Source organism: Streptomyces sp. NPDC088252 (assembly GCF_044740965.1).
Classification (GTDB): domain Bacteria; phylum Actinomycetota; class Actinomycetes; order Streptomycetales; family Streptomycetaceae; genus Streptomyces.
This window is the reverse complement of sequence record NZ_JBIURS010000009.1, coordinates 168,925-226,595: the sequence shown is the minus strand read 5'-3', so window position 1 is coordinate 226,595 and position 57,671 is coordinate 168,925. Positions and strand designations below refer to the sequence as shown.

The window sequence follows — 57,671 nt, the reverse complement described above, 5'->3', positions numbered from 1 at the left end:
CGTAGACGAACACCCGCAGCGGAACGCCGACCTGATTGGCCGCGAGCCCGACCCCCTGGGCCGCGTACATGGTGGCGTACATGTCCTCGACGAGGCGTGCGAGCGAGGGACCGAAGTCCGTGACGGGTTCGCAGACATCGTGCAGGACCGGATCACCGAGCAGACTCATGGCACGAATCAGTCCGGAACTGCCGGGGATCGGGCGGTTTCGCATGGCGGCAATCGTACGTTCCACGTGACCTCCGCGTTCCCGACGGTGCCGCCGTGCGGTCACCGTGCCGGACATCGATAGGCTGGGCGTGGACCGATGCAAGGAGGATCTAGGACGATGGCAGGCAACACGGAGCCGTTGTCGCCGCGGGCCAAGCTGGCCGTGACGGCGGGTAAGGCCGCGGCGGCGGTGTCGCGCGCCGCGGGGCGCGGCAGCGGATCGGTGATCGGCGGCCGGGTGGCGCTCAAGCTCGACCCCGACCTGCTGGGGCGGCTGGCGCAGCACCTGGACGTGATCCTCGTGTCGGCGACGAACGGCAAGACGACGACGACGCGGCTGATCGCCGAGGCGCTGCGGGCCGCGGGCCCGGTCGTGTCGAACGCGCTCGGCGCGAACATGCCGGCGGGCATCACCTCGGCACTGGCGGGCGGCTCGGACGCGAAGTACGGCGTCATAGAGGTCGACGAGAAGTATCTCGCCGGGGTCGCACGCGACACGACGCCGAAGGTGATCGCGCTGCTCAACCTCTCCCGCGACCAGCTGGACCGCGCCGCGGAGACCCGGATGCTCGCGGAGAAGTGGCGTGAGGGGCTGTCCGGCTCGAAGGCCGTGATCGTCGCGAACGCCGACGATCCGCTGATCGTGTGGGCGGCGTCCTCCTCCCCCAATGTGGTGTGGGTGGCGGCCGGCCAGGCGTGGAAGGACGACGCCTGGTCCTGCCCGTCCTGCGGCGGTGTGATGCAGCGCCCCGGCGACGACTGGTTCTGCGGCGAGTGCGGATTCCGTCGCCCCGCCCCCAGCTGGGTGCTGCACGGCGACTACGTGCTGGACCCGCACGGCTCGGCGTGGCCGATCCATCTCCAGCTGCCCGGCCGCGCCAACAAGGCCAACGCCACCAGCTCCGCCGCCGTGGCCGCCGTCTTCGGTGTGCCGCCGCAGGTGGCGCTGGAGCGCATGTATCAGGTGCAGGCCGTCGCGGGCCGCTACGACGTGGTCGGATTCCTCGGCCGTGAGCTGCGGCTGCTGCTGGCGAAGAACCCGGCGGGCTGGCTGGAGACGTTCTCCCTGATCGACCCGCCGCCCACCCCGGTGATCCTCTCCGTCAACGCCCGTGGCGCCGACGGCACGGACACGTCGTGGCTGTGGGACGTGGACTACACCCAGCTGGCCGGTCACCCGATCTTCGTGCTCGGTGACCGCAAGCTGGATCTCGCGGTCCGTCTCGAAGTGGCCGGTCTCGACTTCCGCGTCTGCGAGAACCTCGACGAGGCCGTTCAGCAGGCACCGCCCGGCCGTATCGAGGTCATCGCCAACTACACCGCCTTCCAGGACCTGCGCCGTCGTGTCGGCAACTGAACCCGGCCCCGGCCACCTCCGGAGAGGACGAAGCATGAGCAACAACGGTCTGCGTCTGGTCTGGGTCTACCCCGACCTGCTCAGCACCTACGGCGACCAGGGCAACGCGCTCGTGGTGGAGCGCCGGGCCCGGCAGCGCGGTCTCGACGTTCAGCGCGTCGACGTCCGCAGCGACCAGCCGGTGCCGACGTCCGGCGACATCTATCTGATCGGCGGCGGTGAGGACCGGCCGCAGCGTCTCGCCGCGGAGCGGCTGCGCCGCGACGGCGGGCTCAGCCGGGCCGCGTCCAACGGCGCGATCATCTTCTCGGTCTGCGCCGGGTACCAGATCCTCGGCCACGAGTTCATCAACGACCTCGGGGAGCGCGAGCCCGGTCTCGGGCTGCTCGACGTGGTCTCCACCCGTGGCGAAGGGGCCCGGTGCGTCGGTGACGTACTGGCCGACATCGACCCGCACCTCGGCCTGCCGCCGCTGACCGGTTTCGAGAACCACCAGGGCATCACCCATCTCGGCCCGACGGCACGGCCGTTCGCCCGGGTGCAGTTCGGCCGGGGCAACGGCACCGGCGACGGCACCGAGGGCGCGTACAACGACACCGTCTTCGGCACGTACATGCACGGGCCCGTGATGGCACGCAACCCGCTGATCGCGGATCTGCTGCTGAAGCTGGCGCTCGATGTCAACGCACTGCCCCCGACGGACGACCGCTGGTACGAGGCACTGCGCTCCGAGCGCATCGCCTCGGCTACCCAGCCCGCCTGATGCTCAGCTGAGCGGCGTCCAGCAGGCGGACGGCCGGTTCGGTCCCGCCACCCTGCGCCGGTAGGGTGGCGGGGAACCAACCGGACGACGTGGTCCGGTCGTCGGCCCACGTTGCAAAGGTTTCCCGGGCAATGCGAATTGGTGTGCTCACCTCCGGCGGCGACTGCCCCGGCCTCAACGCCGTCATCCGCTCCGTCGTCCATCGCGCGGTGGTCGACCACGGCGACGAGGTCATCGGCTTCCACGACGGGTGGAAGGGGCTCCTCGACTGCGACTACCGCAAGCTCGACCTCGACGCGGTCGGCGGCATCCTCGCCCGCGGCGGTACGATCCTCGGCTCCTCCCGGGTCCAGCCCGCCCATCTGCGGGGCGGCGTCGAACAGGCCAGGGGCCATGTCGCCGACCTCGGTCTCGACGTGATCATCCCGATCGGCGGCGAGGGCACGCTGAAGGCGGCCAATCTGCTCTCCGAGGCGGGCCTGCCGATCGTCGGGGTGCCGAAGACGATCGACAACGACATCGCCTCCACCGATGTGACCTTCGGCTTCGACACCGCCGTCGGCGTCGCCACCGAGGCACTCGACCGGCTGAAGACGACCGCCGAATCGCACCAGCGGGTGCTGATCGTCGAGGTCATGGGCCGCCACACCGGCTGGATCGCCCTGCACTCGGGCATGGCCGCCGGTGCGCACGCCATCGTCGTGCCGGAGCGCCCCTTCGACATCGACGAACTGACCGAGGTGGTCGGCAGGCGATTCTCGGCCGGCAAGAAGTTCGCGATCGTCGTCGTCGCCGAGGGCGCCAAGCCGCGCGAGGGCTCCATGCAGTTCGAGCAGGGCACCAAGGACATCTACGGTCACGAGCGCTTCGCCGGCGTGGCGACGCAGCTCTCCACCGAGCTGGAGCAGCGCCTCGGCAAGGAGGCCCGCCCGGTGATCCTCGGCCATGTGCAGCGCGGCGGCACCCCGACCGCGTACGACCGTGTACTCGCCACCCGCTTCGGCTGGCACGCGGTGGAGGCCGCGCACCGCGGTGAGTTCGGCATGATGACGGCGCTGCGCGGGACGGACATCGCGATGGTGCCGCTGGGCGAGGCCGTGGAGACCCTGAAGACGGTCCCGGCCGAGCGGTACGCCGAGGCGGAGTGCGTGCTCTGAGCGACACCCCGTCCCACGAACCGCCCCCGGTCGCAGCTGCGGCCGGGGGCGGTTCTACTCTGGTCGGGACAACCGGCGCGAAACGGGGATGTCCCCAGCGGGAGTGAACAGATGGATCACAGCGGGCACGGCATGAACATGGATATGCCGCCGTTCACGCTGGGACGTGGGCTCCAGTTCTCCGCGGACCCGTTCTTCCTCATCGGCTGCGTCCTCGCCATCGGGCTGTACGGGTACGCCGTGCTGCGTCTGCGCGGGCGCGGGGACAGCTGGCCGGTCGGCCGGACCGTCTTCTTCGTCGTCGGCGTGCTGAGCATAGCCCTGGTCATGTGCACCAAGCTCAATGACTACGGCATGGTCATGTTCAGCGTGCACATGGTGCAGCACATGGTGATCAGCATGCTGTCACCGATCCTGCTGCTGCTGGGCGCCCCGGTGACGCTGGCGCTGCGCGCGCTCCCGGTCGCGGGGCGTGGCCGGACCGGCCCGCGCGAGCTGCTGCTCATGCTGCTGCACAGCCGCTACATGAGGGTCATCACGCATCCGGTCTTCACGATCCCGATCTTCATCGCCAGCCTGTACGCGCTGTACTTCACCCCGCTCTTCGACTTCCTGATGGGTTCGAAGACCGGGCACATCGCGATGATGGTGCACTTCCTGGCGGTCGGCCTGGTGTTCTTCTGGCCGATCATGGGCGTCGACCCGGGGCCGCACCGGCCCGGCTATGTCATGCGGATGCTGGAGCTGTTCGCCGGGATGCCGTTCCACGCCTTCTTCGGCATCGCGCTCATGATGGCGTCGACGCCGATGGTGGAGACATACAAGCATCCGCCGGCCTCGCTCGGCATCGACGCGCTGAGCGATCAGAACTGGGCGGGCGGCATCGCCTGGGCCTTCAGCGAGATCCCGTCGGTGCTGGTACTGATCGCGCTGGTCTTCCAGTGGTACCGCTCCGAGCAGCGGACGGCGAAGCGCTCCGACCGGGCGGCCGACCGGGACGGGGACCAGGAGCTGCAGGCGTACAACGCCTATCTCGCCTCGTTGCAGGCGCGCGGGCAGTAGCGGCGGGCATGCCTCCCGGGTGACGATGGCATCCACGGCCGCGTGGCCGACGAGGAGGGTGCGGGCATGTCCGGATCCACGAAGACCATGGGAATGATCACCGTGGTGGCCCTGGTCGTGGTCACCTGCTACACGGTGGCGCTGGGCAGCAGCGGCTGGCTCTGGTTCGGGTGGGTGGTGCTCGGTCTGATCACCCTCGCAATGGCCGCGACGCGCGAGTCCTGAGCCGGGCCTCCCACCCGGCTCGGGGCGAGCGGAGTCAAAAGCGGAAGACCGGCCCGGTGAGCGTGTCCGCCTCACAGGCGCTGGGGAACGTCTTCCGCCAGGTGACGGGGCGCCCGTCCCACGCTCCGGTGGCCGTGACCGTCACCGGGTCGTACTCCTTGGTGCACAGGTGCGGGTCGCCGGGCAGACGGTCCAGGTCGCCGGACACCGCCACGAGCGCCGCGCAGGCGGTTGCCGCGTGGGGGTGGCGCGCGTCCGGGGCGGGCGGGCAGGACAGCGCGACACCACGGATCCAGGTGTTCTCGCTGCCCGAGACCGTGAGGAAGAGGCCGCGGTCCGACGCCGGGTCCTCGGACCGGGCAGCCGCGGCAGGCACCGTGGTGGTCAGGGTGAGCAGGGCAGCGACGGCAGAACTCGCGCGCAGGCGCATCGGGGGTCTCCTGTGTCCCGGGGGGCAGAGTGGTCCGGGCTCGGGCCGGGTGCGTCTCAGCCGTCCGTCCCGGCCACCCTGAGATCCCGCTTCGGGACCCCCGCAAGGTGATCCCGGAACTCCGCGCCGGGCAAGGAGCCGCGCCGCCGGTCCCACGGTCACACATACCCCTGCATCTGCACCATTCACCCGCACATGAAGGGTTCACCCGTCGTCCGGTGACGGGCACCTGTCCCCGCGCGGGCGCAACACAGGGACCGGGCCCCGACGCACCTTCCCCACCTGCGGTCGTACGCCGGGGGCGGATCCCCCGCCGGGCCTTCACGTTGCCGAACCCGTAAAGCAGTTGCGATTTGACTCTTGACAGGTGCGCATCACCACGCCACCTTGGGAGCGCTCCCACAATCAAGACTTGCACACAACGGCCGTCACGTACCTCGACGGTGAACCCTTCCCACGGCATCGGGCCCCGCACGCCGCCCGGCTCCGCTCCGCATCACCGCGCCACGCCCTCCTCCGCCCCACCCCTCCCCCACGACACCCGCCACTGGAGGATTTGTGTCGATATCTCGTAGAACGTTCAGCAGCGCCCTGGGAGGTGGTCTGCTCGCCATGAGCCTGTCCCAGGGCGCCGCCGTCGCCGCGCCGACCGGGCCCGCGGCCCTGGACAACACCCACGGCTACGGCAACAAGCCGGGCACCGGCGGGGAATCGGGCCCCGGCCCCGGTCCTTCGTTCATCAACACCTACCAGCGCGGCGCACAGGAGTCGGTGTGGGAGACCGTTCCGCAGCCCACCACCGACCTCTTCGAGTACGGCGGCACCAACGGCTGTCTCGATCTCTTCGTCGGCGACCGGAGCGAGCGCGCCCTCGCCGGACCGCACGACTACAGCCACGCCACCAACACCGCCTACGCCGACGCCTCGAAGGTCGCGGCGTACCTCGGTGGCGCCCTTGCCTGGGGCGTCGAGCCCTGAGCGGCCGCCCCGGGACCGGCGCACCGAGGCTCACCGTCCGCGTCGCCGTGGACCTGGCGGCGGGCATCGCGCCCCGACCGGGCCGCCGCCCCGCGCAACACCCCCACGAACCCGTCTGCGGGGCACCTCCGCAGACGTACGAGAGGAGCACGGAGCCGCAATGAGAATCAGAGGCACCACCCTGCACGGAGTACGCCGAAAGCTGGCCGCACTCTCCGCCCTGTCGATGGGCGCGGCGCTGGCGGTGGCCATACCCTCGCCGGCGTCGGCGGCAGCCCGGGTCGACAACCCGTACGTGGGCGCCACCGCGTACGTGAACCCTGACTGGTCCGACAAGGCGGCGGCCGAACCGGGCGGCAGCGTGATCGCCGACGAGCCCTCCTTCGTCTGGATGGACCGCATCGCGGCCATCGAGGGCGCGGGCGACGCGATGAGCCTGCGCGAACACCTCGACACGGCCCTGGATCAGGGCGCGAACCTCTTCCAGGTGGTCGTCTACGACCTGCCGGGGCGGGACTGCGCCGCGCTGGCGTCCAACGGTGAGCTCGGCCCCACCGAGCTCGGCCGGTACAAGACCGAGTACGTCGACCCGATCGCCGCGATCCTCGCCGACCCGGCCTACGCGAGCCTGCGCATCGTCACCGTCATCGAGCCGGACTCGCTGCCGAACCTGGTCACCAACGCCGGCGGCACGGCCGGGTCGACCGAGGCGTGCGCGACGATGAAGGCGAACGGCAACTACGAGAAGGGCGTCGGCTACGCCCTGCACACCCTCGGCGCCATTCCCAACGTCTACAACTACATCGACGCCGCCCACCACGGCTGGCTGGGCTGGGACTCCAATTTCGTCCCGGCGGCCCAGGAGTTCAAGAAGGCCGCGACATCGGAGGGCGCCACGGTCGCCGACGTCCAGGGCTTCATCGTGAACACGGCCAACTACTCGGCGCTGAAGGAGCCGTACTTCAAGGTCACCGACACGGTGAACGGCACCACGGTGCGCCAGTCCAAGTGGGTTGACTGGAACTACTACGTCGACGAGCTCTCCTTCGCGCAGGCGCTGCGCACGGAATTGGTGAGCCAGGGATTCGCCTCCGGCATCGGCATGCTGATCGACACCGCCCGCAACGGCTGGGGCGGTTCCGCCCGGCCCACCGGTGCGGGTCCGCTGACCGGCGTGGACGACTATGTCAACGAGGGCCGCGTCGACCGGCGCATCCACGCGGGCAACTGGTGCAACCAGAGCGGCGCGGGCATCGGCGAGCGGCCGACCAGCGCCCCCGAACCCGGCATCGACGCCTATGTCTGGGCGAAGCCGCCGGGCGAGTCGGACGGCAACAGCCAGCCCGTCGACAACGACGAGGGCAAGGGCTTCGACCGGATGTGCGACCCCACGTACACCGGTAACGGCCGCAACGGCAACAACCTGACCGGCGCCCTGCCGAACTCCCCGCTCGCGGGTCACTGGTTCTCCGCTCAGTTCCAGGAACTGGTGCGCAACGCCTACCCGCCGCTGAGCGGCAGCGGCGGTGGCGACGACACCCAGGCGCCGACCGCACCCACGGGTCTGAAGGTCACGGGCAGGACGAGTGGCAGTGTCTCGCTGTCCTGGACGGCGTCGACCGACAACGTCGGTGTGACCGCGTACGACGTCTACCGCGCGGGACTCCGGGTGGGCTCCTCCGCGGCGACCTCCTACACGGACACGGGTCTGACGGCCTCGACCACGTACAGCTACACGGTCAGGGCCCGGGACGCGGCCGGTAATGTCTCGGCGGCCTCCGCGGCGGTCTCGGCCACGACCGACCAGGGCGGCTCCACCGGCGGCGGCACGCTCAAGGTCCAGTACAAGAACACCGATTCCTCGGCCACCGACAACCAGATCCGGATGGGGCTGCAGCTGGTCAACACCGGGACGGGTGCGGTGGATCTGTCGACGGTGAAGGTGCGGTACTGGTTCACGCCCGAGGCCGGTGCGAGCACCTTCGGCACCGCGTGCGACTACGCGGTGCTCGGCTGCGGCAATGTGACCCACGGCGTGTCCTCCTCGGGCAGTGCGGCCCCGGGGGCCAGCCACTACCTGGAGGTCGGCTTCGGCAGCGGCACTCTGGCCGCGGGCGCCTCGACCGGGGAGATCCAGCTGCGGCTCAACAAGAGCGACTGGTCGAACTTCGACGAGACCGACGACTACAGCCACGCCACCAACACCACCTACGCCGACGCCTCGAAGATCGCCGTCTACACGGCCGGCACCCTCGTCTGGGGCACCGCTCCCTGACCCGGTCCCCCGTCGCCGTCCGGCCGGGCGGCGCCGGGGCCGGGGCCGGGGCACCGGGCCGGGGACGGGCCCGGCACGGTCGCCCCCTGCCGCTCCCCCGGCAGGGGGCGACCGGTGTGTCTCAGGCGGACTGGATCCCGGGCCGCCCCGCCTCGGTCACGAGCGAGGTACGGGTCGAGACGGGGGCTCCGGGGGTGGTGACGTACGGAAGCACCCGGAAGTCCGCACGGCAGCGCTCCGGGGTCAGCGAGCAGCGCACGTAGCCGCGCTGGAAGTTGGTGAACTTGATGTGCTCGTTGGCCGCGAGCAGTCGGGCGCCGGAGGGGTCCAGATCCATCCCGTCCTTCGTGGTGGAGATGGAGGAGCCGACGAACTCGACTCCGAGCGTGGGCGATCCGGGGTCGTCGAAGTCCTGTTTGAGATCGGCGGCGAGGTGGCGGTGCATGTCACCGGTGAGTACGACGGGGTTGCTCACGCTGCGGTCGGTGATCTCCTTGAACAGCCGTCGGCGCGCGTCCACGTAGCCGTCCCAGAAGTCCATCACGAAGGCCTGGCCGGGGCCGGGGTCGGTGTCGACCTGCGTCACGGGAATCTGCTGGGAGATCATGTTCCAGGTCGTGTCGGAACGTCCGAGGCCGTTGTAGAGCCACCGCTCCTGTTCGGGGCCGAGGATCGTACGGCCGGGTTCGAGCCGTTCGTCGCAGCCGCTCTTCGTTCCGTCGCCGCAGGGCTGGTCGTCGCGGAAGAGCCTCGTGTCGAGGATGTGGAACGTGGCCATGCGGCCGTAGCGCAGACGGCGGTACATCCGGGCCTCGAAGCCGTTCGGTTTGTTCGGCAGTCGCAGCGGCAGGTGTTCGTAGTACGCCTGGAAGGCCGCCGCGGCGCGTTGTCGGAAGACCGCCGGGTCCTGGTCGGGTTCGTTGTCGGCCTTGGACTTGTCGCGCGCCCAGTTGTCCTCGACCTCGTGGTCGTCCCAGACGACGGCGAACGGGTGGACCCGGTGGGCGGCGATGAGATCGGGGTCGAAGCGGTGCAGGGCGTGGCGGTTGCGGTACTGGACGAGGTCCATCGGCTCGGGGCGCAGTTCGGCGGCGACGGGGACGTTGCGCACACCGCCCATGGCGTCGATGGCGTTCTCGTAGATGTAGTCGCCCAGATGCAGGACCAGGTCGACGTCCTCCTCGGCGAGGTGCCGGTAGGCCGTGTAGAAGCCTTCGAACCACGCCTGGCAGGAGACGAAGGCGAAGTCGAGCTCCTTGGGGCGGCTGTGCGGCGGGGGTGCGGTGCGGGTGCGGCCGACGGGGCTGTGCACGCCGCCGGCGCGGAAGCGGTAGTAGTAGTGTCGGCCCGGCTGGAGACCGGAGATCTCGACGTGGACGGAGTGGGCGAGCTCGGGCACCGCGCGGGTGCGGCCCCGGCGTACGACGGACCGGAAGTGTTCGTCGCGGGCGACCTCCCACTGGACGTCGACGGAGTACGGCGGCATGCCTCCGGCGCCGTCGGGAGCCAGGGGCTGGGGAGCGAGGCGGGTCCACAGCACGAATCCGTCGGGCCAGGGATCGCCGGAGGCGACTCCCAGGGTGAACGGGTCCTCGTGGAAGGGCGTGCCGCCCCAGGCGCTGCCCGCCGACAGGCCGGCCGCGGCGAGTGCCATCCCGACCGTGCCACCGAGCATCGCCCGTCTCTTGAACCCTCCGGCGCCGCCTGACCCACTGTTCATTGGCATGAGACTCGTCCCTTCGTCGGGCGGGATCCCGTCCGGTACGAGGTGGGATCGGCACGTGATTTCACGTCCACCCATGTGGTAATCACAGGCTGAATATCACAAGGGAATCGCACGCCACAAGACCACACGCGGGTGGTCACAATGCCGTTCACAGTGGTTAGTTGGGGATACATCACCCCTTCCCCGAGGCGACCGAGTGAGGGGCCGGTAACACCCTTGACACCCCTGAGGGGGCCTCATAGTCTCCACGCCACAGAATTAACGTTAGATTTCACATGAGGAAAATCGGTGCGACGGAAGGACGTGCTCGTGTCCGGTTCCTCGGCGGCGGACGTGTCCGCCCCCGGCCCCGCCGGGGGCACAGCGACCGACACTCCCGGAGACCGGGCGCTGCGGCCGTTCGGCCTGCGGTGCGAGCACCGCGCCACCCCGCTCGGGATCGACGAACCCGCGCCCCGGCTCTCCTGGCGGCTGGCCTCCGAGCACCGCGGGGACGACCCCGTGGCCTATCGGGTCCGTGTCGCCGAACACCCCGAGGACCTGGACGAAGGCGGCCAACTCCTCTGGGACACGGGACGGGTGTCCGATCCCGGCGCGATCGCCGTCCAGTACGCCGGCCCCGCGCTCCGCGGCCGCACGCGTTATCACTGGCGGGTCTCCGTCTGGCCGGGCGGGCCCTCCGCGCCCACCGAGGCAACGTCCTGGTTCGAGACGGCCTTCACCGACGCGGGGGCATGGCGGGCATCGTGGATCACTCACGACCCGCATCGGGTCGACGTCATGGACGCCCCCACCGAGGGCGAGTTCGCCCTCGACGACCACGGGCTCTCCCCGTGCCCCGTGCTGCGACGCACCTTCACCGGCTCGCCCGGCACACGCGCGCGGCTCCATGTCAGTGCGCGCGGCCTGTACGAGGTCCGGCTCAACGGCGTTCGGGTGGGCGACGCCGAACTCGCCCCCGGCTGGACCGATTACCGCAGACGCGTCCAGTACCAGACGTACGACGTGGGCGAGTTGCTGCGCGAGGGGGAGAACGTGCTCGCCGCGACCCTCGCCGACGGCTGGTGGAGCGGATTCGTGGGCTTCGAACCGCGCAGGGCCGGAGCACACTACGGCCCGTTCCCCCAGTTCCTCGCCGAGCTCCACCTCACCGGCCCGGACGGCCGCAGTACCGCGATCGTCACCGACGACAGCTGGCGCACCGGCACGGGAGTCGTCCGTCACGCGGATCTGCTGATGGGCGAGCGCCATGACCTGCGGCACGCGGCCGACGGCTGGGAGCTGCCCGGGTTCGACGACTCCGGATGGCCCCCGGCCCTGATCACGGACACCGATCACCGATCGCTCGTGGCGTCCGTGGACGAGCCCGTACGGGCGATGGCCGAGCTGCGCCCGCGCTCGGTCACCCGAACGTCGGCGGACACCCATCTCGTCGACTTCGGCCAGAACCTCGCCGGACGGGTGCGGCTGCGGATCGACCGACTGGCCCCCGGGGCCCGGGTGGTGATCCGGCACGCCGAGGCGCTGGACGCCTCGCACCGTCTGTACACGGCCAATCTGCGCACTGCCGCCGCGACCGATGTGCTCGTCGGGGACGGACGTCGCGACATCGTGTTCGAACCGCGCTTCACGTATCACGGCTTCCGTTATGCCGAGATCAGTGGCGTCCCCGAGCTGGCCGAGTCCGATGTCGTCGCCGTGGCACTGCACAGCGACACCCCGTGGGCCGGGGAGTTCGACTGCTCGGACACCGAGCTCCGACAACTCCACGACTGCGTGGCGTGGGGGCAGCGCTCGAACTTCGTCAGCGTGCCCACGGACTGTCCGCAACGTGACGAGCGGCTCGGCTGGCTGGCCGACGCGCAGGTGTTCCTGCCCACGGCCGCGCTGAACGCCGACGTCGCCGCGTTCTTCACGAAGTGGCTGCGCGATGTCGATGACGCCCGTACGCCCGACGGCGGCTTCACCAACGTCGCCCCGCGCCTCGTGGGGGTCGCCGACGAGGGAGCGCCCGGCTGGGGCGACGCGGGTGTGATCATCCCGTGGCACCTCTACCGCACCTACGACGACCCGCGGTTCCTCGAACGGGCGCTGGCCGGCATGTGCGCCTGGGTCGATCTGATTCACCGTCACAACCCGGCACTGGTCTGGCGCAGGCGGGTGGGTCCGCACTTCTCCGACTGGCTCGCCCCCGGCACCCCCACCCCGCGCGACGTCGTCGCCACGGCCTACTTCGCGCACAGTGCCCGCCTCACGGCGCGGGCGGCCGATGTCCTGGGGCGGAACGAGGCCGGGAACCACTACCACCGGCTGGCAGACGACATCCGCCGCGCGTTCACCGAGCATTTCGTCACCGTCGGCCGGGGCGCCGACGGGCTCCCCGTCGTGCGCGTCGAAGGAGACACCCAGAGCGGCTATCTCCTCGCGCTGGGCTTCGAGTTGCTGCCCGCGGGGCTGGTCGACCCCGCCGCGCGCCGCCTCGCCGAACTCATCGAGTCGGCCGGCCCCGCCCTGCTGACCGGCTTCCTCGGGGTCGCGCTCGCCGCGCCCGTCCTCGACGCGCACGGCCGGGCCGATCTCGCCCATGCTCTTCTGCGCCGCGACGAAGTCCCGTCGTGGCGGTTCCCGCTGCGGCACGGCGCCACCACGATCTGGGAACGCTGGGACGGATGGACGCCCGGGGCGGGGTTCCGTGCTCCGTCCATGAACTCCTTCAACCACTACGCGCTCGGCTCGATCGGCGAATGGCTCTACCGCGGTGTCGCAGGCCTGGACCAGGTACCGGACTCCACCGGATACCGCCATCTGCGGGTACGGCCCCGCCCCGGCTCCCTGCGACACGCGAGCGCCCGTCACGCATCGGTCCGCGGCACCGTCGAGGTGTCCTGGGAAAGGAACGGCGACCGGCTCGCCCTGCGTGTCCGGGTGCCGCCCGGCGCCGTCGCCGATGTGCACGTGCCGACCACGGACCCCTGCTCGGTCCATGAATCGGGGGCGGTCCCGAGCGCCGACGACCCCCATGTCACATTGATCGCGACCCGCCCCGACCAGGTTCTCTACCGCGTGTCCTCGGGCGTCTACCGCTTCACCGCGGCCTGTCCGCCGGCCGACGACCCCGCCGGGACGCCGCACGCGGAATGTCTTCGACCGTCGCCCACCCCGAGCCCACGTGCATCAGGACCGGCGGCGAAACCATCGTTCGCTTGTTCGCACGAGGAGGACACACCATGACGACGGGTTCTCACAGCCAAGCGGGCCGGAGCACGGTCGGGCGCCGGGGATTCCTCCGGATCGGGGGCGGGGTCGCGGCACTCGCCGCTCTTCCCCCCGCGCTGACGGCCTGCTCCGATTCGAGCGGAGCCTCCGGCAAGCTGCGCATCGTCGGCGTCGCCGACCAGCAGAAGCCGATCGAGGATCTCCTCGGGCTGTACCGCAAGTCCCGTCCCGGCGAGGGGTTCTCCACCTCCTTCGCACCCACGGACCAGGTGCAGACGGTGGTGCGCACCCAGCTCGCGGGGGGCAACGCCCCCGATGTGCATGTGCTCTATCCGGGCAGCGGCAGTGCCATGTCCATGGTCGAGCTGGCCAGGGCCGGGCTGCTCGCCGACCTCAGCGGCCAGCCGTGGGCCAAGGAGGTCCCGGCGAACTTCCATCCGGCGTACCGGTACCAGGACAAGACGTATCTGTATTCGGCGGGCAGCAGCGTCATCGGCGCCATCTACAACAAGAAAGCCTTCGCCAAGGCCGGGGTCCGGCCGCCCGGGACGTGGGGCGAACTGCTCGACGTCTGCGCCAAGTTGCAGGCCAAGGGCGTGATCCCGATCGCGCTCGGCGCACAGACTGCCTGGGTCACCCAGCTGATCACCTACGCGCTGGTGCCCAACGCGGTCTACGCGAAGAACCCCGGCTTCGACGCCGAGATGGCCGCGGGAAAGGCTCATTTCCGCGGCTCCGGGTGGGCCGACGCGATGGGCAAGTACAAGGAGTTGCAGCGCCGGGGCTTCTTCAACGACAACCCCAACGGGACGACGTACGAGCAGCAGACCTCGATGGTCGCGAGCGGCAAGGCGGCCATGGCCGTCCAGGTCTCCGCCGTGCTCGCCAACTTCCGGCAGGCCACCGGGACACCGGACGATCTCGGCATGTTCCCGTTCCCCGGCGGTGACGACGCGGCGCGTCTGTGGATCCCGGCCGGCATCGTCGTCGGTCTCGGTGTCTCCGCGCGGTCCAAGAAGGCAGCCGGGGCGAAGGCCTTCATCGAATTCCTCGGGGAACAGAAGAACGTCGACCGCTGGGCCCAGTCCGTGGCCGCGATCCCGTTCAAGCGCGACGCGTCCACCAGGATCGACCCCGCCCTCGACGGCTTCCTGCCCGTCATCGACGACAACCGGGCCGTCCCGTTCATGGACCAGAGCTGGCCCAACGCCGAGGTCCAGCCCGCCCATTTCGCCGCCGTACAGAATCTGCTCGCGGGCAGGACGGATGTCGACGGCGCGCTGGGACAGATGGACGAGGCCTACGGGAAGAAGTCGTGACGAGGACCTCCGAGAGGTCAGTACCCGGCACGGCCGGCAAGGTCGCGGGCCCGTCCGCCGACCCGGTCCGCCGCGTCCGGCACCGCGATCACACCACCCCGTCGTGGATCTTCGTGGTCCCGGCGCTCGTCGTGTACGGCGTCGTCGTCCTGTACCCCAGCCTTGCCGGGGTGATGTACGCCTTCACCGACTGGTCCGGCATCGGCGGCTTCTCCTTCACCGGGCTGGACAACTTCCGCACCCTGCTGGACGACAGCCGGGCCCTGGAGTCCGTCAGCAACACCCTGCTGCTCACCATCGCCGTGGTCGTCGTCCAGAACGGCGTCGGGCTGTTGCTCGCGCTCGGCGTCCACACCCACATCAGATGCCGCGCCCTGCTGCGACTGATCTTCTTCGCGCCCGCCGTCGTCAGCCCCGTCATGGTCGCGATCCTGTGGAAGTACGTCTACAACCCCGACAACGGCGCGGGCCTCAACGGCGTCCTCGGTGCGATCGGACTCGGCGGTCTGCGTCAGGACTGGCTCGGCGATCCCTCGCTCGCCCTGTGGTCCGTCGCGGCGATGGTCGTGTGGCAGTACGCCGGCTATTCGATGGTCGTCTTCCTCGCCGGTCTCCAGGGCGTCCCGGCCGAACTCCACGAGGCCGCGAGGATCGACGGCGCCGATTCCTGGCAGCGCTTCCGCCATGTCACCTGGCCGCTGCTGGCCCCGGCCCTGACGATCAACCTCATGCTGTCCACCATCGGTGGTCTCAAGCTCTTCGACCAGGTCTACGCCGCCACGGGCGGCGGCCCCGGCACCGCGAGCGAGACGCTGTCGACCGTGCTGTACAAGGAAGCGTTCGTGTACGGGAAGTTCGGCTACAGCACCGCCGTCGCCCTCGTCCTCGCGTTGTTCGTCGCCGCGGTCTCCCTGGTCCAGCTCCATCATCTGCGCGCGAGGGAGGTCACCGCGTGAGCACCGCACCGCCCCGAGGACCCGTGGCACGGAAACCCGAGCGCGCGGGGCGCCGACCGCGCTACGGGCGATACGTCCTCGAACTGGTCATGATCGCAGTCGCCGTGGTGTTCCTGTTCCCGGTGTACGCCCTGATCACCCTGGCGATGAAGGACCCCCGGCAGATCTCGGACTCCCCCCTCTCGCTCCCCTCCCCGCCCACTTTCGCCAACTTCGGCCATGCCTGGTCCTCCGCGTCCCTGGGGCCCGCCCTGCTCAACAGCACGATCATCACCGTCGCGAGTCTGCTGCTCCTCGTCGTCCTGGGTTCCGCGGGGGCCTACTGCCTCGCGCGCCGTGCCCGCGGCCTCGGCTACGGGGTGTACATCCTCTTCCTGCTGGGCATTGTGCTGCCCTTCCAGCTCGGCATGATCCCGCTCTACGAACTCGTCGACGACCTGGGCTGGCTGGGCACGTACCAGGGCATGGTGTTCTTCTACACCGGCATTCAACTGCCCTTCACCGTCTTCCTCTACACCGGATTCATCCGGGCCCTGCCGCAGGACTACGCACAGGCCGCACTCATCGACGGCTGCAACCACCGGCAGGCGTTCACCCGGATCGTCTTTCCTCTGCTGCGCCCGATCACCGGCACCGTGATCATCCTGAACGCCGTGTTCGTCTGGAACGACTTCTTCACCCCGCTGCTGTACCTGGGCGGCTCCGACAAGGAGACCGTGCCCGTCGGTGTGTTCGCGTTCGTCGGTCAGTACGTCTCCGACTACGGACTCGTCTTCGCCGGACTGGTACTGGCGGCGCTGCCGATCCTGGTGGTGTTCGTACTTCTCCAGCGCTATGTGATCAAGGGCTTCGCGGGCGGTCTCAAGGGCTGAGGACATCTCATGACACACCCGGTGCATCCGTCGCTCCCCCCGAGCATCGCCGCGATCCTCGCAGAACCCCCGCGTGCCTTCTCGCCCACGGCCATCTGGTGGTGGAGCGGAGAACGGCTCGACCCCACTCGGCTGCGGGCCCAGCTGGAACGGTTCGCGGAGGGCGGCGTGCACAACCTCGTGCTCCTCAATCTGGCGCCGTCGGGCCCCCTGTTCGGCTCCGACGCCGACGACCCGCCTTTCATGTCCGACGCGTGGTGGGATCTGCTCGACGGCGTGTGCGACGACGCCGGCGAACTCGGCGTCAGCCTGTGGTTCTACGACCAGCTCGGCTTCTCCGGCGCGGACCTCCAGGCGCGTCTGGTCGACGAACACCCCGCGCACGCCGGCCGCCGGCTCGTCCGGCTGTGTGCCGTCGTCGATTCCGCGGCGGTGCCGACCGGAGAGCTGCGGTGTCCCCCGGACGGCCGCCCGCTGGCGGGCCGCGCCGAACCGGTCGACGCCGCCGGCCGGACCGTCGGCCCGGCGGTCCCGGTCGCGGTGGACGACGGGGTGGTACGGGCGCCGGGCGCGGGCCGGTGGCACCTGACGCTCCATCACCATGTGCCGCTCGGCTTCGACTACCTCGGCACCCGGGCGTGTGCGGCGCTGCTGGACCGGGTGCACGGGGAGTTCGAGCGCCGGCTGGGCGACCGGCTGGGTACCGTCGTCGTCGGCTCGTTCCAGGACGAGCTGCCGTCCCTGCCCACCTGGTCCCCCGGTTTCGCCGACGCCTTTCTCCGCCTGCGCGGCTACGACATCACCGCACGGCTCGACGCCCTGTACGACGACAGCCCGGATGCGGACGCCCACCGGGTCCGGCGCGACTACCAGGTGACCCGCGCCGAACTGGCCGAGGAGGCGTTCTTCCGGCCGCTGGCCGCCTGGCACGACCGGCACGGCCTGCTCATCGGCTGCGACCAGCAGGACCCGGCGCGTGCCGGACACCCCGTCGCCGGCGTGGAGTTGTACGCCGACTACGCCCGCACCCACCGTTGGTTCTCGGCCCCCGGCTCCGACCACCACGGGGACGCCCGCATCCATTCCTCGCTCGCCCATCTCCACGGCCGCCCCCGCACCTGGATCGAGGCCTTCCACTCCACCGGCTGGGGCGGCACGCCGGAGGAGACGTTCGACTGGCTGCTGCCGTGGCTCCGCGCCGGAGCGACCCTCTACAACCCGCATGCCGTCTACTACACGACCAAGGGCGGCTGGTGGGAGTGGGCACCGCCCGCGACGGACTGGCGTCAGCCGTACTGGCGCCACCATCGTGCCTTCGCCGATGCCGTGAGCCGGCTGTGCGCGATCCTGAGCCTCGGCCACCATCTGTGCGACACCGCGATCCTGCTGCCGACCACCACGGCCCAGGCCGGTACCGCGCCCGACGGAGTCACGGACGCGGCGAGGCGGGCCCAGGCGACGTATCTGGAACTCGTCGGCGACATGGCCTGGTTCCACACCCGTCCGGGCCTCATGGACCGACTCGGCCTCGACGCCGACGTCATCGACGACGCGTCCCTGGCACGCGCCGGGGTCGCGACATGTGACGGCGACGTGCGGCTGAGGGTCGCGAACGAGGCGTACGCCACGGTCGTGCTGCCCGCGTGCACGGTCCTGGAACAGGAGACGGCACGGCGTCTCGTCGAATTCGTCCGGGCCGGTGGGAAGTTGATCGCGGTCGGCGCCCTCCCCGAACACGTCGTCGGCCCCGGCCCGGACACGGTGCCGACCGAGCTGCGCGCGTGCTTCGCGGACGGCAGGGCCCTCTTCGTCGCCGGAACGGACGATCCGGCGGGTTCACTGGCCGCTGCGCTCACGGGACCGCACCCGGTGGTCCGGGCCCCGGTCCCCGCACTCGCGCGTCGCACGGAGGGCGCCACGGTCGTGTTCCTGACCGCGGGATCCCCACGGGCCACCCGGGCGGCCGTCACGGCACCCGACGAGCGCGGTGCCGCACTGGGCTGGCTGGATGCCCGGTACGACTTCGACCCCGACCGCTACGCGCGCCGCGCACGGGTACGGGTGCGGGTGCCGGACGCGGTGGGCCCGGCCCTCCTCGTCGACCCCTTCGGCGGCGCGCCCCGGACGTTGCCGGTACGGCCCGTCGACGACGACGCCGGATACGCCGAGGTCGACGTGCCCTTCGATCGGGGGCCCGCGGCGTTGCTGGTGTTTCCGGACCGCGCCGGGGAGGCGGCCCCGACCGAGGTGTCCGGCACGCCCGGTGCCGCGGCGGCCGTCACCACCACCGGGATCCCTCCGGAGGCCGAGTGGGACATGACACTCGTCCCGACCCTCGACAACACCTGGGGCGACTTCGCCCGACCCGCCACCGGCCCGCCCAGCGGCCCGGCCGTCACCGAGTGCCGGACCTTCCGGCACCGGGTGGAAGCGGCCGGGGAGGACGGCGTACGGGACGGCTGGGCCATGCCGGACCGCGCCATCGAGCAGGCCGGGGACACGGTCCACGCGACCTTCGGTCCGCACGCGCTGCTGCTCCGCGACGACGCCGGAACCGACGGCGCGTCGACCCTCGCATGGTCCGACACCCTGGGAGTGCGCAAGGACCCTGTCCACCGTGCCGTGCTGGGGCCCAAGGGACATGTGCCGGAGGAGTTCGTACACATCGGCCCCTCGGCCGCCGGACGGACGGCGCTGCTGTGCACGGAGTTGTTCCTCGACGAGGACTTCGACGGACATCTCGCGGTCGGTGCCGCGGCGGCGAAGCGGGTCCGGATCGACGGTGCGCCCGTCGCCCTGGACGACGGGGGCCACCTCGCGATGGGCCCGCTACGGGTGGAATCGGGCCGCCACCTGCTCGAACTGGAACTGACACCCGATCAGGACTGCGAACTGCGGGCGCACGTGGCACTCGTACGCGATCCGGGGCGCTACCGGCGCCCGGAGTGGATTCACGCAGCCGGAACGATGGGCACGACACTGCGTCTGACGGCCCTCCCCGTCCGGGCCGTCGTCCAGGTCGCCGCGCGGGTGCCCTGCCTCCTGCGCGTCAATGGACATGTCGTGGGCAGACAGGGCGGGTTCGATCCGTACGCCGAACACGCGGTGCCCCGCGTGCGACGGCATGACGTGACGGCGGCCCTGCGCATCGGTGACAACGGCATCACGGTCGATGCGTCGGGCGGCGGTGACCGCGCGGTCCTGGTGGACGCGGTCTTCGACGACGGGAACGGCGACCGGGTCGCGACGCTGCACAGCGATGCCAGGTGGTGGGCCGGGAGCGGGCGGGGACGCGAGCCGGTCGCGGTGCGTCGCGAGCAGGTGGGTGACCCGGCCGCCCTGTATCTGCGTCGCCGCCCTCATCCGCTGCCGGGCGCCGCGTGGCTGGACCCGGACGCGGACGACGGCACGGTGGTGCCGGTCCGGTTCGCCGTACCGGGGCGCCGGGGAGCAGTGGAGTGGCTGTGGTGGGAACTGCCGCCCGGAGCGGTCGGGCTGACGGTCCGCTTCTACGGCGAGGCGACGGTCTTCGTGGACGGCTCCGAGTGCGATGCGGCGGTCACCGCCATCGACGCCCGGGACATGCGGACCATGACGGTGGACCTCGCGACCGGCGCGCCCTCCGGCCCTCGGACCGCGGCCCTGCGTGTCCGGACGCTTCCCGGTCGCGAGGGAGGCGCCGCCCTGGCCGGTCCGGTGCGCTGCGAGGTCGGCCCCGGGAGGATTCGCCTCGGCGACTGGGAGACGCGCGGCCTCGCCGAGTACAGCGGCGGCGTGCGGTACCGCCGGTCGGTGAACGTGCCTGCAGGCGCCGCGGAGGGTCCCGTGTCGCTGGACCTCGGACGGGTCCGGGGGACGGCGGAGGTGCGCGTCGGTGACGTCGGGGCCGGGGTGCGGGTGTGTTCCCCGTACGTATTCGATCTGACGGGTCTGGTCGTGCCCGGGGCCAACACCCTCGACATCACCGTGTTCGGGACGCTGGCACCTCACCTGGACGCGGCGAGCCCGACCCACTTCGTCTTCCAGGGGCAGCGGGTCAGCGGACTGCTGGGTCCCGTCCGGCTGCGAACCGGTGGTCGCGAGGAGGGCGAGGCGCGGGTGTGACACCGTCGTGGTCGCCCATGACCGGCGACGCGGGCACCGGTGTCTGGCGCTTCCTCCACCGCGGCGGCCGGGCCGGACCGGCCGCCGCGACTGCCCGCGTGGCACCTTCGCACCCCAGTGTGAGGGCGGCGGGCCCGCCACCGGCCGAATGACCGGGATCGCGGTGCCGCCATCTTGATCAGCGGGTGGTACCCGTCGGCCCGGCCGGCCGGACGTTGGTGCTCGCGCCGAGGTTCTGGGCCGCGGAGACGATGTTCTGCAGCGCTGTGACGTGTCGGGCCAGTGAGAGTTGCCCTGCGGGGGTGAGGGAGAGCCAGGTCCGCGGCCGCTTGCCGACGTAGCCCTTGCGGATCTCGATGTATCCGACGGCCTCCAGGGCCGATGCGGCCTTGCTCAGGACCGAGTCGGACACCCGGCAGTGGTCACGAACCACCGCGAACTCGGCTTCTGCGCAGGCGGAAAGGAAGGCCGCGACAGCCAACCGCGAAGGAGTGTGGAGCGTCTCGTCGAGGGCGGGCCCCTGCGGCTGGGGTGGGTCGGCCTTCACACCAGTTCCTGGAGTCGGTGCCTGAACACGGCGTTGTGCCGGACAAAGCCGATCCAGTGGCCGAGCCCCAGCGTGACGGCCATGGCGACGACCGTGACGTGTGCACCGCCACCGGCCGCCCAGCACACTCCCGACGCCAGGCCGGCAGCGGCGACGGTGGGGACCAGGATGGTGAGGATCTGCTTCCGGCGCTCCGCCCTGGACTGTGCGGACCTGGGCTCGATCACACCCCTGCTCCGCTTCGAGGCCCGCCTGAGCGCAAGGACGACCAGCCCTGCCAGCGGCCACACGACCCATTGCTGAACGAGAAACCTGTCCGCCTCCATGAGCCTCTGTGCGACCACGAGGTAGATCGCGAGGACGGCACCGCCGGCCGGCCCGTACCAGGCAGGCACGATCCGGGCCTGGAGCCGGGCGCGGGCCTGGGCGGCGCCGATGTCCCGCAGTGCACTCGTCGCGGAGTCGGCCGAGAGCGTGGCGTCGGGTGGTCCGTCGGCAGTGGTGTTCTGTTCCATCATGCGCTCCAGTGCTCTTCCGCCGGTGTCTCGACCAGGAAACCACTGCCATCATGTCATGTACTTTCCGCAGGGAAAGCACATGCCCGACTCGCTCGTCCGCGGACCCCCGGAGCGGAAAGCCGAGCTCCGGGAATGTCAGCGGCAGCCGCTACGGTCGCGTACATGGAACGGAAACCCGCCCAGCGCTTCGATCCTCTGCCCGGACGGATCGCCCATGTCGGCGGTATCGAATCGCTCGTACGCGATGGGCATCACTACTACTTCGGCTTCGACTAGAGCAGCGACACCGTCCTGTCACCGCTGATCGACGTCCCGGAGGCGATGGCAGCCTTCGCGAGCGAACACATGCGACGGACGACCGGCGCGCATGACAAGAACTACTGGGCGATTCCGGTCGCCGCGGCAACCGGGTGCTCGGACCTGGCGGGGGACGCAGAGCGCGAATTCACCACCGAGGGCCTGCGCGGTGTCCTGCCGGCCCCTGAGAGCCATCTGCTCCACCTCTTGGGCGCGGCCACCGGATGGAACGACCGGTTCGAGGAGTCACCAGAGGCAGGACAAGCGTGCGAGCGGCCGGGTTGGGACGAAGAGGACCCGGAGTTCATCGACCGGTGCCTGCAGGCGATCCAAGAGCACGGGCCTCAGGCCCGGCCCGACGAGTGGACGGTGGCCCGCTTCCACCTCAGCGCCGCAGTGCGGCATCTGCCGGGGAACCGGGAAACCTTGTTCGCCCCCGTCACGGAAGGCATCGCGAACCACGCGTGAGCCGCCTCTTCGGAGTGCGCACCGCGATCCGGCACGGATCCGACCACCTGTGCCGACCCGGCGTTCTCCGTGCCGGAGGGGTGCCCGTGCCGCCGCTCCGCGGCCCGCGGCTCGCGCCGGGACAGGGCGCTTGCGTTCGTCCTGTTCAGGGGAACAGCGTTCGGTCATGATGAAGCGTCAGCAGTCGGCCCGGTCCCCGTCCCTGAGGGCTGTCCCGTAGAACCCGCGCAGAAACCGCCGCTCGCCGAGGAAGCCGGGCCCGGCGTGATCCGAACGAGAGGCCCCAGGAGCCGCCCCGTGTTCTATTACGTGCTCAAATACGTCATCCTCGGGCCGCTGCTACGGCTGTTCTTCCGGCCCAGGATCGAGGGCCTGGAACACATTCCGAAGGACGGCGCGGCCATCGTCGCCGGGAACCATCTTTCGTTCTCCGACCATTTCCTGATGCCCGCGATCCTGAAACGGCGCATCACGTTTCTCGCCAAGGCCGAGTACTTCACCGGACCGGGGGTGAAGGGGCGGCTGACCGCCGCCTTCTTCCGCAGCATCGGGCAGATTCCGGTGGACCGGTCCGGCAAGGACGCGGGGAAGGCCGCGATCCGTGAAGGGCTCGGGGTTCTGTCCAGGGGCGAGTTGCTGGGGATCTATCCGGAGGGCACCCGCTCGCACGACGGACGGCTCTACAAGGGCAAGGTCGGCGTGGCCGTGATGGCGATCACCGCGCAGGTGCCGGTGGTGCCGTGCGCGATGGTCGGTACGTTCGAGATCCAGCCGCCGGGACAGGTCGTCCCGCGGATCAGACGGGTCACCATCCGCTTCGGCGAACCGTTGGACTTCTCGCGCTACGCCGGTCTGGAGAACCAGAAGGCGGCGATCCGGGCCGTCACCGACGAGATCATGTACGCGATCCTCGGCCTCTCCGGACAGGAGTACGTCGACGAGTACGCAGCCAAGGTGAAGGCCGCGCAGGACGGGCAGGACGCGAAGCCGAAGAAGTTCCCGAAGCTGCGACGCCGACGGCGAATCCGCGCTCGGTGAACTCCGCTGGTCCGGGCTCCGACCTCGGCCTAGCGTGCTCCTCATGAGCAAGGGAAACGCATGGGTTCTGGGAGCGACGGGACAGATCGGGCGGGCCGCCGTGCAGGCGCTCGTCGAGGACGGCTGGGAGGTGACGGCCGCTTCGCGGGGCGGCGGGCGGGACGCGGGGTGGGACGACGCGGTGCGCGCGACGGCTCTCGACCGGGACGCGGACGGGGCGCTCGCGACGGCACTGGGTGAGGGCTGTGACGTACTGGTCGACATGGTGGCCTACGGCGGGGGCCACGCCCGTCAGTTGACCGGTCTCGCGAACCGGATCGGTTCGGCGGTGGTCATCTCCAGCGGTGCGGTGTACGAGGACGATCGGGGCCGCGGCTTCGACACCCAGGGCGAACCCGACGGGTCTCCGCGATACCCCGTGCCCATCCCGGAGACCCAGCGCACCGTGGCGGCCGGCGACGCCACCTACGGAACCCGGAAGATACGGCTGGAGCAGGATCTGCTGGCGGCGGGGGACGCGCTGCCGGTGACGCTGTTGCGGGCCGGCGCGATTCACGGGGTGCACTGCAGGTCGCCGCGCGAGCTGTACTTCGTGAAGCGGCTTCTGGACGGCCGCGGGCGGCGGGTGCTCTCGTACGGCGGGACGTCCAGGTTCCACCCGGTCCATGTCTCCAATCTGGCCGAGCTGATCCGGCTCGCGGCCGGCCGGCCCGGTTCGCGGGTGCTCAACGCCGGGGACCCGCAGGCGCCGACGGTCACGGAGATCGGTGAGGCCGTCGACGCGGTGTTCGGCCGGAGGACCGAGACCGTGCTGATGGCGGGCGCGCCCGGTGAGGACGGAGTCGGCTCGACGCCGTGGAGCGCCGCCCACCCCATCGTGTACGACATGACGGCCGCGGAGCAGGAGCTCGGGTACCGGCCGGTGACGGGCTATGCGCAGTCGCTTCCGGCGACGGTCGAGTGGATCTCCGCACAGCTGGAGGGAAGGGACTGGAGGGAGGCCTATCCCGTCATGCTGCGGGCGTACGGGGAGAAGCTCTTCGACTACGCGGCGGAGGACGCCTGGCTGGCGACGTACGACCGGAAGGCATGAGACGGACCCCCGCACACAGGGGAACGGGCGGCCGGGGGTTCGAGGCCACCGGCCGCCCGTGTCCGTCTGCTGTGAGTGCTACGGCTTCGGTGTGGCGTGCGGGGCGCACGTCACGTCGTCGCGGTCGGTCCTGCCCGTGAGCAGGTAGGTGTCCACCCGCTCGTTGATGCAGGGGTTGACCAGACCGGTGACGCCGTGCGAACCGGCGTCCCGCTCCGTGATGAGGCGCGAGCCCTTGAAGCGCTTGTGCAGTTCGACGGCGCCTTCGTACGGGGTGGCGGCGTCACGCGTGGACTGCACGATCAGCACCGGCGGCAGGCCCTTGCCGGTCTTCACGTTCAGCGGGGTCTGCTGCTTCGCCGACCAGGTCGCACAGGGCAGGTTCATCCAGGCGTTGGCCCAGGTCATGAACGGGTATTCCTTGTGCAGCCGGCTGTTGTCGCGGTCCCACTTCTGCCAGCTGGTGGGCCACTTGGCGTCCGTGCACTCGACCGCCGTGTACACGGCGTTGCCGTTCTCCGAGGAGATGTTCCCGGCGGTGTCGGACATGTCCGGGCCCGCCGCGTCGACCAGAGCCTGGGTGTCGCCGCCCAGGTAGTCGCTCCAGATCCGGGCGACGGGCGCCCAGGAGGAGTCGTAGTACGGCGCGCTCTGGAAGAAGCCGATGAGCTCGGCGGGGCCGACGACGCCGCCGATCGGGTTCTTCTTCGCGGCGGCGCGCAGCTCCAGCCACGCCTGCTCGACCTTCGCGGGGGTGTTGCCGATGTGGAAGACGGAGTCGTTCTTGGCGACCCATGCCTTCCAGTCGTCCCAGCGCCCCTGGAAGGCGATGTCCTGGTTCAGGTTGGCCTGGTACCAGATGTTGTCCTTGGCCGGGTTGACGACACTGTCGACCACCATGCGGCGGACGTGGGTCGGGAAGAGCGTGCCGTAGACCGCTCCCAGGTAGGTGCCGTAGGAGACGCCCAGGTAGTTGAGCTTCTCCTCACCGAGGGCGGCGCGGATGACATCCAGGTCGCGGGCGGTGTTCGGGGTGGTCATGTGCGGCAGCATGTCGCCGCTGCGCCGGGCGCAACCGTCCGCGTATTCGGCGGCGAGCTTGCGCTGGGCGCGCTTGTCGGCCTCGGAGTCGGGTACGGGGTCGGCCTTGGGTGCCTTGACGAACTCCTGGGGATCGACACAGGAGATCGGCGCGGAGTGGCCGACGCCGCGAGGGTCGAAGCCGACGAAGTCGTACGCCTTCGCCGTGTTCGCCCAGAGCGGGTTCTTGTTGGTGATCCGGGTGGGGAACCGCATCCCCGAACCGCCGGGCCCGCCCGGGTTGTACAGCAGGGCGCCCTGTCGCTCGTCCTTCGTGCCGGTGCTGACGTGCCGGTCGACGGCGAGCTTGATCTGCTTGCCGTCGGGCCTGGCGTAGTCGAGCGGCACGGTCACCCAGCCGCACTGGATCGGCTTGGCCAGGGCCCAGTCGGCCGGACAGTCCTTCCAGTCGATGCCGGACCTGGCCGCCCGTGCCGCGGCGACCTGTACGCCACGCGCCTCGGAACCGTGATGACGGCCTTCGGCCGTGGCCGCCGGTGCGGTCACCGCGCCCGCTATGAGCGTGCCCGCGATCAGAGCGCCGGCCGAGCCGAGCACTGCTGTGCGTCTCAAGTGGAACCTCCCCCACATCTGAAGCGCCGCCGGTGGCGGCGCGTTTCATTACATGACCTCCCGCGGATCCTGTCGTCTGTGAGGTTCCTGAGAACAGGCCGTACGCACACTTCTTTACCGAATCGATAACCGGACACCCGTGTCCCGCTGAGCGGTGTTCACCCCGCTGAGGCACCGAGTACGTCGTTCATCGCGCTGTCCAGGGTGGCGCGCAGCAGACGGGCGTCGGGAGCGAGGGCCGTCACCAGCACGGCCGGTCCGGCGAGCGGAGTGAGGACGGCGCCCGGTCCCAGCGGGCGCGCTTCGGGGCATGTGTCGTCGAACGACGGGTCGACGAGGAGAAGTTGACCGACTGCACGGTGCCCGCCCAGGACGGCCGGACCGTCCCAGCCGCCGGGCGCTCCTGGACCGTACGCCGTCTGCTGGTCGATCAGCGGACGGCCGGCGCGGTACACGGTGAGACGGCTGGTGAGGGTGCCGCTGCTCTCCGCCGAGCCCGATGCGCAGGGCGCGGCGGTTCCGCGCGGCTCGTGCGCGCCTGGCCCATCGACTCGCGGAGCACCTTGCCGCCTCCGAACACGGCCTCGTCGCCTGAGAGTCCCGGGCCGCCCGAGCGGTCCTCCTCGATCTCGACGAGCAGATCGGTGTCGGCCAGCCGGATGCGGTCCCTGGTCGTGGGGCCGAACGGATCGGCATGGACGGCGCGGTCGAGTTCAGCCATCGAGGGCACCTCCGGTCTCGCCCCGCAGCCCGGGGACGATGCGCCGCCCGGCGAGTGGAACGAGTTCGATGTCGCCGGGGATATCGGGTTCGAAGCGCACTGCGGTCCCGGCGGCGATGTTCAGCCGCAGGCCATGGGCGGCCGTACGGTCGAAGTCCAGGCCCGGATTGGCCTCGGCGAAGTGGTAGTGCGAGCCGACCTGGACGGGCCGGTCGGCGGCGTTGAGAACAGTGAGGCGGGTGACGGCACGGCCCTCGTTGAACGGCACGGGCCCGTCCCTGTAGAGGATCTCTCCGGGAATCATCGTCGCCACGCCCCGTCAGACGATCGGTTCGTGGACGGTGACGAGCTTCGTTCCGTCGGGAAAGGTGGCCTCGACCTGGACGTCATGGATCATCTCGGGCACTCCGTCCATGACGTCGTCGCGGGCGACCACCTTGCGGCCCGACGCCATCAACTGGGAGACCGTGCGGCCGTCGCGGGCGCCCTCCAGCAGATGTGCGGTGATCAACGCGACCGCCTCCGGATGGTTCAGCCACAGGCCGCGCGCCCGACGCCGATGAGCCACGTCGGCAGCCACATGGATGAGCAGGCGTTCCTGTTCATGCGGGGTCAGTTGCATGCCTCCACCTCACAGTCCTGTGCCCGGTACCGGCCCTGGGCGCAGCGGACACCAGCCGCCGTCGACGGACTCCCGAACGTCGAACGGGTGCCTCGCGGCGAGGTATGCACGCTAGAGCCGAAGTTTTTCCGGCGCGTTAACTGAGGCTGGCCGTAAGGGCTGTCCCGTGATCCTTGGCGGGCGCACGACGACAGTCACGGCATCTCGCCGCGTCGTCGGAACGTCCGCGTCCATCCAGTACGCGGACGTCCCTGTGCCTTGCGATGCACGGCATCCGACGCCGCAGTCGGCGGGGCAGCGCCTTCGGCGCGAGCCTCCTGCCGTCGGGCGGCCATCGGTGTCCTCCCCGGCGCGTGGGGATCGTGGCCACGTCCGGCCACCGTCCACGCGCCACGGACCTCGACCGACGCTCAGCGGCCCCGCTCGTCAGTCCCCTGGTGCTCCGCCGCGATACCGAAGCGCCGCCGTTCGCCGGAAGCGGACACCGAGGAACCGATCGAGGAGACGGAGCTGATCACCTGCTCCTCCGCGGCCGCCTCATCGTTCTCCAGTCGCTCCAGGTCAGCGGCCGATACGAGTGCCACGAGCGGCTTGCCGTGCCGCGTCACGACCACTCGCTCACCGCCGTAGACGACGCGGTTGATCAGTTCGGCGAGCTCAGCTCGGGCTTGCGTCACCGGAATCTCGTAGGCCATGCTCCCTAGCTTATGTAATGTCCACCTGGTCCGCCGTGGTCCGTGGCGACAGCGATAATCCAGGTCAGAGCCTCTCGCGTGCTCCCGTGCGCACTCGTCTGTGAGAGATGTGTGAGACGAGGTGAGACGCAGAGTTTTCTGGTCGCCCTGAATCCTGGCGGGTCTCGGCGGGGATCGACGCCTCACGTGACGCGATCGGGCTGGTGCAGCCAGATGTCCTGGCCGTGAGGTCTCCCGGCCAGTCCGAAGGCGTCGGCGGGCGGCTCACCGAGGCCGCCATACCGCGCGCACAGCCTCGGTCCGGTCCCAGAAGCAGCGCAGCCCGCGCCCGCCGCCGTCGCCGCGTGCCCTGTTCTCCCGAAGCTCCGGCGAAGTGACATGCAGCTCAGAGTGACCGGCGCCTTTCCGTGCCCGGCCGGTCAGGCCTCCGTGGTGCCGACCAGCGGCCGGTGGCAGGCCACCGTGCGGCCGGGTGCCACCTCCCGAGGCCGAGGCTCCTCGGTGGCGCAGCGGGTGTCGGCCAGCGGGCAGCGGGTGCGGAAGCGGCAGCCGCTGGGCGGGGCGAGCGGGGAGGGCGGGTCGGCGGGGAGCAGGCCGGTGTCGCGCAGTGGGCGGCCGGGTTCGGGGACGGCGGCGAGCAGGGCGGCGGTGTAGGGGTGGGCCGGGGCGGCGAGGACGGCCTCGGTGGGGCCGCGCTCGCAGATGCGGCCGAGCTGGAGCACGGCCACCTCGTCGCTGACCGCCCGGACGACGCCGAGGTCATGGGAGATGAACAGGCCGGCCAGTCCGCGTTCCTCGGTGAGCCCGCGCAGCAGGTTGAGCACCGTGGCCTGGGCGGAGACGTCGAGGGCGGAGACCGCCTCGTCGGCGATCAGGACGCGCGGTCCGGCGGCCAAGGCCCGGGCGATGGCGACCCGTTGGGCCTGTCCGCCGGAGAGCTGGTGGGGGCGGCGGTCGCCGAACAGGGCGGGCGGCAGGCCGACGGACTCCAGCTGCCGGGTGACGACCTCCTCGCGGTCGCGGGCCGGGTCGGGGTGGGCGTCGAGGGGCTCGGCGACGATGTCGCGCACGCGCCGGCGCGGGTTGAGGGAGGAGAGCGGGTCCTGGAAGACCAACTGGAGGCGGGGCCGGACGGCCCGCAGGGCGCGCGGGGAGAGGGTGGCGAGGTCGGTGCCGTCGAGGGTGACGGTGCCGGTGGTGGGCGGGGGCAGCCGCAGCAGCGCCTTGGCGATGCTGCTCTTGCCGGAGCCGGACTCGCCGACCAGGGCGAGGGTGCGGCGCGGGTACAGGGCCAGGTCGACGCCGCTGACGGCGTGCAGCGGGCCGGAGCGGGTGCGGTGGACGACGCTGAGGCCGGTGGCCTCCAGGACGGCGGTGGTCATGCCGCGGCCTCCGGTTCGTCGGGCGCGGTGAGCGGGAAGTGGCAGTCGGCGGTGTGGCCGTCGGACGCGGCGCGGGTGGGCGGGGCGGTGGTGGTGCAGAGTTCGGTCGCCCGGTCGCAGCGCGGGGCGAAGGGGCAGCCGGGGGTGGGCCAGGTGAGGTCGGGCGGCGAGCCGGGGATCGCGGGCAGGGTGCGGCGCAGCGGGCCGGTGACCCGCGGTACGGAACGCAGCAGGGCCGCGGTGTAGGGGTGCCGGGGGTGGCGGGTGACGGCCTCGGTGGGGCCGGTCTCGACGATCCGGCCGCCGTACATGACGGCGATCCGGCGGGCCCGCCCGTACAGCAGGCCGATGTCGTAGGTGATCAGCAGGGTGGCCAGGCCGCGGCGGTGCCGGTGCTGGTCGAGCAGGTCGAGGACGGTGCGCTGGACGGTGACGTCGAGGGCGGTGGTGGGTTCGTCGGCGAGCAACAGGGCGGGTTCGCCGGCCAGGGCGGCGGCGATGCCGACGCGCTGGCGCAGGCCGCCGGAGAGCTCGTGCGGGTGGGCGCGGGCCCGCCGGGCGGGGTCGGGGACGTCGACGGCGGCGAGCAACCCGGTGGCAGTGCGCAGCCGTTCGCGCCGGGAGAGCCGGCTCCGGTTGGTGAGGGACTCGGTGACCTGGTCGGCGATCCGGACCACCGGGTTGAGCGAGGTCATCGGGTCCTGGTGGACCATGGCGATGCCGGTGCCGAGCAGTTCGGCGCGGCGGGTGCGGGTGGCGGCGAGCAGGTCCTCGCCGTTCAGTAGTACCGAGCCGGTGGCGACGGCCCTGGTGGTGCGCGACTCGACGCCGAGGACGGTGCGGGCGAGCACGGACTTGCCGGAGCCGGACTCGCCGACCACGCCGAGGCACTCGCCGGCCGCGATGGTGAGGCTGACGCCGTGCAGGACGTGCAGGGTCCGGCCGTCGGGGTTGTGCAGCACGGTGTCCAGCGAGCGGACGTCGAGGACGGGCGGTGCGGAGGTCATCCGCGCGCTCCCTTCGGGGCGGTGGGAGCGCCCGAACGCAGGTGCTCCCCGAGGTAGTTGAGGGCGAGGACGGTCAGGCAGAGCACCGCGGCGGGCGCCAGCGAGATCCACGGCGCGCTGCCGAGGGCGGTGCGGCCCTCGGCGATGATGCCGCCCCAGGAGGGCTCCGGCGGGCGCAGTCCGAAGCCGAGGAAGCCGAGCGAGCCCTCGGCGACGATGGCGACGGTGGTGGCGGTGAAGGCGAAGGTGAGGGCGGCCGGTACGACGTGCGGGACGATCTCGCGGCGCAGGATGCGCAGCGGGGCGGTGCCGAGCATGCGGGCGGCCTGGACGAAGCCGCGTTCGCTGAGCGAGAGCACGACGGCGCGCACCACCCTGGTGAAGTGGGGGACGGTGAACAGCCCGATCAGCGTGCCGATCACGGTGATGCTGGGGCCGCGCAGCGAGACCACGATCATCACCAGGATCAGGCTGGGCACGGACATCAGCAGGTCGGTCGCGAAGCCGATCGCCTTGTCGAGCGGGCCGCGGAACCAGCCGGCGGCCAGGCCGAGCATGCCGCCGCCGAGCAGGCCGACCAGGATGGTGAGGGCGGCGACGGTGAAGGAGGCGCGGGCGCCGGCGACGGTGCGCTGCAGGACGTCCCGGCTGGCGCCGTCGGTGCCCAGCCAGTGGCCGGGGCCGGGGGCCGCGGCGGGGTGGGCGAAGTCGCCGTGCAGCGGGTCGAAGCCGGGCAGCAGAGGCAGCAGCAGGGCGGCGAGGGCGACCACGGCCAGCCAGGCCGCGGCTGCGAGCACGCCGGCGGGGGGCCGGCAGCGGGCGGTGCGCGCCTGGACAACGGTCACGGCGGCGGGCTCGGCGGTGCTCAGGCTCTCGGCGGTGCTCAGGCTCTCGGCGGTGCTCAGGTTCTCAGCGGTGCTCATGGGCGATCCTCGGGTCGATCGTGCGGTACAGCAGGTCGACCGCGAAGGTGGCCGCGACCACGCCGACGGCGCTGACCACCACCACGGCCTGGACGACCGGGAAGTCCCGGCCGGAGATGGCCCCGGCGGCCAGGCTGCCGACGCCGGGCACCGCGAACAGCGACTCGACCAGCACCGAGCCGCCCAGCGAGGTCCCGATGCCGATCCCGACCAGCGTCACCAGCGGCAGGCTGGACGGCCGCAGGGCGCGGCGCAGCAGCAGCCGGGTGGTGCCCATGCCGCGGCTGCGGGCGGCGGCGATGTACGGCTGGTCGAGGGTGTCGAGCAGTTGCCCGCGCAGGGTGCGGGTGAACACGGCGGCCTCGGTGAGGCCGAGGGTGAGGGCGGGCAGCACCAGGTGGCGCAGGTTCTCGGCCGGGTCCTCGGCGAACGGGGTCCAGCCGGTGGCGGGCAGGATGCGCAGCTGGACGGCCGCGGCACTGGGGCGTCGAGGAGCTGTCGGTCGCCGAGCAGGTCGCGCTCACCCTGGACGCGGGCGCCGACCAGCTCGGCGGCGAGACCGACCCGGAGCTGATCCTGACCGCCGTCCGCTCCGGCGCCGTCACCGAGACCCGGCTCGACGAGTCGGTGCGCCGGATCCTGCGGGACAAGTTCCGCCTCGGCCTGTTCGACGCCCCGTACGTCGACCCGGACGCGGCCGTCGAACTGGTCGGCGCCCCGGACGGCCGGGCGCTCGGGCGCGAGGTCCAGCGCCGCTCCGTGGTCCACCTCGCCGGCGGGCCGCGCACCGCGACCCGGCTGTACGTCGAGGGCATCGACCCCGCCGTCGCCGCCGGCTACGGCACCGTCGTCGCGGACCCGGAGCTGGCGGAGCTGGCCGTGGTCCGCCTCGCCACTCCGTACGAGCGGCGCGAAGGGATGCTGGAGCAGCACTTCCACAGCGGCTCGCTGGAGTTCGACCCGGCCGAGGTCGAGCGCCTCACCGCCCTGGCGGCCGCCGTCCCGACGGCCTTCGCTGCGCAGCTGGAGCGGCCCGCGGTGCTCACCCCGCTCGCCCCGCACGCGGCCCTGCTGATCGGCGAGTTCGGCGCCGCGGACGAGGTCGTGCTGGACGCCGCGCTCGGCCGCGCCCCGATGACCGGCACGCTCCCGTTCGACCTCCCCGCCTCGGACGCCGCCGTTGCCGCATCCCGCGAGGACGTCCCCTTCGACACGGCGGCCCCGCTCTTCCGCCACGGCCACCGCGCCACCGGGGGGAGCTGAGACACCACGAACCGGGGCCTGCCACCAGCGGCGGCAGCGCCGACCTGCACACCGAGTACTCTCTGCCGTTCACCCAGCGTGCCACAGCCATCGTGTTCGACATACCCGCCGAGGACGTTGACCAGCTGGGCTCCATGCCCCGCGCTACCGCAGCTCCCACGCCATCAACTCCGCAAACCTCACTACCCGGCAAGAACTGGTCATCGCCGCCAGTTCCTCGGAGTGTTGATTGGAGGCTCCGCGCAGCAGGCCGATCGGCCGGGATACCGCCGTCATGGTGAATCGACCGGTCCATGGCCGGTCGCCGTATCTCCAGCAGCACGCCACCAATCCCGTGGACTGGTGGGAGTGGGGAGGGGAGGCGAGGTCAGAAGCAGCAAGGCGGAACGTACCAATCCTCCTCTCGGTGGGGCCGTACGGCGTCGTGCCCGGACTGTCCCACGCCGCTGGCATCCACGTGACGCCCCGGACAGCGGAGGCCAGGATCTCGACATCCTCGGCCGGGTCGTGTCCACCGCATCCGTCGCACTGCCCGAGGAATCGGCGAAGTCCTCGTGCCGCACCGTCCACGAGGCGTTCGCCTCGACCCTCGGCCGGACGGGCCTGACACCTCGCCGCATCCACCGCACCGTCATCGGCATGCCGAGCCCGGTGGGCCGCGACGGGGGCGGTCTGGTCAAGTCCAAGGGCCTGGCCAGGTGGGAGACGCCCGCAATGCTGGCGCTGCTGCGGAAGGCCCTGGGCACCGCGCGAACCTGGCCGCGATGGCAGAGCAGCAGGACGAGCACGGGACCTTGGCCGAGAACTTCGCCCTGCTCTGGGTGGACACGGGCGTCGGTTCCGCCGTTGTCACTGGCCAGGACGAGCGTGGTAGGCGCCGAACGGCCCCGTACGTCGTCAGCCGACTCCCCCACGCCTCTGCTGTCACCGCTGCTCGGACCTTCCCGTGATGCTGTCGGACCAGATGTGGGGTCGGTGGTGAAGTGGGCTTGATCGGATTCTGCCCGTCGACGGCGCGAGGGGCGCGATCCACGCATCCCGTTCACCCCGGCCCGTAACGAAACCGGTCACACCCGGCACAACTGACCGCCTGTCATCGCCTCGCACACGCCTGCGAGTATGGGTATCCACCGCTGCCCCACCTCCTGGAGTACGACATGCCCCGTCGCGATCTCATGCTCCTGGTCTCCCGCGCGCCGGACGGGGCAGAGCCGGGAGAGCCGTTCGCCGGCACCACCGACGCGTCGGTGGCGGCCGCCGCCGCGTTCGCACGGCCGGCACGGCTTCCGCGGCCGACCGGGCCGGACGCGCTGCCGCACCGGGCAGGTCCGCGCCCGGACCACTGACTCGGGATGTCGGACGACCCGCAGCACGCGGGCCGTCGCGCACGCGGTCATCCGCTCGCCGGTTCCTCCCCGCCCCCAGTCGCCCAAACCCTGACGACCCACCACTCCCCACGATCCCGGAGACACCGCCATGCCACGCGTCCTCCTCGTCGAAGACGACCCCTCCGTGCGCGAGGGCGTCGAGATCGGGCTGTGCCAGCGCGGGCACGAGGTCCACGCCGCCGTGACCGGCGAGGCGGGCCTTGAGGCGCTGGGTGCCTTTCACCCCGACATCCTGCTGCTCGACCTGATGCTCCCCGCGATGAGCGGCGTCCAGGTGTGCTCCCGGGTACGCGAGACCAGCCAGTTACCGATCATCATGCTGACCGCGCGCGGCGACGACGTCGACATCGTCGTCGGCCTGGAGGCGGGCGCGGACGACTACATCGTCAAGCCCGCCCGCACCGAAGTCATCGAGGCCCGCATACGTGCCGTGCTGCGCCGCGCCGAGAGCCCGATCGACGCAAGGCCCGCCGTCGAGCACCACGGTGAACTCGACATCGACCGCGCCGGTCACACCGTCCTCAGGTCGGGCGACCCGGTCGCCCTCGCGCCCTCCGAACTGAAGCTGTTGCTGCACCTGTCCGCGGTACCGGAACAGGTCTTCAGCCGGCAGCGGCTCCTGAAGGAGGTCTGGGATCACAGTTTCCACAGCGACATCCGCCTGGTGGACGCCTGTGTGCGCCGACTGCGCGCCAAGATCGAGGATCCGTCCCGCGATCCTCGCTACATTCAGACCCTGCGGGGCTACGGCTACCGCTTCGGTCCGCTGTGAGGATGCCCGGAGCGGCCGCCGCGTTCGGGCTGCGCACCCGGCTGGTGATCGCGTTCCTGCTGGTGGCCGCTGTCAGCGCGGTCACGACCGCCGCGTTGACCTATCGGCAGGCGCGCAACGCGGTTCTCGTGCGTGCGCAGGACACGGCTGTCACCTCCTTCCGCGAGGAGGTCGAGCAGTTCGTCCCCCGCCTGCCCCTGGATCCGGATGCGCTGCGGTGGGACCTCTACGACATCGCGGCGCGCGCCAAACCACATCCGTGGATCGTCTTCGCCGAGTACGGTTCGTTGCGCGTCTCCTCGGGTGACCGGCCCGTCTCCGGTGTTCTCACCCCGGAACTGCGCCGCACCACGCTCACCTCGGCACACGGCAGCTTCGAGCGGGTCGTCAAGGACGGGAACGCGTATCTGACCATCGGGATGCCGGTGATGACCCGAGTCGTCGCCGGTGGCGCCGCGGTGCCGAGCGGCCTGGTTCTCTTCGCCGTGATGCCCATGACGAACGAGGACGTCGACATCGACTCCCTGGTGACCGCTGCCCGCGACGGCGCCCTGCCGGGGCTGGCCGTGGCCCTGGTGCCCGCACTGCTCGCGGCGCGCAGCGTGCTGCGCCCCGTCCGTGAACTGCGGCGCGCCGCACACTCCATGGGCGGCGGGCAGCTCGACACACGTATCACCGTACGCGGCCGGGACGAGATGGCCGACCTGGCCAGGACGTTCAACGAGTCGGCGGCCCGCCTCGAACGCTCCGTGGAGGAGTTGCGGGAAGCCGGAGCACGGGCCCGGCGCTTCGCCTCGGACGTCTCGCACGAGTTGCGCACCCCGCTCGCCGGGATGCTCGCCGTCACGGACGTGGTGGACGAGGAGGCCGGGACGCTCGCCCCGAACACCGCTCGGGCGGTGCGCCTGATCAGCGCCGAGACCGGCAAACTCGCCGTGCTGGTGGAGGATCTGATGGAGATCTCCCGTTTCGACGCCCGCGCGGCGGAACTCAACACCGATGAGGTGGACGCGGCGGAGGCCGTGCGTAACACCCTGTCCGGCAGGCAGTGGCTCGGCCGGGTCCGCGCCGAACTCCCCGACGGCCTGCGTATCCGCCTCGACACGCGCCGCTTCGACGTCATCGTGGCCAACCTGGTCGGCAACGCCCTGCGCCATGGTGCCGAACCGGTCACCGTGCGGCTGTCGGCACGCGGGGACGCGCTGATCACCGAGGTGCACGACAGCGGCCCCGGGATCCCACCGCACGCTCTGCCGCACATCTTCGACCGCTTCTACAAGGCGGACGCCGCGCGTTCCCGCTCGTCGGGAAGCGGCCTCGGGCTCGCGATCACCAAGGAGAACGTGCACCTGCACGGCGGCACGGTCCACGCGCGGAACGCGGCCGGCGGCGGCGCCCTGTTCACTGTGGAGCTGCCCTTCGACGGGCCCATGTCCGGGAGCGGAGCGCCGGACGGTCCGTCACGCGCGCACGGTGGCACGGGGGCGGCGGAGAGCCGCGACCGGACGGAGACCATCGCGTGAAGAAGTCGCCGTTCCGTGGGCGTCGGACGGTCCGACTCGCCGCGCTGCTGATGCTCGCCGGGGGCCCGCTCGTGGGCTGCGGCATCCAGGAGACGGCCGTGATCGAGGCCGGCAGGCCGGTTGTCGCCGATCTGCTTCCCCCGCGCGAGGAACGGATGCTGTTGTTCTTCCTCTCCCCCGACGACGAACTGCTGCCCGTGCCACGAACCGTCGAAGCACCGTGGCAGAACGGAACCGCGGGCTCCGCCGGGTCGGATGACGCGTCGTCCCGTCCGGACGAGTCGCCCGGACGGGACGGCCTCGGCGGTTCGTCCCCGCCGGGCGCGGGGATGGGCGAGTCCCCCTCACCACTCGCGGCCGTCACCGCCCTGCTCGCCGGACCGGACAAGGCCGAACGGCGGGCCGGGTTCCACAATGCCGCTTCGCTGTCTCGTGCGGCGTCCGCCGCGAACCGGATCGTCATGGGTGACCGCACCGTCGAGGTCATGCTGCGTCTGCGGGTGAAAGGGCTGACTGCCGCCGCCCGCGGCCAGATCGTCTGCACGGCCGCGTTCGCGGCGCATGCGCAGGGGGCTGTGTCCGTGACCCTGGTCGGGCAGGACGGGCGCCTCGCCCCGGCCGACTGCCCCGTTCGACCGGTCCGGGTGCCGACACGCTGAGCCGTGGCGGCGGGCGGGCGCCTGGCCCGGCACCGGTCGAGGAGCCGGCCTCCGTATCGTGCGGACGAGTCGGCGTCGTTCCCGCACCGACCCCGGGTGGCGGCGGCACGGGAAGGAGCGGCCCGCCGGAACATCGGTTCCGGCGGGCCGCTCGTCCCGGCTCACCCGGGGCCGTGCTCCGCCCGTCGATCTCTCATCCGGTTGCGCGGCGCCCCTGGTTGCCGGCCCGGTCTCGCCTCACCTGCCGAAGAAGGCGTTGTGGATGGTGACCGTCGACTCGTTGTCGTCCTTGTCGGTGACGACGGCCTTCAGCGAGATCGCCTTGCCCTTCGCCGGGGCCTTCACCGTGACCCTGTCCGCCGTGACCGGGACGGGCAGCCACGTCGTGTCGTCGTACGACACCAGGACCCGCAGGGTCTTCAGGTCGGCGCCGGCCGCCGCGCCTTGCACCTCGACGGGGACGGTCTGCTTGCCGCCTGCCGGAACGGTGGAGTCCAGCGCGAGCCGCGGCAGGAAGCGGACCGTGGAGACCGGGAGCATGGTCGGGCTCTCGGTGCGGGCCGAGTCGAAGGTCCACGAGGCGTCGATCCGGGTCCCGGTACGGTTGACCTCCGGGTCCCGGTGGATCGTGGTCGACACCGTGTACGTGGCGGGTTCCGACGGCAGCGCGAAGGGCTCCTGGTCGATGGCGACGTCCTTCTTCACGAACAGCTCACCGTTGCGGTGGACGGTGGTGCTCGCACCCGAGTACCGGGCGATCCCGAAATGGCCCGCCCCGTCACTGACCAGCGGCAGCGAACCGAAGATGGTGTCGCCGTCGCGCACGATCCCCTCGTTCTCGTTCATCCGCGGCCCCGGTGCACCGACGTTGTAGGTCTCGGTGTACGTCTCCCCCGCCTTGTACCGCCGCGGCTCGTCGAGGCCGTAGACGGCATCGAAGTTCCGCTGGCCCGAGGGATCCGCCCCGCCCAGCACTCCCGCGACGATGTTCCAGGCAGCCCCGTCGGCCGTGGACAGATACACGTTGCGCGTTCCCGGCGCCGGCTGCACGGTGTAGGGGGCCTCGACGCCGCCTCCGTAGTCCAGTACGCCGTGTGCCGCGAGGGCGCCGTCGAGGCCCGGTACGGACGATCCGACCTTCGCCTTCACCAGGGCCATGTCCCCGGGCTTGTAGGTCTTGCTGTAACCGGTGGCCAGTTCCTTGACCGGGCCGCCGGTGAGGACGTTGTACTCGTTGCTGCCCCGCTGCCAGTGCGCGGACCATTGCTGGACGAGGGCGCCGTCGTCCATCTCGGGTCCCTGGTACGCGGTGCGCAGATGGTCGAAGCTGCCGAACTCGCCCCCCTCGATGATGAGGGTCTCGGGTGTGCTCACGGTGTACATCATTCCGGCGCGCGTGTAGCGTGCGGCCGCGTCCGGCACCTTGAAGTCGACGGGCCGGGTGGTCCGGGCGTCGAGGGTGACCGTGGTGGGACCGGTCACCGAGAACCGCGGGTTGTTGATCAGGTCGACGCCCTTGCCCGGGGCAGTGGGGTCGACCAGCATGTCGGCGGCGAGACTGTAGGTACCTCGCGGCAGTCGGACCGTGGCGGAGCCCGACGACAGGTCCGGGAAGAACCGAAGGCCCGTGGCGGACCCGCCGTAGCCCTTCAGGTCGGCCTGCCAGTTGGTACTGGCCGCACCGTCCCGTCCGACGGTGTTGAAGGTGACGTCGTACGACTCGGCCTCACGCTCCACCGATGCCGCGGTGCGCACGCTCCGGCCGCCTCCGGACGCGACGACCGTGACCGAGTACGAACCGTCGACCGTACCGCCGAGCCGGGTGTCGGCCGTCAGGTCCACGGCGGCGGTACCGCCGGCCGGGACCGTGATCCGCTGTGCCCCGAGGGTGAAGAACCCGGCCGGGGCGGGCTTCTCGTCCCCGCCGGTGGGCGCCTCCAGCGACAGGTCCAGCGTCACGTCGGTGGTGCCGCTGTTGCGGTACCTCACCTGCTTGGCGACGGGTGTGTCGTCGGTGTGGGGCCACTGCTGGGTACCCAGGCCGACCGAGGCCGGTTCGGAGACGACCGTCTGGTCGATCGCCTTGTCGACAGCGAGCCGGCCCGCCCCCTGCTGGAAGACCGAGTAGGAGCCGCCCTTGGCCGAGCCCGTCAGGGCCGCCTTGATCTGTGCGCCCGTCCAGGCGGGGTTCTTCTGCTTGAGGATCGCCGCGGCGCCCGCGACGTGCGGGGTCGCCATCGACGTGCCGCTCTTGCTGACGTATCCGGGAGGGTTCTGGTCCGGCGTGCCGCTCGCCGCTGCCGCCGTGATGTCCACGCCCGGCGCGGTGATGTCGGGCTTGACGGCGCCGTCCCCGATGCGGGGCCCGACGCTGGAGAAGTCGGCGATCAGGTCGTCGTCGTCGACGGCACCGACCGTCAGCGCCGCGTCGGCGCTGCCGGGGGACGCGACCGTGCCCCGGCCCGGCCCGCTGTTGCCCGCGGCCACCGCGAACAGGACGCCCTTCTCGGCGGAGAGCTTGTCGACCTGGGCTTCCAGCGGATCGATCCCCGGGGTGTCGGGGCTGCCCAGACTCATATTGATGATGTCGGCCCCCTGGGCGACGGCCCAGTCGACCCCCGCCAGGACGCTGGAGTCGTCACCGTTGCCCTGATCGTCCAGCACCTTGGCGTTGATCAACCGGGCCCCGGGCGCCACGCCCTTGAACCGGGCGTCCTTGGCCCCCGCACCGGCGGCGATGGAGGCCACGTGCGTGCCGTGTCCGACCCGGTCCCGGGCGTCCGGTGAGCCGCTGAAGTTCCGTTCCGCCACCACCCGGCCCGTCAGGTCCGGGTGGGTGGCGTCGATTCCGGTGTCCACGACGGCGATCTTCACACCGGTGCCGTCGTAGGAGCGGGCCCAGGCCGCCGGAGCGCCGATCTGGCCGGTGCTGCGATCGAGCGACGCCTTCCGTACGCCGTCCAGCCAGATTCGCGCGATGCCGGAGGTCGTGGCCACCGAACCGTCGCCCCGCCGACGGGTCAGCGCGTCCCACAGGGAACCCGCGTTGTCGGTGGTGCTGGTGACGGCGTCGGCGTCGAGGGCCGACAGGGTCCGGCGGACGGTGGTGCCGTCGGAGGAACGCACCTCGGCGCGGGCGGACCCGGCCGCCGACCCCCGGTAGCCGACGATCACCTTGAGGCCGGCCCGGTTGGCCTTGAGGCTCTCCGGTTCGGTGAGTCCGGTGATGTCGAACAGCCGCTGGTCCAGCGTGCCGTCGGCGATCAGCCGCCGGGCATCACGCGGCACCACATAGGTACGGCCGTCGTAGGTCCGGGTGAAGAAGGGAATGTCCTGTCTGCCCTTCGCCCGCTGGATGCCGCCGACCCGGCCACGGGAGTCCACGAGGACCCGGTCACCGGTGATCAGGGTGACGGTGCGCACGGCCTTGCCGACCGCCCCCGTGTCCTTGGCGACGACCGGGAATGCCGGGTCCGGGCCGCTGGTCCTCGCCGATGCCGGGCCGGTCATGCCCGCCGTCAGGACGACGGCGGCCGCAGCCACGGCGGCATACGCCTGTTTTGATCGTTTACGCAAGATTGCCCCTGCTCAGGAGTGAATCGGGCGGGCGAGGGCCCGGCCCGCATGGGGCGCTCTCGAATTCTTTGCGGCCCCGAGGACTTGAAGTATTCCGGGGGCGCTCGGAGGCACTCAATGATCGTTGTGTAACAACGCTTCACCACGTGGGGCCCGGCCGGGCCCCACGTGGTGACGACTCGTCAGGTTGCTCGTGGGCGGTATTCCCTGCGCGGACGCAATGGGTCGTCCGCGGCCCCTGCGGCGCCCGCTGCGGGCCGTCGGCGTCGGCTTTCGCGACGTCATGCGCCGGCGCGAGCGGTCGTGCGGTGGTCGGGGCCGTGATGGTGCGTGCCATGGGCGTGGCGCGGGCCTCCTGCCAGTCGGCGAACACGGCCCGGCCCTGCGCGGCGGTGCGGTGGCTGCGCGACGCGTGGTCCGGGAGGTCGTTCTTCGCTGGTCGGGGTGGGCGCCGATAGGCTCGGCGAGTGATCAGTATGGCGGTGCGTGGTGACGGCGGGGAGACATCGTGGCTCGCGCCAAGGCCGGGGTGGAGTGGACCGCTGCCTTCGCGGACCTGGACCCGGCGAACTTCCCGATGCCGCGGGCCCTGACCCCGCATGGGGACGCGGTGTTCAACCAGCGGAGGCTGCCGCTGCCGCCGGCGGAACTCGACCGGCTTCCCGCCGCCTGTGGTGGTGTCTGGGTCGTGCAGGCCCGCGAGTTGTGCCAGGTCGTCGAGCGCGGGTTGCACCTGTATCGGTGGTTCCTCGGTGACTGACCCCGATCGGCTGGCCTTCAACTGCCCTGGGACTGCGGCCTACTGGCCCAGGGCCTTCCATCCGATCGTGCCGCTCTGGACGGAGTGCGCCTCGTCCGCGCGCGCGAACTCGCCGACGGGTCTGTTCGCCGCGAGATGCTCCAGGATGGAGAGCAGGTCGTCGTCGGCGAAGCGTCCGGCGGTCGCGGCCAGCCTCAAGGCCTGATCAACGCTGTCGGAGCCCATGACCGTGGCGAGCTCGACGGCACGGGCCGTCTTGGCGCGGATACGGACCACGTCGGCAGGTCCGGCCTCCTTGAGCCAGCGGCCGGCTCCCGGGCCGATGCCCACGAACGCAATCTCCGCTTCCGAGCGCGGCTGCAGTCTCGGCTGGTGAACGCCGCGGCCGTCGGAGAGTCGGGGTAGTGCGCATCGACGATCTGCGGAACCCCTGGGACGGACAGCTGGTGGCCAGCTCAGCAAGTCTCTCTTCCCGCACGCCCGTTGGTGCACTGCTCATGCGCGCGGGCTGCCCGGAACGTCGCCACTACAAGCAGCACGGCCGCACCTTCGTGGGACGACCCCGCAAACACCGCCCCACCCCCGTCCCAGCCCGCTGCACTCCCCACACCCGAGCCGTTGACCAACGCCGACGAAGAAGTCCGTCTGGAGTACTGATTCATGACACTCCTTCGTTACGAGACGTGCACGGTGACCTTCTGTCCAGGGGCGACGGACACCTTTGCGTAGGTGCAGGTCTTTCCGTTGACGGTCTTCGTCTTGACAGCTTGAGGGACGCCGTTGACCTTGATCGTCGAGTGGCTGCCGGGGAAGCGGGCCTCCCACTTGTAGCGGGCCGAACCCGTGGCGTTGGTCAGGGTCGACTTGGTGGCACCGTCATGACGCAGGGTGAAGGTGCTGCCGCCGATCTTGATGTCCTTGATCTGCAGCCAGTCCATTCCGGCGGGCATGCGGGACTGGGTGCTCAGGGCGCGCCTCGGGGCGTTGGGCTGCACGCCCATGAGGCCCTCGACGGTCTGGCTCAGCAGGGTGTAGGAGACTTCTGGGTAGTCGCCGTTGGGGCCTTGGCTGGACGCCGGGTGCTGGTCGTTCCGCTTGTCGTAGACAGACTGCATCCACTTCCAGGCCGTGTCGTTGTGCTCGTAGGCGAAGAAGGTGTCCGGCAGGTAGCTGATCGCCTCGATGTTGGACGGCTTGCCGCTGCCGCCGGCCTGCTCGTCGACGTAGTCGAGGTAGGCGTCGGCGCGCGCCCCCGGATTGATGATCTGCTTCATGGGCATGAACCAGCTGTTCTCCTTGCCCCAGCCGGTGAGTGCCTTGCCGTCGGTGGTGTAGCCGCGAACCATGTCGGCCCCTGAGCCGGAGCCGCTCCAGGTGTCGTTGAAGTAGGCCTTGAGGCTGTCGGCCTTCTGCTGGAACTTCTTGGACAGGGTTCTGTCGCCCTTGGCGGCGGCCAGGTCGGACATCGCCCGGTAGGCCTGGTACTGGGATCCGATGGAGTCCCCGGACTCGGCCAGGTGCTCCTCTCCGACCTCGTTGTAGCTGGCGGCGCCCGCGAAGATGCCGTTGCCGGTGCCTTCGGCGACGCCGTTGGGCTTGTTGGCGTCGTGGAGTTCGACGAAGTCCTTGGTCGCGTGCTTGTAGAAGTCCCAGAGCGTGCCGTCGTTGACGTAGGCGCTGTCGCCACTCCAGCGGTAGGCGTGCTTGGCCTTCTCCACCAGCTCGAACGTGGCCGGGACCTCTCGGACGAAGGAGGTCGGGCTCCGGTAGTCGATCGAGAGGTATGTCTTGTTGTCGAAGTTGATGGCCCATACGGGGTAGTACTTGTGCTCGGGCGTCGCGGAGTCGGCGAAGGCACGCAGCATGGCCTTGTTCGCTTCGTTCAGTCCGAGGACGGAGGCGCCGGCGAGCTGGTGGGCCATGTCGCGTGAGTAGTAGGCGCTGCGATGCGCGTACCCGGCCCAGTAGGACGGGCCGTACGTCCCGGTGCCGGTTCCGGACCGGTTGCCCTCGTCGACGTTCAGCGGACCGGTCGTGCCGGGCATCTGGACCCAGCTGTTGGCCTTGCGCTTCGACCAGTTGAACATCTCGACGACCTTCGGGTCGGAGGACGAGATCTCCGGGTCGACCGGGGCCGCCGGGGAGACCATGATGTCGTCGGCGTTGACCCAGCTGCTGCCGGACTCGAAGGCGAGCTCCAGCTGGTCGCCGCTTTTCAGGGACACCCGGCTGATCGTGTACCGGGCGTAGCCGGACCGGCTGGGCAGATCCACCGCACCGGCCTGCGCGCCGTTGACCCGGGCGACGAACCTTCCGCCCGGGCCGCCGGTGGCGATCCAGGCGGAGAAGTCGTATGTACCGTCACCGGACGCCGTGGTGGTCTGCGCCACCTTGTTGTCGCTTCCGGCATCCAGGTACGCGAGCTTTGCGCCACCGTGCGGTGCGTTGGTGGCGACTCCGGTGCCGGAAGTGAACGTCCAGCCCGTGGTGCCGTGCTCGAATCCGGGATTGCTGAGGGTCAGCGCTGAGGTGGCTGCGATGGCCGGACTGCCCAGGGTCAGCGGTGCGAACGGGGCGAGTGTGGCGAGTGTGGCTACGACTGCCAGGCGGGCAGGACGGCGATGCCTCATGGCGTACTCCAGTACGGGGCTCGAATGAGTGGCCGAAAGCTAGCAGCGGCACGCGACGAGTTGCAATAGTCCTGCAGACTTGCGATGCGGAATCGATCAGAAAATTTTCAATCAACCATTGCAAGTTGGATTGGCTGGTTGCTAACTTCCTCCAGTCGACCTGGCGTTCGGTCGATGTCCGAGCCGCATGTAGGGGTGGTCATCTCATGGACATGAGTCGTCGCAGAGTTCTTGGAGTGGGCGGCGTGCTTGCCGCAGGAGCGGGCCTCGGCAGCCTGACCGCCTGCTCCGGCACCGGCAGCACAGGCGCTCCGGGAGGCGGTGCCGGTGACGCCACCAAGGGCTCAGTCACGGTGTGGAGCTGGCAGGGCCCGGCGGCGGAAATGCGGGCACTGGTTCCGGCGTTCAACAAGAAGTATCCGGACATCAAGGTGACCGTGCAGGACATCGGGAACCCGGCGATCTGGGACAAGATCACCACGGGCATGGCAGCCGGAGGGGCGGGCCTCGCGGACGTACTCCACATAGGCGTCGACTACCTGCCCGGATACGTGGACCGCTTCCCGGGCCAGCTCGCCGATCTCGGCAAGCTGGGAGCCCACAAGTACCAGGACGCCTTCGCGAAGGGCCTGTGGGAGACGGTCTCGCCCAACGGCGGGCGCGTGAACGCGCTTCCGTGGGAGGCGAACTCGGCCGGGTTCTACTACCGCGCCGATGTCTTCGAGGAGGCCGGTGTCGATGTCGAAGCGCTCGACACCTGGGACGACGCGATCGAGGCCGGCAAGAAGATCAAGAAGAAGACGGGCAAGTACCTTCTGGGGATCGACAAGCCCGCCTCGCAGCCGGACTCGGCGAACTTCTTCCAGCTGCTGCTCCAGCTCCAGGGCGGCTTCTATTTCAACACCGACGGCGACATCACCCTCGATTCCGCCGAGGCCGTGCGTGCCATGTCGCTCATCAAGAAGATGAACGACGCCGGGCTCGTCAGCGACATCTCCGGCGGCTGGAACGCGCTGATCAGCTCGATCAAGAAGGGAACGGCGGCGGTCCTGCCGTGGCCGACCTGGTTCGGCGGCATCATCGAGGAGACGGTCCCCGACCAGGCGGGCAAGTGGGGTGTGCGTCTGCCCCCGTCCGTACGCCGCGGTGGGACCACCGCCGCCACCGTGAACTCCACGTACTTGGCCGTTGCCGGTACCAGCAAGCACCAGGCCGCGGCCTGGAACTTCGTGGAGTTCGTGCTGACGCGGCCCGAGTCGCAGGTCAAGATCTACCGGGGCAAGGGGATCGCCCCGGCCCTGTTGAAGGCGTACGACGATCCGGTCTTCCACGAGCCGTCGAAGTTCTTCGGCGGTCAGAAGAAGGGTGAGATTTTCTTCGGTGCCCTCAAGGCGCCCTCGCCGGCGTACAACTACACCTCCGACTACGCCCGAGCACTCAAGGTGGTCACCGACGCCCAGACGAAGGTGCTGCTCAAGGGCGCCGACCCGGCCAAAGTGCTGCGTGCGGCGGCGGATCAGCTCGCTTCCCAGACCGGACGCAAGGTCGCCCGATGAGCGTTGCCACTTCCCCGACCCGCACGGTGCGACCGGCGGATGTGCGCGACTCCCGACCACCGCGCTTGAGCGCCCGCCGTCTCGCGCCGTACGCCTTCATCCTACCCGCCGTGCTGCTGTTCGCCGCCTTCAAGCTCTACCCGATCGGCTGGTCGTTCATTCTCAGCCTCCACAAGACGGTCGACGGCGTGGACACCTTCGTCGGAGCGGACAACTACAAGCGACTGCTGGACGACCCGCTGTTCTGGACGGCGCTGAAGAACACGGCAGTCATCCTGGTGGTCCAGGTGCCGATCATGCTGGCGCTTGCCACTGGCCTGGCCGTCGCGTTCAACTCGGCTTTCCTGCGGGCGCGTTCGGTGTTCCGGCTCGGATTCTTCATGCCGATGGTCACCGGCCTCGTGGCGTACGGTGTCATCTTCTCCGTCCTGCTCAACGAGAAGTACGGGCTGGTCAACTGGTTGCTCTCGCTCGTCGGAATCGGCGAAGTGCCGTGGCTGACTGATCCGCTGTGGGCAAAGATCTCCCTCGGTCTGGCACTGACCTGGCACTACACCGGTTACAACGCGGTGATTCTGCTGGCCCGTCTGCAGACCATTCCCAAGGAGCTGTACGACGCCGCCTCGGTCGACGGGGCCGGAGCCTGGCAGTCCTTCCGTCACGTGACGCTTCCGGGACTGCGTCCGGCGATCCTCCTCGCCACGGTGCTCTCCACCATCGGCACCCTGCAGATCTTCGACGAGCCGTACATCCTCACCCACGGCGGCCCCGACAACGCGACGCTGACCATCGGCGTGTACCTGTACCAGAACGCCTTCACGTACTTCGACTTCGGCTACGCGTCGGCCATCGCCTACGTCCTTGCGGTGCTGATCGGAGTCCTCGGCCTGATCCAGTTCCGGGTCCTGGGAGACACATCATGACGACCCCCGCACGTGGCGCCGCCCGCGCACCACGCACCGGCCTGCACCGCCCGGGCCGCGGCATCCTGCTGACCTCGGGGCTGGCCATCGCGCTCGCCGCCGTACTCCTTCCCTTCTACTGGCTCGTCATCGCCAGCACCCACAGCACAGACGAGATCTTCGACTCCACACCGCCACTGCTTCCCGGCGGGGACCTCGGCAAGAACCTCTCCAGCCTGCAGGAGACCGCATCCTTCGGGCAGATCGTGCTCAACTCCCTGCTCATCGCGGTCATTTACACAGTCTGCGCTGGAGCCGTCTGCACACTGGCCGGCTACGCCTTCACCAAGTACCGCTTCAAGGGCCGTGATGCGCTCTTCGGCATGCTGATGCTGGGGCTGGTCATCCCGACCCAGGTCACACTGGTTCCCCTGTTCAAGATGATGGCCGAGCTGCACTGGCTCAACACGTATCAGGCAGTGATCATGCCCAATCTGGCGCTTCCGTTCGGCATCTTCCTCATGCGCCAGTCGATGGCCGCGCTCCCCGACGAGCTGCTCGACTCCGGCCGCATGGACGGCTGCGGCGAACTGCGTCTGTTCCTGCGGGTCGTCCTGCCGCCGATGAGGCCCGCCCTGGCAGCACTGGGCATCTTCCTGTTCCTCTACCAGTGGAACGACTTCATCTGGCCCCTCATCGTGCTGCGCGACGATGCCTCCCTCACCATTCCCGTCGCACTCGCCTCGCTGCAGGGCGTCGACGACACCGACTACGGGGCCATCCTCACCGGAACGGCCGTCGCCGCCATTCCCATGATCATCGTCTTCCTCGCCCTTCAACGCCACTTCGTCTCCGGCCTGCTCGCCGGTGCTGTCAAGGAGTGATCGTGAGCACCCTGTCCACCGAGGCCGTCACCACCGCGGAACTGGCGCCCGCCACCTTCGAGCCACTGCTCGACACCGTGGAGATCGCCGTCCTGGCCCCGGGCGCCGACCCCGCCTGGACACTGTCCGAAGTGCCCGGCGGCCTGAGAATGCTGCATGTCGAAGCCCCCGGCTCACCGGTGGAGATCCGACTCTCCGCCCCGCTCGGCGATACGGCCGGCTACTGGCACCCGAAGGCAGGCTGGAGCCGGACCCTGGTCGCCGACTGGGAAGGCAGGTCCAGGGTCAGCCTCATCGACGGCCTCGCCGCCGGCTGCCTCTACGACTACTCGGGCGCCACACTGCTCGCCTTCGCCGCAGCCGATCCGATCCCCGAGGTCGCCCTGCGCTTCGGAGTGTCCGAGGAGAACGACACCCACGTCGTCCACCTCGAACTGCCGCCCTCCACCGCACCGCACCGCATCCTCTTCGTACCACGCAGCCCGTCGGTTGCCTGGGCCACGCGCCTGCTGCGCGGCTGGTACGAACAGCAGACCCCGGCTGTCATGCCGGTTCCCGAAGCGGCCCGACTGCCTCTGTACTGCACCTGGTACGCCTTCAACCAGCAGGTCGATGCGACAGCCGTCGAACAGCAGGCCGCACTCGCCGCGGACATGGGCTTCGGCACGCTCATCCTGGACGACGGCTGGCAGCGCTTCGGCAGCGGCCGCGGATACGCCGGTGTGGGGGACTGGCTCCCCGACCCCGACAAATTCCCCGACTTCGCCACTCACGTCGCCCGCGTACGCCGACTCGGACTGCACTACATGGCCTGGGTCGCGCCTCTGCTCCTGGGCCCCCGGACCGACTGCTACGAGCAGTGGGCTTCCTACGCCCCGGCCCTCGCCAAGGTTCCCGGTGCTCATGTCCTCGACCCCCGCAGCCCCGAAGTCCGATCCCACGTCGTCCGCCTGTGCGTGCGTCTGGTGCGCGACTACGGTCTCGACGGACTCAAGGTCGACTTCCTCGACGAAGCCATGGCCTACGCAGGCGACGGCAGGGGCGATGTCGGACAGGCACTCACACTCCTGCTCACCGAACTGCGCACCGCTTTGCTCGCCGAGCGGTCCGATCTGCTACTGGAACTGCGTCAGCCCTACGTCGGTCCGGGCATGGCCGCGTTCGGCAACATGCTCAGATCCTTCGACTGCCCGGCCGACTCCACGGCTAACCGCGTCCGCACGATCGACACCGCGCTGCTCGCCGTTGGCGGTGTCGTCCACTCCGACCCCTTGCTGTGGGACACCACGGCCCCCGCGGCGACCGTCGCACGGCAGCTCATCGGGGCACTTCACTCCGTTCCGCAGGTCTCCGTGCGCCTCGACGCACTCCCCGAGGACCACGCCGAAGCGGTCCGCTTCTGGCTGGCCCAGTGGCGCCGCCTGCGCCCCCAACTGCTCGACGGAATGGTCGAGCCCGGTCGCCCTGACGACCTCTACACCCTGGTGCAGGCCGAAGCAGACGGGGTGAACGTGGTGTCCGTGTTCAGCGACCGGACCGTACCAGTGCAGCCTGCGATCCATCGCGAGACGGTCCTGATCAACGCGACTGCCGAGAACCGACTGGTGCTGGAGGTCCAGGACGAGGGAGCGCAGGTGGAGGCCGAGATCCGTGATCCCTCCGGCCGTATCATCGAGCAGACCCGGATCACGCTCACCCCCGGCCTGCACCACCTGCCAGTGCCGAACATGGGGCTGGCCTTGATCCGGAAAACCGCATGACCCTGCCAGCGAAAAGGGGACGAATGAAGGTCGGCATCGTTGAGATCGCTGCCCGGGCGGGTGTGAGCGAAGCCACCGTCAGTCGGGTCATCAACCGGCGTCAAGGAGTGGCGACGAAGACCAGGGACGCCGTCGAGAAGGCCATGGCAGAACTCGGCTACGAAAGGCCCGTGGAGGGCCAACTGGTCACGGTGATCACCGAGCACGTCTCCAACCCCTTCTTCGCCGACGTCGCCGAACGCATCGAGGCGGCACTGGCACCACACGGACTCAAGGCCGTGTTGTGCCCGGCGTTCCCCGGAGGGGTCCAGGAACGGGAGTTCATCGCCTCGATCATCGACAAGGGCATCGCGGCCGTCGTGTTCCTGTCCTCGTCCAACACCGTGGAGGGTGCCGACACCGAAACGTACGAGATGCTCCGCTCCCGACGCATCCCGTACATCGGTGTCAACGGGGGGTTCGCCGACAACGTTCCCGCGCCCGTCTTCTCCACCGACGACGCGTTGGCCGCCGAACTGGCCGTGGACCATCTCCACCGTCTCGGTCACCGCGCCATCGGCATGGCATCCGGGCCAGCCGGCAACCTCCCGGCCGACCGACGTGTGCAGGGCTTCCTCGACGCCATGGCCAAACGGGGCTGCCAGGATGCCGAACGCTGGGTGATCAGGCAGTCCTACACCGTCGAAGGCGGTCAGGCAGCCGCGCACACCCTGCTACAGCTCGGTGCCACCGCCATAGTCGCAGCCAGCGACTACATGGCCCTCGGCGCGATCCGCGGCATCCGCCGGCAGGGATTCTCGGTCCCTGGGGATGTCTCCGTCGTGGGTTACGACGGCTCCATGATCACGGAGTTCGTCGATCCGCCCCTGACCACCGTGAGGCAGCCGGCCGATCGGCTCGCCCTCGAAGTCGGCCGCAGCATCCTGTCGCTCGTCAGCAACCGCGAAGTACCGACGGGTGAACTTTTCTTCGACCCCGAACTGGTGATCCGCTCCACAACCGGGCCCGTGCCGCACAAGCAACTTGGGTGCGGCTCGGTTTGAGGGACGTTGATCGCGAGGAGTTTCGCGTTCTGGAAGACCGGTAAGTCCTTGGGTGGTGCGGGGTTTGAGCTAAGGGGTGTCCCGTAATCCCTGGCGGGCGCGCGACGACAGCTACGGCACCTCGCCGCGTTGTCGGAAAGTCCGCATACATCCAGTATGCGGACGTCCCTCCGCCTTGCGATGCACCGCATCTGACGCCGCGCACTGATCCACCACGGATTACGGGACACCCCTTAGGAACTATCCGGCCGATCACGGTAAGGCGGCTCAAGTGGGAACCGAATTGATCCTCCTTCGGTCGGCGTGAGTGAAGTAGATCGGTCGCCTCGGGGGATGTCGGTCAGTCCGCTTGCGTGCGCGGTTCACCGGCGGGTCGCACTGGTGCTGGTCTCGATGAAGGCCGACACCCGTGAGCGCCAGCGGACGATCATGCAGCGGTTGTACGGGTGCCAGCTCGACGCGCACGTTCGCGGTGCCGGCGCCGGCGTGGGGCTGATCAGCTGCGCGGACCTGGCCTCGTCCGCTCCTCTGTTGCGGGCGACGTACCGCAACAGAGGGGATGCCCGGATCCACGAGGTCGGCATGAGCGGCGACGCGCTGCACACGATGCTGCGCACGCGCATGGGAGAGGCGGATGGATCCGTCGGCGTACGGCTCCCATAGCTTATGTAATGTCCACCTGGTCCGCCATGGTCCGTGGCGACAGCGATAATCCAGGTCAGAGCCTCTCGCGTGCTCCCGTGCGCACTCGTCTGTGAGACATGTGTGAGACGAGGTGAGACACAGAGTTTTCTGGTCGCCCTGAATCCTGGCGGGTCTCAGCGGGGATCGACGCCTCACATGACGCGATCGGGCTGGTGCAGCCAGACGTCCTGGCCGTGAGGCCTCCCGGCCCAGCCCGAAGGCATCGGCGGGCGGCTCACCGAGGCCGCCATACCGCGCGCACATGGCGGGCGATCTCCGAGGCGAGCGCGGGTGGCGGCCGGGGCGGCACCCCACCGGGCAGACTGGACAGCGCAGTCTCGAGCTCCGCCGGTGTGGGGCGTTCGGCCGGGTCCCAGGCCAGACAAGCGCGCAGCAGGTCGGCCACGGGCGGATCGATGGCACCGGCTCATTCGGAGCGGAACTCGCCCGATTCCTGCACGCCAACCAGGTCAGCGTCATCGAGGTGGACCGACCTGACTGTCAGGCTCGCCGCGCGGCGGGCAAATCCGACCCCGTTGATGCCTACGGCGTGGTACGCGCCAGCGCCGTCAAGGCCCGTACCCAGACCATCAACCAGATGAGATCACTGATCATCACCGCACCCGCTGCGGTGCGTGAAGCGCTGCGCTCGCTGACCACCACCGAGTTGATCCGGCGGCTGGCCGCCAGCCGTCCCGGCACCGATCTGACCGACCCGGCCGCAGCCGTCAAACTCGCGCTCAAGCGTTTGGCCAAGCGCTACCGGCACCTGAGTGAAGAGATAGCAGACGCGGACGCCGATCTGCACGTTCTGATCGCCCGCACTGCCCCGGGCCTGCTCGCGCTACCAGGCGTTGGGACCGAGACCGCCGAGCAGTTGCCGGTCACCGCCGGGGACAACCCCGACAGGCTCGTCCCGGAGGCATCCTTCGCCCACCTGTGCGCTGCCGCACCTGTGCCAGCCTCTTCCGGGCGCGCTGACCGCCATCGACGCAACCGTGGCGGTGACCGCCAGGCCGGCCGAGCGCTGCACACGATCGTGCTGGTCCATATGCGCCACGACCCACGCACACGTGACTACGTCGCACGACGCACTCTCGAAGGGCTCAAGACGAAGGACATCTTCAGATGCCTCAAGCGCTTCGTCGCGCGAGAGGTCCACCACCACGTCACGAGCGCATTCAGCAGCGCACCATCGGCGTCCCCGGCGACTTGACGATCCATAGGAGCTTCAGAGTCAAGTTGGCCCCCCGCGTCTCAGCCCTTGCGACCGGGTGGCGAACGGCATGGGGAAGAGCTGATCCACATCGAGATGGTGCAGACCCGTGGCCATCCGGCGGACCCAGCCGCCCGAGCGTGAAATCCGCTCGTACAAGACGGGCACTACTACCTTCGGGTGATCCGCGGTTACGATCCTTGCTCCTCAAATCTCCCTGTGAGTCACTGAAATGGTGAACGGGCGGGCTGCACATCCCTAGCCGAGAAAGTTGAGAACAGATAGCGCTTGCCGGTTCTATTCCGTGCCCGAGAAGAAGTTCCGGCAGCTGAGGCCCGGAGCCGGGCCCCATCCTTTTCGCCCGCTCCCCCGGACTCTCGGCAATTCCAACAACTGCGTACTACCACACGTGGCGTCACTTGACTTCGTCGACAACCGACCTTTCCGGCGGAAGCCGAAAACTTGGGCAGGGCGCGCTCCGCCGGTCCCCGTATGTTCCATCGCAGAACAAGGAGCGTTGTACATGCCTCTCTCCCGACCAGGGCTCCACCGGCGGCGGAACCATGGTGACCATCACGGGAACGAACCTGCCCAACACGACCAAGGTGACATTCGGCAGCAAAGTGGCCACCGGTATCACCCAGGTATCCCCGCCCCAGGTCACGGCGGTCTCCCCCTCGGGCATGGGCACGGTCGGGGTCACCGTCACCGCCCCATACCCCGGCGCAACTCCTCCCGGATCAGGAACGGACCACTCGCATGCAGCACGGCGAGACGCACGCGCAACTCATCGCCGTCCCGCCGGGCAGGGTCCTGAGCGAGGAGTGAACCGGGAGGCCAATGCGACCGAGTTCGAGTGGCAGCCCGACGGTGGACAGCCATGACCGAGGCAGCGGTTCGGGATCCGGACAGCAGACCCCGACCTCGTGATTCCCGGACCACTCGCTCCAGCCATCGAAAATCGCGAGTACGGAGCGCCCACCGTAATGGCGACGGACTCGAAAGTTCCTCAAGGAGCTCTGCATGGAGGAGAAATCCCACGACGTCTTGACGCCCGGGCCTGATGAATCCGCAATCGATACAAGCAGGTTCACCAGTCCGGAGACCGGCATCGAGAAGAACCTCGCCGAGGTGCTGGCCGACGTCATGTGCGTCGAACGGGTGTCGATCGACAGCCATTTCTTCGACGACCTCGGCGCCAACTCATTGGTGATGGCTCATTTCTGCGCACGAGTCAGAAAGCGAGCGGACCTTCCCTCGGCGTCGATGAAGGACATCTACCGGCACCCGACGATCCGCAGTCTGGCGACGGGGCTCGCGAACGCCACCCCCGTCGAGCCGTCGGTCCCGGCGCCGTCCGAGGCGGTGACCCCAGTCGGCACGGTGCGGTACGCCCTCTGCGGAACCCTGCAGTTCCTGCTTTTCCTGGGATACTTATTCCTCGCCGGAATTGTTGCCGACCGAGGCTACGCATGGGTCTCCGCCGGGTCGGGTGTGATCGATATCTACCTGCGATCGTTCGTCTTCGGAGGCATCGGCTTCGTCGGTCTGTGCACCTTCCCCATCGCAGCCAAATGGCTCCTCATCGGCCGGTGGACATCACAAGATTTCCCGGTCTGGGGTCTGACCTATCTGCGCTTCTGGACCGTCAAAGTGCTGATCCACGCCAACCCGATGATCTTCTTCGTCGGCAATCCCTTGTACGTGCTGTACCTGCGAGCGCTGGGCGCACGGATCGGCAAAGGGGTCACGATCCTCTCCCACAACGTTCCGGTATGCACCGACCTCCTCACGGTCGGCGCCGGCACCGTGATCCGCAAAGACTCGTTCTTCCTCTGCTACCGGGCACACGCCGGGCGCATCCGGACCGGCCGGGTCACCCTCGGCCGGGACGTGTTCATCGGCGAGAAGACCGTGCTCGACATCGACACGTCGATGGGCGACGGGGCCCAACTCGGCCACACGTCCACGCTGTACAGCGGCCAGGCGGTCCCGGGTGGTCAGAGCTGGCACGGGTCCCCGGCACAGCTCACGCAACACGACTACCTGAGGGTCGGGCCGGCCGCATGCGGCACGCTGCGCCGGGCCGGCTTCGGCCTGATCACCGTGCTTCAGCTGTTCTTCCTCTACGTGCCACTGTCTGTCGGGGGCGCGTACATGCTGGTGACCCTCGTCCCGGCGCTGCACAACCGGCTGGGCTCGGGCACGGTGGAGTTCACGTCACTGGATCTCTACATCGACGCGCTGCTCCTTTCCCTGCTGCTGTACTTCGGCTTCGTCGTCGTGGGCCTGGCCGTGATGTTCACCGTTCCGCGCCTGCTGAACCTGGTTGTCAAGCCGAACAAGGTCTATCCGCTGTACGGGTTCCATTACTCGGCGCACCGAGCGATCGGTCGCATGACCAACATCAAGTTCTTCACATGGCTGTTGGGTGACAGCTCCTACATCGTCCACTACCTGCGCGGCATCGGATACGACTTGTCCAGGGTCGAGCAGACGGGGTCGAACTTCGGCACGGAAGTGCAGCACGAAACCCCGTTTCTGTGCTCGGTCGGGAGCGGAACGATGGTCGCCGACGGGCTCTCCATCATCAACGCCGACTATTCGAACACGTCCTTCCGGGTGTCCCGGGCCTCGATCGGGTCACACAACTTCCTCGGGAACAACATCGCCTATCCCTCGGGGGCCAGGACAGGTGAGAACTGTCTCCTCGCGACGAAGGTGATGGTTCCGCTCGAAGGCGAGGTGCGCGAGGGGGTGGGCCTGCTCGGCTCGCCGTGCTTCGAGATTCCCCGGTCGGTCGAGCGCGATTCCCGGTTCGACCATCTCCGCGGCGGCGACGAGTTGCGCCGCAACCTCGCTGCGAAGAACCACTACAACATCCGCTCGATGATCTTCTTCCTGCTCGTGCGGTGGCTGCACTTCTTCGTGCTCACGATGCTCGGCCTGGCGAACGCCGAGCTGTACGACTCCTACGGGCATGTGTTGATCGCCGCGTTCCTGGTGCTCAGCCTCGGGTTCACCGCTGTCTACTTCGTGCTGGTGGAGCGCGGCATCGCGGCATTCCGCGCGTTGCAACCGCAGGTGTGCTCCATCTACGACCCATACTTCTGGTGGCACGAGCGCCTCTGGAAGGTGCCCGACACCTACCTCGACATCTTCAACGGCACCCCTTTCAAGAACGTGATCTGGCGGATGCTGGGGGTTCGGATCGGCAGCAGGGTCTTCGATGACGGCTGCTATGTGACGGAGCGGACGCTCACCACCATCGGGAACGACTGCACTCTCAATGCGGGAAGCAAGATCCAGTGCCATTCGCAGGAGGACGGCACCTTCAAATCCGATCGCAGCACCCTCGGCGCCGGTTGCACCATCGGCGTGGGAGCCCACGTCCACTACGGCGTGACGATGGGCACGGGCGCGGTGCTCGCACCCGACTCCTTCCTCATGAAGGGCGAGGAGGTCCCGCAGCACGCACGCTGGGGAGGAAACCCCGCCACGGAGATGCGAGACGCCCCTGATCAGCCCGAGGCGCTGACGCGGACGGGATAGCAGCTCCGCCCTTGTCGGCTCTGAACAGCACGGTGGCGAAGGCGAATGGAGAGGCACGACCAGATGGGAATGCAAGCGCGGGCCGACCGGGAGTTCTGGCGCGATGTGCTCGTCGCCGGTGGATCCACCGAGATCCCGCGGTGGACGCTCAATCCGGAGAAGGGCATCGGCGAACACGAGGCGCCGATCCCGGACGACGTCGTCGCGGCGTTGGGCCGACTGGCCGAGGACCTGGCGGTACCACTCGACTCAGTGCTGCTGGCAGCGCACTCCAAGGTGCTCGCCGCGCTGTCCGGCGAGCACGAGGTCGCAACCGGATACGTCACCGCTGAGGGCGGCCGACCGCTGCTCTGCCGGCTGACGACCGAGCCCGACTCGTGGCGGACGCTGCTGCTGGACGCTCATCGAGTCGCGTCGGACCTGCTGTGGCACAAGGACTACCCGGTCGATGAGCTCAGGTGCGAACTGGGCCTGGCAGAGCCGTCGATCGAGGCTGTGTTCGATCCGCACGGCATGGGCGGCGAAGTCGCCGGTAGCACCATGCTGTGGGTGGGATTTTCGCAACGCGGCCGCCACCTTGTGCTGCGGCTGCGCTATCGGACCGACGCGCTCGACGAGGACTGCGCCGTCAGGATCGCCGGGTATCACCTCACCGCACTCGCGCTGATCGCCGCCGATCCGGACGCCGAGCACGGGCGGCAGAACCTGCTCTCCCCCGAGGAACTCCATTTCCAGCTCGAATCACTCGCCGGCCCACGCCGGGAACTGCCGGACCATCGGTTTCACGAACTGTTCGAACAGCGGGTGACAACACACCCGGACGCCGTCGCCGCGGTGCATGGGGAGCAGCAACTGACGTATCGGGAACTCAACGCACACGCCAACCGGGTGGGACGAGCCCTGCTGGCGCGGGGGCTGCGCCCCGAAGATGTCGTCGCAGTGGTGACCGAGCGCAACCTGGACTGGATGGCCGCCGTCCTCGCGGTCTTCAAGGCCGGCGGCGTGTATCTGCCCATCGAGCCGCATTTCCCGGCCGACCGTCTCGCGACCATGCTCTCCCGTGCCGCATGCGGGCTCGTGCTGACCGAACCCGGCAGCACTACCACGCTCGACCAGGCCCTCGACTCGCTGTCCGGGGTCCAAAAGCTCTTCGTCCGCGCAGCCTACGAGGAAGACCACGCCGACGACGATCTGGGCCTCCGCATCGCACCGGACCAGCTCGCCTACATCTACTTCACCTCCGGCTCCACAGGTGAGCCCAAGGGTGCGATGTGCGAGCACGCGGGCATGCTGAACCACCTCTACGCCAAGATCGACGACCTGGAGATCGGCGAGGGACAGGTGGTCGCCCAGACCGCACCCCAATGTTTCGACATCTCGCTGTGGCAGTTGGTGTCCGGGCTCCTGGTCGGGGGGCGGACCCTCCTGGTGGAGCAGGAGGTGATCCTGAACGTCCAGCGGTTCGTCGACAAGATCGTCGACGGCCGGGTCGCCGTCCTCCAGGTCGTACCCTCCTACCTGGACGTGGTCGTGTCCTGGCTGAAGCAGCACCCCCGTGAGCTGCCGGACCTGCGGTGCGTGTCGGTCACCGGCGAGGCGCTGAAGAAGGAGCTCGTGCAGCGCTGGTTCGCCGCCCAGCCCGGGATCAAGCTGGTCAACGCCTACGGGCTGACCGAGACCTCGGACGACACCAACCACGAGGTCATGGAATGCGTGCCCGCCGGAGACCGGGTCCTGCTGGGTCCCGCGGTCAACAACGTGCACGTCTACGTCGTCGACGAGCACCTGATCCCGGTGCCGCTCGGTGCCCCCGGCCTGATTGTCTTCTCCGGCGTCTGCGTCGGCCGCGGGTACGTCAACGACCCCGAGCGCACCCGGCAGGCCTACCT

General features: G+C 69.8%; 48 protein-coding genes and 3 pseudogenes (2 of these 51 only partly in view). 33 read left to right on the top strand and 18 right to left on the bottom strand.

The features are described from left to right. Positions 1-214 carry the 5' end (the start) of a peptide deformylase gene (def, locus tag ACIOHC_RS20675; RefSeq protein ID WP_351084805.1) on the bottom strand. It extends 332 nt beyond the left edge of the window, so the window shows 214 of its 546 coding nt (coding positions 1-214); the start codon lies at positions 212-214; its stop codon lies beyond the left edge, outside the window. Positions 215-328: 114 nt separating this feature from the next. Between def and ACIOHC_RS20670 the strand changes: the two genes are divergently transcribed. The 5 genes from ACIOHC_RS20670 (at position 329) to ACIOHC_RS20650 (ending at position 4,774) form a co-directional block, all read left to right on the top strand. Continuing rightward, entirely contained in the window at positions 329-1,567 is a 1,239-nt protein-coding gene (locus ACIOHC_RS20670; RefSeq protein ID WP_351084807.1) for a MurT ligase domain-containing protein, read from the top strand. 34 nt (positions 1,568-1,601) lie between these two features. Beyond that, positions 1,602-2,330 carry a glutamine amidotransferase gene (locus ACIOHC_RS20665; protein ID WP_351084809.1) on the top strand — a complete coding sequence of 243 codons (729 nt, stop codon included), beginning with the start codon at positions 1,602-1,604 and terminating at the stop codon, positions 2,328-2,330. A 131-nt stretch (positions 2,331-2,461) separates the two neighbouring features. After that, complete coding sequence (locus ACIOHC_RS20660) at positions 2,462-3,487, top strand: 6-phosphofructokinase (protein ID WP_351084812.1); 1,026 nt, start codon at positions 2,462-2,464, stop codon at positions 3,485-3,487. A 111-nt stretch (positions 3,488-3,598) separates the two neighbouring features. Beyond that, the gene (locus ACIOHC_RS20655) at positions 3,599-4,549 is read left to right on the top strand and encodes a cytochrome c oxidase assembly protein (protein WP_351084815.1); all 951 of its coding nucleotides are present in this window, start codon (positions 3,599-3,601) and stop codon (positions 4,547-4,549) included. 66 nt (positions 4,550-4,615) lie between these two features. Then, entirely contained in the window at positions 4,616-4,774 is a 159-nt protein-coding gene (locus tag ACIOHC_RS20650) for a hypothetical protein (protein WP_351084817.1), read from the top strand. A gap of 34 nt (positions 4,775-4,808) precedes the next feature. Here ACIOHC_RS20650 and ACIOHC_RS20645 read toward each other — a convergent pair whose 3' ends face one another. Continuing rightward, on the bottom strand, positions 4,809-5,204 hold the full coding sequence (locus tag ACIOHC_RS20645) for an SSI family serine proteinase inhibitor (protein WP_351084819.1): 396 nt from the start codon (positions 5,202-5,204) through the stop codon (positions 4,809-4,811). Positions 5,205-5,867: 663 nt separating this feature from the next. On the opposite strand from ACIOHC_RS20645, the pseudogene ACIOHC_RS20640 reads away from it, so the two are divergent. Both ACIOHC_RS20640 and ACIOHC_RS20635 read left to right on the top strand, forming a co-directional pair. After that, positions 5,868-6,143, top strand: a pseudogene (locus ACIOHC_RS20640) (glycoside hydrolase family 48 protein); the annotation flags it as partial. A 199-nt stretch (positions 6,144-6,342) separates the two neighbouring features. After that, positions 6,343-8,457 (top strand): glycoside hydrolase family 6 protein, encoded by a 2,115-nt coding sequence (locus ACIOHC_RS20635; protein ID WP_401843416.1) that lies wholly within the window; start codon positions 6,343-6,345, stop codon positions 8,455-8,457. 121 nt (positions 8,458-8,578) lie between these two features. Here the strand turns inward: ACIOHC_RS20635 and ACIOHC_RS20630 are convergent, their stop codons facing one another. Beyond that, the gene (locus ACIOHC_RS20630; RefSeq protein WP_351085192.1) at positions 8,579-10,177 is read right to left on the bottom strand and encodes an alkaline phosphatase D family protein; all 1,599 of its coding nucleotides are present in this window, start codon (positions 10,175-10,177) and stop codon (positions 8,579-8,581) included. A 294-nt stretch (positions 10,178-10,471) separates the two neighbouring features. Between ACIOHC_RS20630 and ACIOHC_RS20625 the strand changes: the two genes are divergently transcribed. Genes ACIOHC_RS20625 through ACIOHC_RS20605 form a run of 5 tightly spaced genes read left to right on the top strand, consistent with a single transcriptional unit; the run spans position 10,472 to position 20,650 of the window. After that, positions 10,472-13,414: a family 78 glycoside hydrolase catalytic domain gene (locus ACIOHC_RS20625; RefSeq protein WP_351085194.1), complete on the top strand. Its 2,943-nt coding sequence runs from the start codon at positions 10,472-10,474 to the stop codon at positions 13,412-13,414. Beyond that, a complete protein-coding gene (locus ACIOHC_RS20620) occupies positions 13,411-14,718 on the top strand; it encodes an extracellular solute-binding protein (protein WP_351085196.1) in 1,308 nt (435 codons plus the stop codon). The genes ACIOHC_RS20625 and ACIOHC_RS20620 overlap by 4 nt, the downstream gene beginning before the upstream one ends. Beyond that, positions 14,715-15,674, top strand: a complete 960-nt coding sequence (locus tag ACIOHC_RS20615; RefSeq protein ID WP_351085198.1) for a sugar ABC transporter permease — start codon at positions 14,715-14,717, stop codon at positions 15,672-15,674. Before ACIOHC_RS20620 ends, ACIOHC_RS20615 begins: the two co-directional genes overlap by 4 nt. Then, positions 15,671-16,546 (top strand): carbohydrate ABC transporter permease, encoded by an 876-nt coding sequence (locus tag ACIOHC_RS20610; RefSeq protein ID WP_351085200.1) that lies wholly within the window; start codon positions 15,671-15,673, stop codon positions 16,544-16,546. Before ACIOHC_RS20615 ends, ACIOHC_RS20610 begins: the two co-directional genes overlap by 4 nt. Before the next feature lie 9 nt (positions 16,547-16,555). Then, entirely contained in the window at positions 16,556-20,650 is a 4,095-nt protein-coding gene (locus ACIOHC_RS20605; protein WP_351085202.1) for a hypothetical protein, read from the top strand. A 178-nt stretch (positions 20,651-20,828) separates the two neighbouring features. Here the strand turns inward: ACIOHC_RS20605 and ACIOHC_RS20600 are convergent, their stop codons facing one another. After that, positions 20,829-21,197 carry a transcriptional regulator gene (locus ACIOHC_RS20600; RefSeq protein ID WP_351085204.1) on the bottom strand — a complete coding sequence of 123 codons (369 nt, stop codon included), beginning with the start codon at positions 21,195-21,197 and terminating at the stop codon, positions 20,829-20,831. After that, positions 21,194-21,715: a hypothetical protein gene (locus ACIOHC_RS20595; RefSeq protein WP_351085206.1), complete on the bottom strand. Its 522-nt coding sequence runs from the start codon at positions 21,713-21,715 to the stop codon at positions 21,194-21,196. The genes ACIOHC_RS20600 and ACIOHC_RS20595 overlap by 4 nt, the downstream gene beginning before the upstream one ends. A gap of 321 nt (positions 21,716-22,036) precedes the next feature. Between ACIOHC_RS20595 and ACIOHC_RS20590 the strand changes: the two genes are divergently transcribed. From ACIOHC_RS20590 to ACIOHC_RS20580, 3 genes are all read left to right on the top strand, one after another. Continuing rightward, positions 22,037-22,480, top strand: coding sequence for a hypothetical protein (locus ACIOHC_RS20590; protein ID WP_351085208.1), 444 nt, complete (start codon positions 22,037-22,039; stop codon positions 22,478-22,480). Between the two features lie 297 nt (positions 22,481-22,777). Beyond that, positions 22,778-23,518 carry a lysophospholipid acyltransferase family protein gene (locus ACIOHC_RS20585; protein WP_351085210.1) on the top strand — a complete coding sequence of 247 codons (741 nt, stop codon included), beginning with the start codon at positions 22,778-22,780 and terminating at the stop codon, positions 23,516-23,518. Positions 23,519-23,561: 43 nt separating this feature from the next. Beyond that, positions 23,562-24,611 (top strand): NAD-dependent epimerase/dehydratase family protein, encoded by a 1,050-nt coding sequence (locus tag ACIOHC_RS20580; RefSeq protein WP_401843411.1) that lies wholly within the window; start codon positions 23,562-23,564, stop codon positions 24,609-24,611. A 78-nt stretch (positions 24,612-24,689) separates the two neighbouring features. Here the strand turns inward: ACIOHC_RS20580 and ACIOHC_RS20575 are convergent, their stop codons facing one another. From ACIOHC_RS20575 to ACIOHC_RS20530, 10 genes and pseudogenes are all read right to left on the bottom strand, one after another. Further along, positions 24,690-26,282: an alpha/beta hydrolase gene (locus ACIOHC_RS20575; protein WP_365693979.1), complete on the bottom strand. Its 1,593-nt coding sequence runs from the start codon at positions 26,280-26,282 to the stop codon at positions 24,690-24,692. Between the two features lie 140 nt (positions 26,283-26,422). After that, positions 26,423-26,752, bottom strand: a pseudogene (locus ACIOHC_RS20570) (urease accessory protein UreD); the annotation flags it as partial. 29 nt (positions 26,753-26,781) lie between these two features. Next, positions 26,782-26,985 (bottom strand): annotated as a pseudogene (ureC, locus tag ACIOHC_RS20565) (urease subunit alpha); the annotation flags it as partial. Next, complete coding sequence (locus ACIOHC_RS20560; RefSeq protein ID WP_389636938.1) at positions 26,978-27,289, bottom strand: urease subunit beta; 312 nt, start codon at positions 27,287-27,289, stop codon at positions 26,978-26,980. The gene ACIOHC_RS20560 and the pseudogene ureC, both read right to left, overlap by 8 nt. 15 nt (positions 27,290-27,304) lie before the next feature. After that, the gene (locus ACIOHC_RS20555) at positions 27,305-27,607 is read right to left on the bottom strand and encodes an urease subunit gamma (RefSeq protein WP_401843409.1); all 303 of its coding nucleotides are present in this window, start codon (positions 27,605-27,607) and stop codon (positions 27,305-27,307) included. 410 nt (positions 27,608-28,017) lie between these two features. Then, positions 28,018-28,302, bottom strand: coding sequence for a type II toxin-antitoxin system Phd/YefM family antitoxin (locus tag ACIOHC_RS20550; protein WP_351085218.1), 285 nt, complete (start codon positions 28,300-28,302; stop codon positions 28,018-28,020). A 419-nt stretch (positions 28,303-28,721) separates the two neighbouring features. After that, positions 28,722-29,684: an ABC transporter ATP-binding protein gene (locus tag ACIOHC_RS20545; protein WP_351085220.1), complete on the bottom strand. Its 963-nt coding sequence runs from the start codon at positions 29,682-29,684 to the stop codon at positions 28,722-28,724. Further along, positions 29,681-30,691, bottom strand: a complete 1,011-nt coding sequence (locus tag ACIOHC_RS20540; protein WP_401843405.1) for an ABC transporter ATP-binding protein — start codon at positions 30,689-30,691, stop codon at positions 29,681-29,683. Before ACIOHC_RS20540 ends, ACIOHC_RS20545 begins: the two co-directional genes overlap by 4 nt. Then, positions 30,688-31,614 carry an ABC transporter permease gene (locus ACIOHC_RS20535; RefSeq protein ID WP_401843404.1) on the bottom strand — a complete coding sequence of 309 codons (927 nt, stop codon included), beginning with the start codon at positions 31,612-31,614 and terminating at the stop codon, positions 30,688-30,690. The genes ACIOHC_RS20540 and ACIOHC_RS20535 overlap by 4 nt, the downstream gene beginning before the upstream one ends. Then, positions 31,601-32,011 (bottom strand): ABC transporter permease, encoded by a 411-nt coding sequence (locus ACIOHC_RS20530; RefSeq protein ID WP_365693994.1) that lies wholly within the window; start codon positions 32,009-32,011, stop codon positions 31,601-31,603. Before ACIOHC_RS20530 ends, ACIOHC_RS20535 begins: the two co-directional genes overlap by 14 nt. Before the next feature lie 230 nt (positions 32,012-32,241). On the opposite strand from ACIOHC_RS20530, the gene ACIOHC_RS20525 reads away from it, so the two are divergent. The 7 genes from ACIOHC_RS20525 (at position 32,242) to ACIOHC_RS20495 (ending at position 37,219) form a co-directional block, all read left to right on the top strand. Next, a complete protein-coding gene (locus tag ACIOHC_RS20525; RefSeq protein WP_351085226.1) occupies positions 32,242-32,877 on the top strand; it encodes a hypothetical protein in 636 nt (211 codons plus the stop codon). A gap of 274 nt (positions 32,878-33,151) precedes the next feature. Then, entirely contained in the window at positions 33,152-33,484 is a 333-nt protein-coding gene (locus ACIOHC_RS20520; RefSeq protein WP_389636899.1) for a DUF255 domain-containing protein, read from the top strand. Positions 33,485-33,641: 157 nt separating this feature from the next. Further along, the gene (locus ACIOHC_RS20515; protein WP_351085227.1) at positions 33,642-33,827 is read left to right on the top strand and encodes a hypothetical protein; all 186 of its coding nucleotides are present in this window, start codon (positions 33,642-33,644) and stop codon (positions 33,825-33,827) included. 207 nt (positions 33,828-34,034) lie between these two features. Continuing rightward, positions 34,035-34,223 (top strand): hypothetical protein, encoded by a 189-nt coding sequence (locus ACIOHC_RS20510; protein ID WP_351085228.1) that lies wholly within the window; start codon positions 34,035-34,037, stop codon positions 34,221-34,223. A 130-nt stretch (positions 34,224-34,353) separates the two neighbouring features. Next, positions 34,354-35,037, top strand: coding sequence for a response regulator transcription factor (locus tag ACIOHC_RS20505; protein WP_351085230.1), 684 nt, complete (start codon positions 34,354-34,356; stop codon positions 35,035-35,037). Between the two features lie 2 nt (positions 35,038-35,039). Beyond that, complete coding sequence (locus tag ACIOHC_RS20500) at positions 35,040-36,560, top strand: HAMP domain-containing sensor histidine kinase (RefSeq protein WP_351085232.1); 1,521 nt, start codon at positions 35,040-35,042, stop codon at positions 36,558-36,560. Beyond that, positions 36,557-37,219 (top strand): hypothetical protein, encoded by a 663-nt coding sequence (locus ACIOHC_RS20495; protein WP_351085234.1) that lies wholly within the window; start codon positions 36,557-36,559, stop codon positions 37,217-37,219. The genes ACIOHC_RS20500 and ACIOHC_RS20495 overlap by 4 nt, the downstream gene beginning before the upstream one ends. Positions 37,220-37,456: 237 nt before the next feature. On the opposite strand, the gene ACIOHC_RS20490 is transcribed toward ACIOHC_RS20495, so the two are convergent. Continuing rightward, positions 37,457-40,795, bottom strand: coding sequence for a S8 family peptidase (locus tag ACIOHC_RS20490; protein WP_401843400.1), 3,339 nt, complete (start codon positions 40,793-40,795; stop codon positions 37,457-37,459). Between the two features lie 508 nt (positions 40,796-41,303). Between ACIOHC_RS20490 and ACIOHC_RS20485 the strand changes: the two genes are divergently transcribed. After that, on the top strand, positions 41,304-41,555 hold the full coding sequence (locus ACIOHC_RS20485; protein ID WP_401843397.1) for a hypothetical protein: 252 nt from the start codon (positions 41,304-41,306) through the stop codon (positions 41,553-41,555). 39 nt (positions 41,556-41,594) lie between these two features. Here the strand turns inward: ACIOHC_RS20485 and ACIOHC_RS20480 are convergent, their stop codons facing one another. Then, positions 41,595-41,885, bottom strand: coding sequence for a hypothetical protein (locus tag ACIOHC_RS20480; RefSeq protein WP_351077738.1), 291 nt, complete (start codon positions 41,883-41,885; stop codon positions 41,595-41,597). A gap of 344 nt (positions 41,886-42,229) precedes the next feature. Further along, on the bottom strand, positions 42,230-44,185 hold the full coding sequence (locus ACIOHC_RS20475) for a hypothetical protein (RefSeq protein WP_389636900.1): 1,956 nt from the start codon (positions 44,183-44,185) through the stop codon (positions 42,230-42,232). A 245-nt stretch (positions 44,186-44,430) separates the two neighbouring features. Here ACIOHC_RS20475 and ACIOHC_RS20470 point away from each other — a divergent pair, with 245 nt between their 5' ends. The 10 genes from ACIOHC_RS20470 to ACIOHC_RS20425 form a co-directional block, all read left to right on the top strand. Beyond that, entirely contained in the window at positions 44,431-45,741 is a 1,311-nt protein-coding gene (locus ACIOHC_RS20470; protein ID WP_389636901.1) for an ABC transporter substrate-binding protein, read from the top strand. Further along, the gene (locus tag ACIOHC_RS20465; protein WP_351077730.1) at positions 45,738-46,664 is read left to right on the top strand and encodes a sugar ABC transporter permease; all 927 of its coding nucleotides are present in this window, start codon (positions 45,738-45,740) and stop codon (positions 46,662-46,664) included. The genes ACIOHC_RS20470 and ACIOHC_RS20465 overlap by 4 nt, the downstream gene beginning before the upstream one ends. After that, entirely contained in the window at positions 46,661-47,527 is an 867-nt protein-coding gene (locus ACIOHC_RS20460) for a carbohydrate ABC transporter permease (RefSeq protein ID WP_351077727.1), read from the top strand. Before ACIOHC_RS20465 ends, ACIOHC_RS20460 begins: the two co-directional genes overlap by 4 nt. A gap of 2 nt (positions 47,528-47,529) precedes the next feature. Further along, positions 47,530-49,287, top strand: a complete 1,758-nt coding sequence (locus ACIOHC_RS20455) for an alpha-galactosidase (protein WP_351077724.1) — start codon at positions 47,530-47,532, stop codon at positions 49,285-49,287. 23 nt (positions 49,288-49,310) lie between these two features. Further along, positions 49,311-50,330, top strand: a complete 1,020-nt coding sequence (locus ACIOHC_RS20450) for a LacI family DNA-binding transcriptional regulator (RefSeq protein WP_351077722.1) — start codon at positions 49,311-49,313, stop codon at positions 50,328-50,330. 333 nt (positions 50,331-50,663) lie between these two features. Beyond that, the gene (locus ACIOHC_RS20445; protein ID WP_351077721.1) at positions 50,664-50,993 is read left to right on the top strand and encodes a hypothetical protein; all 330 of its coding nucleotides are present in this window, start codon (positions 50,664-50,666) and stop codon (positions 50,991-50,993) included. Positions 50,994-51,276: 283 nt separating this feature from the next. Continuing rightward, positions 51,277-52,230 (top strand): transposase, encoded by a 954-nt coding sequence (locus ACIOHC_RS20440; RefSeq protein ID WP_401843393.1) that lies wholly within the window; start codon positions 51,277-51,279, stop codon positions 52,228-52,230. 419 nt (positions 52,231-52,649) lie between these two features. Beyond that, complete coding sequence (locus tag ACIOHC_RS20435; protein WP_401843391.1) at positions 52,650-53,114, top strand: IPT/TIG domain-containing protein; 465 nt, start codon at positions 52,650-52,652, stop codon at positions 53,112-53,114. Between the two features lie 139 nt (positions 53,115-53,253). After that, positions 53,254-55,782: a Pls/PosA family non-ribosomal peptide synthetase gene (locus ACIOHC_RS20430; RefSeq protein ID WP_401843389.1), complete on the top strand. Its 2,529-nt coding sequence runs from the start codon at positions 53,254-53,256 to the stop codon at positions 55,780-55,782. A 63-nt stretch (positions 55,783-55,845) separates the two neighbouring features. After that, on the top strand, positions 55,846-57,671 hold the 5' portion of the coding sequence (locus tag ACIOHC_RS20425) for an amino acid adenylation domain-containing protein (RefSeq protein ID WP_401843387.1). 1,429 nt of this gene lie beyond the right edge of the window; 1,826 of the gene's 3,255 nt are visible here — the first part of the coding sequence; its start codon is at positions 55,846-55,848; the stop codon falls past the right edge of the window.

What these genes read in the sequence shown, in the direction of transcription:
- ACIOHC_RS20670 (WP_351084807.1), top strand. Translation starts at nt 329, where the DNA reads ATGGCAGGCAACACGGAGCCGTTGTCGCCGCGGGCCAAGCTGGCCGTG.
- ACIOHC_RS20665 (WP_351084809.1), top strand. Translation starts at nt 1,602, where the DNA reads ATGAGCAACAACGGTCTGCGTCTGGTCTGGGTCTACCCCGACCTGCTC.
- ACIOHC_RS20660 (WP_351084812.1), top strand. Translation starts at nt 2,462, where the DNA reads ATGCGAATTGGTGTGCTCACCTCCGGCGGCGACTGCCCCGGCCTCAAC.
- ACIOHC_RS20655 (WP_351084815.1), top strand. Translation starts at nt 3,599, where the DNA reads ATGGATCACAGCGGGCACGGCATGAACATGGATATGCCGCCGTTCACG.
- ACIOHC_RS20650 (WP_351084817.1), top strand. Translation starts at nt 4,616, where the DNA reads ATGTCCGGATCCACGAAGACCATGGGAATGATCACCGTGGTGGCCCTG.
- ACIOHC_RS20645 (WP_351084819.1), bottom strand. Translation starts at nt 5,204, where the DNA reads ATGCGCCTGCGCGCGAGTTCTGCCGTCGCTGCCCTGCTCACCCTGACC.
- ACIOHC_RS20635 (WP_401843416.1), top strand. Translation starts at nt 6,343, where the DNA reads ATGAGAATCAGAGGCACCACCCTGCACGGAGTACGCCGAAAGCTGGCC.
- ACIOHC_RS20630 (WP_351085192.1), bottom strand. Translation starts at nt 10,177, where the DNA reads ATGAACAGTGGGTCAGGCGGCGCCGGAGGGTTCAAGAGACGGGCGATG.
- ACIOHC_RS20620 (WP_351085196.1), top strand. Translation starts at nt 13,411, where the DNA reads ATGACGACGGGTTCTCACAGCCAAGCGGGCCGGAGCACGGTCGGGCGC.
- ACIOHC_RS20605 (WP_351085202.1), top strand. Translation starts at nt 16,556, where the DNA reads ATGACACACCCGGTGCATCCGTCGCTCCCCCCGAGCATCGCCGCGATC.
- ACIOHC_RS20595 (WP_351085206.1), bottom strand. Translation starts at nt 21,715, where the DNA reads ATGATGGAACAGAACACCACTGCCGACGGACCACCCGACGCCACGCTC.
- ACIOHC_RS20590 (WP_351085208.1), top strand. Translation starts at nt 22,037, where the DNA reads ATGGCAGCCTTCGCGAGCGAACACATGCGACGGACGACCGGCGCGCAT.
- ACIOHC_RS20580 (WP_401843411.1), top strand. Translation starts at nt 23,562, where the DNA reads ATGAGCAAGGGAAACGCATGGGTTCTGGGAGCGACGGGACAGATCGGG.
- ACIOHC_RS20575 (WP_365693979.1), bottom strand. Translation starts at nt 26,282, where the DNA reads ATGTGGGGGAGGTTCCACTTGAGACGCACAGCAGTGCTCGGCTCGGCC.
- ACIOHC_RS20560 (WP_389636938.1), bottom strand. Translation starts at nt 27,289, where the DNA reads ATGATTCCCGGAGAGATCCTCTACAGGGACGGGCCCGTGCCGTTCAAC.
- ACIOHC_RS20555 (WP_401843409.1), bottom strand. Translation starts at nt 27,607, where the DNA reads ATGCAACTGACCCCGCATGAACAGGAACGCCTGCTCATCCATGTGGCT.
- ACIOHC_RS20550 (WP_351085218.1), bottom strand. Translation starts at nt 28,302, where the DNA reads ATGGCCTACGAGATTCCGGTGACGCAAGCCCGAGCTGAGCTCGCCGAA.
- ACIOHC_RS20545 (WP_351085220.1), bottom strand. Translation starts at nt 29,684, where the DNA reads ATGACCACCGCCGTCCTGGAGGCCACCGGCCTCAGCGTCGTCCACCGC.
- ACIOHC_RS20540 (WP_401843405.1), bottom strand. Translation starts at nt 30,691, where the DNA reads ATGACCTCCGCACCGCCCGTCCTCGACGTCCGCTCGCTGGACACCGTG.
- ACIOHC_RS20535 (WP_401843404.1), bottom strand. Translation starts at nt 31,614, where the DNA reads ATGAGCACCGCTGAGAACCTGAGCACCGCCGAGAGCCTGAGCACCGCC.
- ACIOHC_RS20520 (WP_389636899.1), top strand. Translation starts at nt 33,152, where the DNA reads ATGGTGAATCGACCGGTCCATGGCCGGTCGCCGTATCTCCAGCAGCAC.
- ACIOHC_RS20515 (WP_351085227.1), top strand. Translation starts at nt 33,642, where the DNA reads ATGGCAGAGCAGCAGGACGAGCACGGGACCTTGGCCGAGAACTTCGCC.
- ACIOHC_RS20510 (WP_351085228.1), top strand. Translation starts at nt 34,035, where the DNA reads ATGCCCCGTCGCGATCTCATGCTCCTGGTCTCCCGCGCGCCGGACGGG.
- ACIOHC_RS20505 (WP_351085230.1), top strand. Translation starts at nt 34,354, where the DNA reads ATGCCACGCGTCCTCCTCGTCGAAGACGACCCCTCCGTGCGCGAGGGC.
- ACIOHC_RS20500 (WP_351085232.1), top strand. Translation starts at nt 35,040, where the DNA reads ATGCCCGGAGCGGCCGCCGCGTTCGGGCTGCGCACCCGGCTGGTGATC.
- ACIOHC_RS20475 (WP_389636900.1), bottom strand. Translation starts at nt 44,185, where the DNA reads ATGAGGCATCGCCGTCCTGCCCGCCTGGCAGTCGTAGCCACACTCGCC.
- ACIOHC_RS20465 (WP_351077730.1), top strand. Translation starts at nt 45,738, where the DNA reads ATGAGCGTTGCCACTTCCCCGACCCGCACGGTGCGACCGGCGGATGTG.
- ACIOHC_RS20460 (WP_351077727.1), top strand. Translation starts at nt 46,661, where the DNA reads ATGACGACCCCCGCACGTGGCGCCGCCCGCGCACCACGCACCGGCCTG.
- ACIOHC_RS20450 (WP_351077722.1), top strand. Translation starts at nt 49,311, where the DNA reads ATGAAGGTCGGCATCGTTGAGATCGCTGCCCGGGCGGGTGTGAGCGAA.
- ACIOHC_RS20445 (WP_351077721.1), top strand. Translation starts at nt 50,664, where the DNA reads ATGTCGGTCAGTCCGCTTGCGTGCGCGGTTCACCGGCGGGTCGCACTG.
- ACIOHC_RS20440 (WP_401843393.1), top strand. Translation starts at nt 51,277, where the DNA reads ATGGCGGGCGATCTCCGAGGCGAGCGCGGGTGGCGGCCGGGGCGGCAC.
- ACIOHC_RS20430 (WP_401843389.1), top strand. Translation starts at nt 53,254, where the DNA reads ATGGAGGAGAAATCCCACGACGTCTTGACGCCCGGGCCTGATGAATCC.